The sequence below is a fragment of the Phenylobacterium sp. genome (assembly GCF_030679875.1).
Lineage (GTDB): Bacteria > Pseudomonadota > Alphaproteobacteria > Caulobacterales > Caulobacteraceae > Phenylobacterium.
In genome coordinates, this window is the sequence record NZ_JAUXSP010000015.1 from 222918 (window position 1) to 278112 (window position 55195).

A 55195-nucleotide genomic window follows, 5' to 3' on the forward strand; every position below is an offset into this window, starting at 1 on the left:
GGCTGGCGCGTTGATCGGCCATGGAATGGTTGACTGGATATGTTGTCCCGGTTCTCGGCGCGGTGCTCGCCGGCGGTCTGATCGGGCTGGAACGGGAATATCGCGGCCGGCCGGCCGGTTTCCGCACCCACATCCTGGTGGCCCTGACCTCATCCCTGCTGATGCTGGCGGCGATCCACCAGCTGGAATGGATGGGCGATGTGGAGGGCGATGTGATCCGCATCGACCCCACCCGCATGGCGCACGGCATCCTGACCGGCATCGGCTTTCTCTGCGGCGGCGTGATCTTCCGCCATGGCTTAAGCGTCCACGGCCTGACCACCGCGGCCTCCCTCTGGATCACCTCGGCCCTGGGGACTCTCTACGGCGTAGGATTTTACGGCCTGGCGATCGGCGGCACAGCCGTCACCTTGTTGGTCCTGGGCGTTCTCCGCTGGGCCGACCGGCGCATTCCCCAGCTTCGCATCCTGGACGTGAAGGTCCGCTACCGCCGGGCCGAAGCGATGACGGAAGAGGAATTCCGGACTCTGGTCGGCGAGTTCAACCTGGAGGCCGGCGCGGTCAGCGAGCGTCTGTGGTCTGGAGAAAACGAGGACCAGGCCCGGGTGGAGCATCGGGCCACCCTGCGGGGCACCGGCGCCGCCAATATGGCCCGGCTGGCCGAACATCTGCGGGAGGATCGTCGGGTCGTCGAGTACAGCCTGTCGCCCCGCAAGGACTGAGGCAGGCGACAAGGGCCGCCTCAGGGTGCTAGAGACCGCGCCCTCATGACCCTGAAAATCTGGATCGAAATCAATCATCAGGCCCCCTACCGCACCGGGGGCTGGGCCTGGCTTCGTCAGGACGGCAAGTCGATCAGCGGCGCCGCGGGCGGTGATCGGGATGTCGACGCCGAAGCCTTCTGCGTCCGCGCCCTGCTGGCGGCCCTGGCCGCCCTGCCGTCTGAGGCCGCCATCATCCTGCATCTGTCCGAGCCTCTGCTGATCGAGGGCGTCCGCACCATGTCCGCAAGGCGGGCGGCGGGCTGGCTGAATGAGAGCGGGCAGCCAGCGCCTGAGGCTGAAACCTGGGAGGCGGTCGCCAAGGCCCTGACCGGACGACCGCTCAGCCTGGTCCGCACCCAGCCCACCGACGCCCGCAGCCCGGCCGGCTTCGCTGCGGCCTGGGCGGAGCTTGGCCGGGACAAGGCCAAGACCAAGGGGACGTTCAAGAACCTGATCCCCCGCCCCAACCTGGCCAAGATCCGCGGGCTCTAAGGCTAGGCGTAAACACCCCCTTAACCCCGCCTCGGGCTATTCGGCTGGTAGGAACAATCCCCGAACACGCCTATAGAGTCGCTCATGGCCGCCGTGCGCATCCTTGGACTGGACCCCGGCCTCCGCCGCACCGGCTGGGGGGTGATCACCATTGAGGGCGCGCGCCTGACCCATGTGGCCCACGGGGTGATCGCGCCCAAGGACTCCCTGCCCTTTTCCGAACGCCTGCTGGTCCTGTTCGAGGCGATCAGCGCCATCGTCGCCGACCACGGGCCTGACGAGGCCGCGGTGGAGGAGACCTTCATGAACAACAACGCCGCCTCCGCCCTGAAGCTGGGACATGCCCGCGCCATGGCGCTCGTGGCGCCGGCCCGGGCCGGCCTGCCGGTGGCCGAATATGCCGCCACCGTGGTCAAGAAGGCCGTGGTCGGGACCGGCGGCGCCGATAAGGACCAGGTGGCCTTCATGATCGCCCGTCTGCTGCCGGCCGCTGGCGCCGTCACCGCGGACGCCGCCGACGCCCTGGCCGTGGCCATCGCCCATGCGCACGCCCGAACGGCGCGCAGCCTCTTGGCCCGCACGCCTTCGAGGAAGGTGGCGTGATGATCGGCCGGCTGCGGGGAATGGTCGCCGAGATCGGCGAGGAAGACGCCCTGATCGACGTCCTGGGGGTCGGCTATGTGGTCCGCTGCGGCGCCCGCACGCTGGCGCGCCTGCCGCCCGTGGGCGAAGAGGCCCTGCTGCACATTGAGACCCAGTGGAGCGAGCAGGCGGGCATGCGCCTCTATGGCTTTCTCACCCGGGACGAGCGGCGCACCTTCCTGATCCTCAAGGAGATCCAGGGGGTTGGGCCCAAGGCTGCGCTCTCCGTGCTGGATGTGCTGCCGCCGGCCGAACTGGCCGCCGCCGCCGGACGTCAGGACAAGGCCGCCATCGCCCGGGCGCAGGGTGTGGGACCAAAGCTCGCCCTGCGCATCGCCACTGAACTCAAGGACAAGCCGCTGACCGACCTGTCCGTCAGCGGCTTTGCGCCGGGCCCCGGCGCAGCTGAGCCAACGCCAGCCCCCTCAGCCTCGGGCGAGGCGGTCGCCGCCCTGATGGGCCTGGGCGTCGCCGAACCCCAGGCCAGACGGCTGGTGGAGGCTGCGGCCCTGCGGCTCGGTGAGGCGGCGGAGGCCGGCGCCCTGATCAAGGCCGCCTTGCAGGAGCTGGGCCGGTGACCCGGCTGGTCAGCGGCGAGGCCGCGCCGGCCGAGGGAACCGACCGGGCCTATCGGCCCCAGACGCTGGCAGAGTTCGTCGGCCAGGAGCAGTCCAAGGCCAACCTGCGCATCTTCATCCAGGCCGCCCGGGACCGGGGCGACACCCTGGACCACGTCCTGTTGTTTGGGCCGCCTGGGCTGGGCAAGACGACGCTCGCCCAGATCATCGCCCGGGAGATGGGTGTCAACTTCCGCGCCACCTCCGGTCCGGTCCTGGCCAAGGCCGGGGATCTGGCCGCCATCCTGACCAATCTCGAGGCCGGCGACGTCCTCTTTATCGACGAGATCCACCGCCTGGCGGCCAATGTGGAGGAAATCCTCTATCCCGCCATGGAGGATCACGTGCTGGATCTGATCATCGGCGAGGGGCCCTCGGCCCGGTCGATCCGCATCGATCTGGCGCCCTTCACCCTTGTGGCCGCCACCACCCGGGCGGGCCTGCTGGCGACCCCCTTGCGTGACCGGTTCGGGATTCCGGTGCGGCTGGAATTCTACACCACCGATGAGCTGATCAAGGTGCTGGCCCATGCGGCGGGCAAGATGGGCGTCAATCTGACCCGTGACGGCGCGGCCGAGATCGCCGCCCGGGCCCGAGGCACGCCCAGGGTGGCGGGGCGCCTCCTGCGCCGGGTGCGGGACTTCGCCGCCGCCGAGGGGTCAGCCGCCATCGACAAAGGCGCGGCGGGCCGGGGCCTGGCGCGGCTGGAGGTGGACGAGGTGGGCCTCGACTCCCTCGACCGGCGCTACCTGCGCGCGCTGATCGACAACTACGGCGGCGGGCCAGCCGGGGTGGAGACCATCGCCTACGCCATCGCCGAGGCTCGCGACGCCGTCGAGGACGTCATCGAGCCCTATCTGATGCAACAGGGCTTCATCCAGCGCACGCCCCGGGGCCGGGTGGCCTGCGCCAAGGCCTATGCGCATCTCGGCCTGACCCCGCCGCCTCAGCCGCCGGCCGCTGGCCAAGCGACCCTGTTTGACGAATAGCGGAGGCCGTCCATGACCCCTGCCCCTGGCGAGCCTTCCGCCGGCTGGATCGAAGGCCGCGAACACGTCCTGCCGGTCCGCATCTATTACGAGGACACCGACTTCACCGGGGTCGTCTATCACGGCAACTATCTGCGCTATTTCGAGCGCGGGCGGTCGGATTTCCTGCGGCTGGCCGGCGTCCGGCATGCCGAGCTGCTGGATCAGGAGACGCCGAGCGCCTTCACCATCGTGCGCATGGAGCTGGATTTCAAAGCCCCGGCCCGCATCGATGACGCCCTGCAGGTGCGGACCACCTATGACCGGGTCAAGGGCCCCCGGCTGTTCATCAGCCAGAGGGTTGTGCGCGGGGAGACCCTGATCGCCCAGGCCGCGGTGATGGCCGCCTGTATCGGCATGGACGGCCGCCCGCGCAGGCCACCCCCGGGCATGGCCGCAGCCCTGGCTCCCTATTTTGCGCCCGACGACGGATCCTGACTTTCGAAATCCGCCGAGCCATCGCCGGGTCTTCGATCCGCGGGCAGACTTCAGTAACCCTAATGTTGTTCCACTCCTGGGGGTACGGGCGTGTTCGTCACGACCTGGCGCCTTAAGTTCGCCACCGCAGCGTTTCACTTCAGCCTTGGGCGTCTCCGCCCGATCGACAACGGAGCCCACACCGCATGGACCCCGCCGCCTCCGCCACCCTGACGGCCGAGAGTTTCTCCATGGTCGCGCTGTTCATGCGCGCGGACTGGGTGATCAAGACTGTGATGATCGGTCTGGCCCTGGCCTCTCTGTTCTCCTGGGCGGTGATCATCGACAAGCTGCTGCGGTTCGGGGCGCTGAACCGCCACGCCGATCAGTTCGAAGACCAGGTCTCCTCTGGCCGCTCCCTGGAGGAGATCGCCAATGAGGCCGGTGACCGGCCCCGCCACGCCCTGCCGCGCATGCTGCAGGCCGCCCTTCGGGAATGGCGCGAAGCGCGCGCCAAGGGCCTGTCCAGCGACAGCCAGGCCGGGTTCCTGATTCAGCGGATCGACCGGGTGCTGGACGCCATCATCGCCCGGGAAAGCGCCCGGGTTGAAGAGGGGCTTCCTCTTCTGGCCATCGTCGCCACCGCCTCGCCCTTTGTCGGCCTGTTCGGAACGGTCTGGGGGATCATGGACGCCTTCCAGGCGATCGCCATCCAGCAGAACACCAACCTGACCGTCGTGGCGCCAGCCATCGCCGAGGCGCTGTTCGCCACCGCCATAGGTCTGGCCGCCGCCATTCCGGCCTACATCGCCTACAACAAGTTCTCGTCCGACGCCGCGCGCTATGGCGGACGGCTTGAAGGGTTCGCCGACGACCTCGCCACCGCGATCCAGCGTCGCCTAAGCGACCGGGCCTGAGCCGATGGCCCTCTCATCCCACGACGCCTATTCGGCTGGCGGCGGCGCGCGCCGACGGCGGCGCTCAAGCCGCCGGGGCGCCCTGTCGGAAATCAATGTCACGCCCCTGGTGGATGTGATGCTGGTTCTGCTGATCGTGTTCATGATCTCCGCGCCCCTGCTGACCGTCGGCGTGCCGCTGGAGCTGCCCAAGACCGAGGCCAGCGCCATTCCCGACCAGTCCGAGCCGCTCACCGTGTCGGTGCGGGCGGACGGGGCCATCTTCATCGACGAGGAGGAGACAGCCTTCTCCAGCCTTTCGCCACGGCTGATCGCCATGGCCGACGGAGCGACCGACCGCCCCATCTATGTGCGGGCCGATGGGCGGACCAACTATGCGCAGGTGGCCCAGGTCATGGCCGCCCTGGCCAGCTCAGGCTTCACCTCCATCAACCTGCTCACCGAGACCGGCGGCCCCTCTTCGGGCGCGGATCAAGCAGCGCGCTGAGGACAGCCCATGCGCGGCGAGCGGTCTGACCTGGGCACAGCCCTCATGTTCTCGGCCATCCTGCACGCCGTCGTGCTGGGCGCGGCGCTGATCCCCTGGCCATGGGCCCGTGAACTGAAGGTGGGCGCGGTCGTTCCGATCAACATTGTGAGCTCGATCCCCGCCAACCCCCGACCCGCTGTCCAGGGTCCGCAGGAACAGACCGCCCAGACCGAGGCGCCTGAGCCCGACGCGCCGCTGGAGGCCCCGGTGGCGGCCCCTGAGCCCCAACCTCAACCTCAGCCGGCGCCGCAACCGACCCCGACACCGCCGGCGCCCCAGCCTGCACCGAAGGCCCCGGCCCCGAAGCCGGCCCCGACCCCGACACCCAAACCCGCACCCACGCCGACGCCCAAACCGGCTCCGGCGCCCGCCCCGACCCCGGCCCCGGCCCCCAAGGCGCCCGCGCCAAAGCCCGCCGCGGCCGCCCCGCCGAAGAAGGCCGACAGCCTCGACCTCGACGCCCTGGCCTCGAGCCTGAAGGGCTCGCAGAGCTCGTCGGCGGCCCGCGGCGCGGCGCGGCCCGAAACCGCCAGTCAGGCGAGGCCCACCACAGGCAGCGGCCTGTCCGGCGCGGCCATGTCGGGCCTGGCTGAGGAACTCCAACGGCGCTGGAACCCCAATTGCGAGGTCGAAGCCGCCCGCAATGTCCGGGTCCGAGTCACCTTCCGGCTGGGCAGCGACGGCCGCGTGGTTGGCGATGTCCGGGCCGGCGGTCAGGAAAACTCGTCCGATCCCGTCACCCGCGCCGCCGCCGAGCGGGCCATTCGGGCGGTTTACAGCGCCGCGCCCTTCACCACACTTCCCCGGGAGTTCTACGGCGACCAGATCGCCGTCAGCTTCAACGCCGCCCAGGCGTGCGCCGATAATTGAGGAGCAACTAGCCCATGCGACTGCGGACCCTGTTCGTCGCCCTGACAGCGGCCCTGCTGTCGGCCGGCGCCCTCGCGGGCCCCGCCCGCGCCCAGATCGAGGTGGACGTCAATCGCGGCGATATCCAGCCCCTGCCGGTCGCCGTCCCGGGATTCCGCGGCGAGCGCGGCGCCGAGATCGCTCAGGTCATCACCAGCAATCTTGAGCGTTCGGGTCTGTTCCGGCCCATCGACCAGGCCGCCTTCATCGAGCGCGACCTGGATATTCGCTACCAGCCAAGGTTCGCCGACTGGAAGACGATCAACGCCCAGGGTCTGGTCAATGGCGAGGTGACCGTTGACGCCACCGGCCGGCTGACGGTCAATTTCCGCCTCTGGGATGTCTTCGCCGAGCAGCAGCTGCTGGGCATGCAGTTCACCTCCACCTCCGAGAACTGGCGCCGGGTGGCGCACAAGATCTCCGACGCGGTCTATGAGCGCCTGACGGGCGAGAAGGGCTATTTCGATACCCGCGTGGTGTTCGTGGCCGAGAGCGGCGGGCGGATCGACCGGATCAAGCGTCTGGCGATCATGGACCAGGACGGCGCCAATCCCAGCTACCTGACCGATGGCTCCTACATCGTCATGACGCCGCGCTTCTCTTCCACCAGCCAGGAGATCACCTACATGGCCCTGCGGCCGGAGGGGTCGTCGATCTATCTGTTCAATCTGGAGACGGGTCGGCGGGAGAGCCTGGGGTCGTTCAACGGCATGGTCTTCGCGCCGCGGTTCTCCCATGACGGCGGCAAGGTGGCCTTCTCCGTCGAGCGGGGCGGCAACACCGACATCCATGTGATGGACCTGCGCAGTCGCGCCTCCAGCCGGCTGACCAGCGACCCGTCCATCGACACCTCGCCATCCTTTTCGCCCGACGGGCGCCAGATCACCTTCAATTCAGACCGGGGCGGGTCCCCGCAGATCTATGTGATGAACGCGGACGGCTCGGGCGCGCGGCGGATTTCCTTTGGTTCAGGCCGCTACATGACGCCGGTCTGGAGCCCGACCGGTGAGTTCATCGCCTTCACCAAGCAGGCCGGCGGGCAGTTCCACATCGGCGTCATGCGTCCCGACGGCTCCGGGGAGCGGCTGCTGACCACCAGCTATCTCGACGAGGGGCCGACCTGGGCCCCCAATGGCAGAGTTTTGATGTTCACCCGTGAAACGCCTGGTGGCGCTGCGCGTTTGTGGACGGTTGACGTGACGGGACGCATCGTGCGGCCGGCCCCCTACCCACAGTCAGGGTCGGACCCGGCCTGGTCGCCGCTACTCAACTGATAAGTGAATGCAGGAGCAGGCGAATAGTATTGTTGGCTTAGTTCAGAGTCGTCATAAAGCCAGTGCGCAGATCCATTGTTTTCGGCGCTCGGCGCGCCGCCCGTAAGAACCGTATAACAAGGAACGACCTCGAAATGACCACACTCACCCTCACAAAGCGCGCCGCGCAGTTCGCGGTCATCGCCTTGGCGGCGGCCTCTGTCACCGCTTGCGCCTCGCGGCCCAAGCCCGACACCATGCCGCCGGGTCCGCCCGCGCCGCCGCCGGCGACCCAGCCCTCGACCCCGGCCCCGCCGGTCGGCCAGGGCGCCCTGCCCGGCACGATGCAGGACTTCGTGATCAATGTCGGCGATCGGGTCTATTTCGACTTCGACTCCTACTCGGTCCGCGGCGACGCCGCCCCGGTGCTGGAAGCCCAGGCCGCCTGGCTGAACCGCTATCCGTCGGTGATGATCCGCCTCGAAGGCAATGCCGACGAACGCGGCACCCGCGAGTACAACCTGGCGCTGGGCGCCCGCCGCGCCAACGCCGTGCGGGACTTCCTGGTCTCCCGCGGGGTGTCCTCCAGCCGGATCACCACCGTCTCCTACGGCAAGGAGCGCCCGATCGATCCAGGCACCTCGGAAGACGCCTATCAGCGTAACCGGAACGCCCACACCGCGATCACGTCCGGCGCGCGCTAAGCCCTCGGACGACGTATGAAACGGCGAGAGGGGATCCCGGTTGGGGTCCCCTCTTTGCTGAGCGCCAAGCGTCCTGACCATTGGCGCCAAGCCTGCGCCGGCCCATGGTGCGAACCGCGCCGCAATTTCGGCCCTTCGGCCCCATAGATGATCTGATCATGACCTCCAGACGCCGCATCGCCCTCCCCGCCGCCCTGGTCCTGTCCCTGAGCCTGATCGGCCCGGTGGCCGCGCCCACGGTCGTTCTGGCCCAGACCTCCATGGAGGACCCGCTGGACCTGCGCGACGCCCGCCGCGTCGAGCGGATGGAGCGGGTCGTGCGTGAGCTTCGGGCCATCGTGTTCCAGGGCCGCGACACAGGTCGCCCGGTCGTGGTCCAACCCGCCGAGACCGACTACCGGATCGAGGAGTTGAACCGCCGGCTCACCGACCTGGAAAGTGTAATCACCCGCCTGAACGGGCAGATCGAGACCACCAATTTCGAACTGCGGCAGAGCCGCGACCAGAACGCCGCCCTGGAGGCGCAGATGTCGGCCTTGAACCAGAAGGTCGCCGCCCTGGAAGTCTTTACCGGCGTTCCGCCCGCCACCACCGGCGGCTCCTCCGGATTCTCGGCCCCCGTCTCAGCGCCGAACACGGGCGGCGGGGGTTCGCCCCAGGCCGACTTCGAGCGCGCCCGTGGGCTGATGCTCAGCGGCAATTATGATGGCGCAGAAACCGCCTTTGAATCTTTCGTCGCCAGGCACGGCGCCGCCAGCCTTGCGCCTGAGGCTCACTACTGGCTCGGCAAGACCCTGGTGGTGCGCGGCGCGGACGCCGAGGCCGCCAGCGCCTTTATCGCCGCCATCCGGGGCTGGCCGACCACCCCCTGGGCCCCGGACGCCGTCCTGGAGCTGTCACGCTCCCTGATCGCCCTCGACCGGTCCAGCGAGGCCTGCCAGACCCTGGCCGAACTGTCCCGCCGCTATGCCTCGGCGGCGCCGTCCATCCAGTCCCGGGCGGCGGCGGCGCGCACTCAGGCCCGGTGCGGCTGAGCTCAGCCCCTGAGCCGTGGGGGCCTGTCCCCAACGCCCTGTTCGACGCCCATCTGAGCCCGGCCTCGGCCGCCCCCCTGGCCGTCGCCTATTCCGGGGGTGGCGACAGCCTGGCCCTGCTGTTGGCCGCCCATACCTGGAGCCGCGCACGCGGTCGCCGGCTCGTTGTCCTGCACGTGGATCACGGCCTGCAGACCGCCGCAGGCGTCTGGGCGGCGCACTGCCAGGCCACCGCTGAACGCCTTGGCCTGCCCTTCCAGAGCCTGACTTGGACGGGACCCAAGCCCGCCACTGGCCTGCCGGCCGCCGCCCGCGCGGCGCGGCACCGGCTGCTGGCGGACGCCGCCCGGGCCATAGGCGCCCCAGTCGTACTGTTGGGTCATACAGCCGACGATGTGCTGGAGACCCGCCAGATGCGGCGGGACGGCGCCACCACCCCTGACCCCAGACCGTGGGCGCCAAGCCCCGCCTGGCCGGAGGGTCGTGGGGTCTTTCTGCTGCGGCCGCTATTGGCCACACGCAGGTCCGAGCTGCGCGCCAGGCTTGAGGGGCAGCCCCTCACCTGGATCGAGGATCCAGCCAATGCCGACCTCGCCTATGCCCGGGCCCGGGCCCGGGCGCGGCTGGCCGGGGAGAGGGACGCCAGCCCCGAGGCGCCGGGCGCTGACCATGAAGTGAAAGCCCTCGCCCAGGCGGCGCGCCATGCCCCGGGCGGCGCGATCAACTGGGATCGCTCAATCCTGCGCGCCGCCCCCGGCCCCGCGCGCGCGCGACTGCTGTCCATCGCCTGTCTGTGCGCCGCCGGTGGCGCCCGGCCGCCCCGCCGCGAAGCCGTCGAACGGATCGCCGCCCAGGTGGCGGGCGCGTCAGATTCCACCGCCACCCTGGCCGGGGCCCGGATCGAGATCACAGGCGCTGAGGTCTGGGTGATGCGGGAGGCGGGCGAGGCGCGCCGGGGCGGTCTGACGGAAGTCTTGCTGGCGGCGGATCAGCCCACGGTCTGGGATGGACGATTCGAGGTCCGCGCCACGGGGCCAGGTCTGAGGGCCGGTCCGTTGGCGGGGCGGCTGTCCCAACTGGAAACCCAAGAGCGTCGGCGGCTGGCCCCCCTGCCCGCAGGGGTTCGGCGGGCCTGGCCAGCTCTGATCGATAGCCAAGACCAGGTCCGCCTGACGGTCGATGGCGTCACGGTTGAAAGCCTCGTCCAGTCCCGGTTCGACGCGGCGGCAGGTCTGGTGACGCGCGAGCCCGACCCGAACCCGGCCTGAAAGTCTCAGTCCCCGGCCTCGACCCACCCTTTGGCGACCATAAGGCTGCGCTTGGACTCCGGAATGCTGGAGACCTGCGCCATGCGGACCCGGGGAGAGACCTTGGCGGCGGCCTGCACCGGCAGGTCCTCAGCCTCGGCGAACCGGCGGCCCAGAAAGTAGAGCGGGTTGAGCGGCCGGTCATGGCGATCGCGAATTTCGAAGTGGAGATGAGGTCCGCTGGACACCCCGCTGGAGCCCACCTCGCCGAGACCATAACCCCCCTTGATGGCCTGACCCGGCTTGAGGCCGCGGGCGACAGCGCCGAGATGGGCGTAGCGGGTCACCAGCCCCTCGGCATGGGTGATCTCGACCATGCGGCCGTAGCCGGGGAAGGATCCAGCGCGGGTGACGACCCCGTCAGCAGCGGCCAGCACCGGTTCCCCGAAGGGGGCGGCGATGTCTATGCCCGCATGCAGCCGGCCGGCGTCTTCCCACGGCATCTGGCGCAGGCCGAAGGGGGAGTTGATGGCGTGACCCGGCAACGGCGAGTGGAAGGCCACGAGGACCACGGGCTCTGGCGGGGGCGGCTGGGGCGGATGGGTCTCGACCGCGGGCTCGGAGCGGGGAAGGGCCGCATGGGCCAGGGTGATGGCGCCAAGCGCCAGGACGGCGCCGAACACCGCGATCCCCAGACGATGCAGGCCGCCCTGGGGGACGGTGAGGGTTTCAGACAATGAGACGTCCCGACTCTTCTATCGGCGCAACGCGGCCTGGACGCTCAAGGTCCTGATCCGCGCCTGCCCTCATAGCCGGGGTCAGTTAATGAATATTCGAGATGCCCCCCAGACGCGCGCCAGCGACAATTGGGCGCGGCCGGCACGTTCGGACCAAGTTTACCACGACGAGACGAATGGTCGCCTTAGAGAGACTTGAGAATGCCCTCGACCATCTTCTTGGCGTCGCCGAACAGCATCATGGTGTTGTCCCGGAAGAACAGCTCGTTGTCGACGCCGGCATAGCCTGAGCTCATGCCGCGCTTCACGAACAGGACCGTGCGCGCCTTCTCCACGTCCAGGATCGGCATGCCATAGATGGCCGAGGTCGGATCGGTCTTGGCCGCAGGATTGGTCACGTCGTTGGCGCCGATGACGAAGGCCACATCGGCGGTGGAGAACTCCGAATTGATGTCCTCCAGCTCAAAGACCTCGTCATAGGAGACCTGGGCCTCGGCCAGCAGCACGTTCATGTGCCCCGGCATGCGGCCGGCCACCGGGTGGATGGCGTACTTGACCTCGACCCCTTCGGCCTTCAGCACATCGCCCATTTCGCGCAGGGCGTGCTGGGCCTGGGAAACCGCCATGCCGTAGCCCGGCACGATGATCACCTTGCTGGCGTTCTTCATGATGAAGGCGGCGTCCTCGGCCGAACCTTTCTTGACCGGACGGGTCTCCACATGCCCCCCCGCCACGGCGGCGGAATCATCGGCCCCGAAGCCCCCCAGGATCACCGAGATGAAGGACCGGTTCATGCCCTTGCACATGATGTAGGAGAGGATCGCGCCGGACGAGCCCACCAGGGCGCCGGTGATGATCAGAGTGGTGTTCTCCAGGGTGAACCCCAGAGCCGCGGCCGCCCAGCCGGAATAGGAATTCAGCATCGAGACCACGACGGGCATGTCGGCCCCGCCGATGGGGATGATCAGGGTGACGCCGATCAGCAGGGCCAGGGCGAAGATACCCCAGAAGGCCCAGACCGCGGCCCCGCCGCTGACCACCAGAACCGCGACCAGGGCGACGACGCCCACGGCGATGGCCAGGTTCAGCAGATGGCGGGCCGGCAGCAGGATGGGCGCGCCGGACATGTTGCCGTTCAGCTTGGCGAAGGCGATCACCGAGCCGGTGAAGGTCACCGCCCCGATCGCCAGACCCAGCGACAGCTCGATCAGCGAGATCAGGTGGATCTCGCCGGCCACGCCGATGCCATAGGCTTCGGGGGTGTAGATGGCCGCCACCGCCACCAGACAGGCGGCCAGGCCCACCAGGCTGTGGAAGGCCGCCACCAGTTGCGGCATGGAGGTCATCGCCACCTTGCGGGCGATCACCGCGCCGATCCCGCCGCCGATCGCCACGCCGCCGAGAATCAAAGCCAGCGTCAGGGTGTCCAGGGCGCCTTGGCCTAGCAGGGTGGCCATGGCGGTGCCGACGGCGATGGCCATGCCGATCATACCGTTGCGGTTGCCCGCCCGGCTGGTCTCGGGACTGGAGAGGCCGCGCAGGGCCAGGATGAAGAGAACCCCGGAAACGAGGTAGAGAATGGCCGCGAGATTGGCGTTCATGATCGTGCCCCCTAAGGCCGGCTCTACTTCTGCTTCTTCTTGTACATGGCGAGCATGCGCTGGGTGACCAGGAAGCCGCCGAAGATGTTCACCGCCGCCAGGGCTGCAGCCAGGGCGCCGGCGCCCTTGGAGATCATCACGCTGCCGCTCAGGGCCGCGCCTTCAGCCCCGTGGGCGGCCGCGGCCAGCAGGGCCCCGACGATGATCACCGAGGAGATCGCGTTGGTCACCGCCATCAGCGGCGTGTGCAGGGCCGGCGTCACGCTCCAGACCACGTAGTAGCCCACGAAGATGGCGAGCACGAAGATCGCCAGGCGGAACACGGTGGGATCGACAGATTCCATGGAGGGCGTCCTCTCTTGATCTCAGGTCAGCTGGCCAGGGCGGGGTGAACCACCGCCCCGCCGCGGGTCACCAGGGCGGCCTTGAGGATTTCATCCTCATAGTCAGGGGCGAAGGCGCCGTCCTTGTCCAGCAGCAGGCCGGCGAAGGCGAACAGGTTGCGGGCATAGAGGGCCGAGGCGTCAGCGGCGATTCGGCCGGGCAGATTGGCGTAGCCGACGATCTTTGCGCCGCCGGCGTCCACGACCTGACCGGAGATAGCGCCCTCGACATTGCCGCCCTGCTCGACGGCCAGGTCGACGATGACCGAGCCGGGCCGCATGGAGGCCACCTGGGCGGCGCTGACCAGCCGCGGGGCTGGCCGGCCCGGGATCAGGGCCGTGGTGATGACGATGTCCTGCTTGCGGATGTGCTCGGACACCAGGGCCGCCTGCTTGGCCTGGTACTCGGCGCTCATCTCCTTGGCGTAGCCCGCGGCGGTCTCGGCGGCCTTGAACTCCTCGTCCTCGACCGCGACGAACTTGGCGCCCAGGCTTTCGACCTGTTCCTTGGCGGCGGGACGCACATCGGTGGCGGTGACCACCGCGCCCAGGCGCCGGGCGGTGGCGATGGCCTGCAGGCCCGCGACGCCGGCGCCCATGACGAAGACCTTGGCGGCGGCCACGGTGCCCGCCGCGGTCATCATCATCGGCAGGACCTTGCCGTAGGCGTTGGCGGCTTCGAGGACCGCCCGATAGCCGGCGAGATTGGCCTGGGAGGACAGGACGTCCATCACCTGGGCCCGGGTGATCCGGGGCACAAATTCCATCGTGAAGGCGCTGACGCCCTTGGCGGCCAGGATCCGGAGGGTGGCCTTGTCCTGGTGCGGATTGAGCATGCCAATGACGATGGCCTCGGCCCTCAGGCCGGCGATCTCCGGCTCCGTCGGCGCGCGCACCTTGAGCAGGACGTCGGCCTTGGCCAGGGTGGCGGCCAGGTCGGCGAGCTCCGCGCCGGCGGCGGCATAGTCGGAGTCAGGATAGGAGGAGGCCTCGCCGGCCCCGCTCTCCACCGTCACCGCAAAGCCTGCGGCGATCAGCTTTTTTACCGTGTCCGGCGTCATGGCGACGCGGGTTTCCCCGTCGCGGCGTTCCTTGGTGACGGCGATGACGGCCATGGTCGAGGTCCCCCCGGGTCGGAAAAGCCGGCGGACCTTAGGGATGTCAGGCGCCTCTTGTCCAGAAATCGATCCGCGATTTCCGAACAGATGTTTGAGCCGGCCGTGGGGACCATCCAGACGTGCGAACGCCGCCCGCGCCAGACGACGGGGGCGGCGGTGGTCTGACCGAGACCTGAAGGGTCTTTAGTGGGCCTGCTCAGGCTTGGCGCGCAGCAGCACGAAACCGATGACGGCGGTCGCCACGGCCGAGATCAGGCCGGCCATGAAGCCGCCCGGCGTGCAGAACCAGACGATGAACAGCAGCAGCACGGCGACGATGGCCAGGGAGCCCCACTTGGTCAGGCCCATGAACAGGTCAAAGGTGGCCAGCTGCTCCTGGATTTCCATTTCGCCGCGGTGATAGTCGGAAGCCTGTTCGCCCATGGCGGCCGGGTCTCTCTCTTACGGAAGCTGATTGACAGCGGTGCTACACGAGACCGCGCGCCGGCTCAAGATGGCCAGACCTTGAGCAGCGCCCGCAGGGCGGCAACCAGGGCCAGGGGCTGATCGACCATCACATGGTGGTTGGCGTCCGGGATGGCGATCTCGATCATGTCGGCGGGCAGGGGGTTGGGGCGGCTGTCCTGACGTCTTGCGATCACCGGGGAATGCTCCCCGTGAATATGGGCGATCGGCACCTCGATCTTGGGCGGGCCATCGGTGACCAGGGCGTTCATGGCGCTGCGGTCGAGCTTGTTCCACATGGCCGGATCGAACATCCAGGTCCAGCCTTCGCCGGAGCCGTCCTCCAGCGGGGCGCGCTTCAGCGACTTCCGGGCGATGAAGTCGGCGACAAACAGGTGGCCGGCGGCCTGGGGCGGCATGAAGCGGAAACGGGCCAGGGCCTGCTCCAGGGTCGCATAGACCCGCTTGGGACGATCGGCGGTGGGGATGTTGCGCACCTGCTCCATGCGGCGCTCCATCTCCTCGCGCTCCTTGGGCGGCGGGCCGCCAAACCCGGTATCGACCAGTATGGCCGCATGCATACGCTCAGGATAACGGCTGGCGGCGTAGAAGACCTGCGAGCCGCCAAAGGAGTGGCCGATATAGACCGGCTTGCGGCCGCCCTCGTAGAGGCCAGTGGCCTTGGCCACCGCCTCGGCATCCTCGGCGAAGTCCTGGAAGGCGTAGGTTTCGCGCCAGTCCGAAGCGCCCATGCCGGCCAGGGACATCGAGGCGACCCGGTAATCCTCGGCCAGATAGGGGGCGATGAAGCTCCACCAGTCGGCATGCGCGCTGTTGCCATGGACCAGCAGCAGGCCAGGCTTGCCCACTTCGCCCCAGGTCAGCACCTCGATCTGGGTGCCAAGCGAGGTGACGAAGCTGCGCTCAGGCGCCTTGGCGATGGCCGCCTCGAACCAGGCCGGGGCCGGCGGCTTCTCGCCCTTGAACGGGGCCAGAGGCGCCTGGATTTCCGGGGGCAGTTCGCCGGGCTTGGAGGGCACCGGTCGGTCGTCGTCAAACTCGGCGGCGGCCACGGCGGGGGAGGTCTTGCTCTGGTCGGTCATGGGTCAGGCCTGCCGCGCCTGGCGATCGCCCGGCGTCCGCTTGATGTTGCGCAGGCCCTTGAAGACGCCGGCGCCGGTCATCAGCAGCCGGTCGTCGCACCAGATCTTGCCGCGCACCGTGAAGATGTCGTCCTGCTCGGAGATGATCTCGCTGCCGCCCTCGACCCAGTCGCCCATCTGGGCGCCGGAGAGGAAGTCGGTGGTCAGGCGCACCGTGACCCAGCCGATCTCCCGCTGGTTGGAGATCACCCGGCCCCAGGCCATGTCGGCGAAGCTCATCAGCATGCCGCCGTGGCAGTTGTTCATGCCGTTGGCGTGGTGCTCCTCCACGCGGAAGGCCATGATCTCGTTATTGGCCTCGTCCCGCTTGGAATAGAAGGGGCCGACCGTGCGGCCAAAGCCACGCTGCCAGAGGTTGATCACATAGCCGTCCGGGACGACGGCGGTCTGCAGGGGGGTCAGATCATCGGACATGCCCTGCTGACTAACGCCCGTTTGAAAAATGACAAGGCTTGAGGCGAGATTCGCCTCCGCCCCGTCCCCGGATCAGACCAGGGCTTCGAACTCGTCCACCAGCCGCTCAAGCTGGGTCATGCCCGCCGCCCAGAAGGCCTTTTCCCGAGGGTTGAGACCGAAGGGGGCGAGCGCCTCCACATAGGTTTTGGAGCCCCCGGCGGCGAGCAGGTCCTCGTAGAGCGGCGCAAAGGCCTGCGGGTCCTCCCGACGCTTCTCCATCAGGCCGCGCACCAGCAGGTCGCCGAAGGCGTAGGCGTAGACATAGAAGGGCGCATGGGCGAAGTGGCTGACATAGGCCCAGTAGTGCTCGTAGCCGGCGTTGAGCTTGATGGCCGGTCCCAGGCTTTCACCCATCACCTCCATCCAGATCGCCGAGATCTGATCGGTGGAGACTTCGCCCTGCTGGCGGGCGGCGTGGAAGGCGGTCTCGAACTTGTGGAAGGCGATCTGCCGGACCACGGTGTTCAGCCCGTCCTCGATCTTGCCGGCCAGCAGGCCGCGGCGCTCGGCGTCGGTAGCGCCGGCCATCAGGCGCTCGAACACCAGACCTTCGCCGAAGATCGAGGCGGTCTCAGCCAGCGTCAGCGGCGTATCGGCCAGCAGGGTGCCGAGCGGCGCGCACAGGGTCTGGTGCACGGCATGGCCAAGCTCGTGGGCGAGCGTCAGCACGTCCCGGCGTTCGCCCATATAGTTCATGAACACATAGGGGTGCCGGTCGGCGCTGACCGGGTGGGAATAGGCGCCTGACTGTTTGCCGGCCCGGGGGCGGGCGTCGATCCAGGGCTCGGTGAAAAAGGTCTGGGCCGTGTCGGCGAACCGGGGCGCCAGCGCCGAGAAGGACTCCAGCACCATCTCCTGGGCCTGGGGCCAGGTGTAGGTCCGAGGCGCCGCCGCATCGAGGGGCGCATTGCGGTCCCAGTAGTCGAGGGTCTTGCGGCCCATGACCTTGGCCTTCAGGGCGTAGTAGCGATGGCTCACGGCGGGATAGGCCTCGGTCACCGCCTCCACCAGGGCTTCGACGGCGTCGGCGTCCACCTCGTTGGCCATGTGGCGGGAGGCGGCCGGGCTGGGGTATTTCCGCCAGCGGTCGTCCACCTGCTTTTCATAGGCCAGGGTGTTGAGGCAAAGCGCCAGCGTCGAGGTGCGCGCCTCCAGCGCCTTGGCCAGGGCCTGGGCCGCCTGTTTCCGCCGCCCGCCATCGGGGTCGGACAGCCGATTGAGAGTTTCTGGCAGGGTCAGGGTCTCGGACCCCACCTTGGCGGTCAGCTTGGCCAGGGTCTCGTCAAACAGGCGCATCCAGTTGGCCACGCCCGGCCCCCGGTCGATCATCAACCGCTCAAGCTCGGCGCTCAGCTCGTGGGGCCGTGACAGGCGGACACGACGCAGCCAGGGCAGCCACCGACGGGCTGGCGCATGGGCGGCCAGGGCGGCGTCGAGCTCGGCTTCGTCCAGCTGGTTGATCTCCAGGGTGAAGAACAGGGTCTCGGCCCCGATCACCGCGGCCTTGGTGCGGAAATCCCCTTCGAACTTGGCCCAGGCGGGATTGTCCCGCGCCGTGCTCGATGACAGGGACGCATAGGCGCCGACCCCATAGAGGGCGTTGGTTCCCACCTCATAAAGGGCGATGGTCTCGTTCAGCCAACGGCCGAGGGTTTCGGGCTCTCCGCGGGCGGCCACCAGCTTGCCCTGATAGGTCAGAAGCTCGGCGGCGGCCTTGCGGGCCTTGTCCAGGTCAGCCTCGATCTGCGGATCGTCGCGACCGGCATAGAGGTCGTCGAGGCGCCATTCGGGCAGGGTGTCGGTCTTGAGCGGTGCGTTCATGGACGCGATCTAAGCACGCCAGAAGCCGGCCGCCACCTCTCCATCGCCGAAGAATTTAAAGGCGCGTGGTGGCCAGCAGGATCGAGGTCTCGGTGGCGGCGATGCCGGGGATCCGCCGGATCTCGTCAAGGGCGGCGCTGAAAGCGGCCAGGCTATCGGTGTCGAGCTCCGCCACCAGGTCCCAGCGGCCATTGGTGGTGTGGATCGCCACCACCTCGGCGAAGCCCTGCAGGGCGCGCACCACCCGAGGGCTCCCCTCGCCTTCCACCGAGAGGGTCATGATCGCCCGCACCCGCTGGGCCTCGACATCGGGGCGGGTGCGAACCGTAAAGCCCTGGATCACCCCGCGCTGGCGCATCTTGTCGATCCGGTTCTGCACCGTGCCGCGGGAGACCTTCAGGCGCTCGGCCAGGGCCGCCACCGAGGTCCGGGCGTCGGCGCGCAGCAGGGCGAGCAGCTGACGGTCGGTCTCATCCATCTCAAATCGCTATCTGCTTCTGACGAAACGTCAGAACTATCAGCATATCTTACAAGTCTTGCGCCTTTTCGCTAGCACCGCTGCGCCCGATCCTCGACGCCACCGTGACTTTCTGGGAGGCGCGCCATGGCGACCCCGCACTATCTGATGACCGATCCGGCCCATTTCGAGGTCAGCTACCAGATCAATCCGTGGATGAATCCGGCCGTCTGGCGCGCCGACGCCGGGGCCTGCGCCCGGGCCGCTGCGGCCTCGACCGAGCTCCGCCACGCCATTGAAGCGGCCGGGGGAACGGTGGAGATGATCCCCGCCGAGGCCGGCCTGCCCGATCTGGTCTTTCCGGCCAACGCCGCCACAGTGCTGGATGGCCGCGCCCTGATGGCCCGCTTCGCCCATCCCGAACGGCGCGGCGAAGAAACGCCCTTCCTGACGGCCTTCCAGGCCCTGCGCGACCGCGGCGTCCTGCGGGAGGTGGCCGACCTGCCGCCCGGCGTGGTGCACGAAGGCGCCGGCGACGCCCTGTGGGACGCCGCCCGCGGCTTGTTCTGGGGCGGCCATGGACAGCGCTCGACCCTGGCGGGCCTGGAGGCCCATGCCGATTTCTTCGGCCAGGAGGTGGTCGCCCTGGAGCTGGCGACCCCACACTTCTACCACCTGGACACCTGCATGCGCCCGCTCGATGGCGGTCACATCCTCTACTACCCGCCAGCCTTTACCGATCAGGCCCTGACAACCCTGCGCGAGCGGGTCGCGCCCGAGATGCTGATTGAGGCCGACAAGGCCGCCGCAGAGGCGCTCTGCGTCAATGCGGTGAATCTGGGCGAGACCGTCATCATGGCCAAGGCCCCTGCGAGCCTGCGCGCCGCCCTGGAGGCCCGCGGCTACCGCCTGGTCGAGGTCGATCTCTCCCCCTTCATCATGTCCGGCGGCGCGGCCTTCTGCATGAGCCTGCGGCTGGACCTGACATCCCAACCCCAAGCCGCCCTTGCGGCCGCCGAATGAGGTTTCCCATGACCGACAACATCTTTCTCGAGCGCCCCGTCCTGTCGACCCCACAGGACTATATCGCCGCCGAGGCGCGGCTGGGCGCGCGCAACTACAAGCCGCTCGACGTGGTGCTGAGCCGCGGCGAGGGGGTCTATGTCTGGGATGTCGAGGGCAAGCGCTATCTGGACGGGCTTTCGGCCTATTCAGCGGTCAACCAGGGCCATTGCCATCCGAAGATCCTGGCGGCCATGACCGAGCAGGCCGGCAAGCTGACCCTGACCAGCCGGGCCTTCCGCAACGACCAGCTGGCCCTCTTCTATGAGGAAATCTGCGCGCTGACGGGGTCTCATCGCGCCCTGCCGATGAACTCGGGCGCCGAAGCCGTCGAAAGCGCCCTGAAGGTGGCCCGCAAGTGGGGCTATGAGGTCAAGGGCGTGCCCGCCGGCCAGGCCGAGATCATCGTCTGCTCGGAGAACTTCCACGGGCGGACGCTGGCCATCGTCGGCTTCTCCACCGACGCGCAGGCCCGGGGCGGCTTTGGCCCCTTCGCGCCAGGCTTCAAGGTCGTCCCCTTCGGCGACGCTGCGGCCCTGGAAGCGGCCATCACCCCCAACACCGTCGCCTTCCTGGTCGAGCCGATCCAGGGGGAGGCGGGCGTCATCATCCCACCGGCCGGCTATCTGAAGAGCGCCCGCGAGCTCTGCACCCGCCACAACGTCGTCCTGATCCTTGATGAGATCCAGACGGGCCTTGGCCGCACCGGCAAGCTGCTGGCCGAGGAGCATGAGGGGGTCGAGGCCGACCTGACCCTGGTGGGCAAGGCGCTGTCGGGGGGCTTCTACCCCGTCTCTGCGGTGCTCTCGAACGACGCGGTCGTGGGTGTGCTGAAGCCCGGCGAACACGGCTCGACCTTTGGCGGCAACCCCCTGGCCTGCGCGGTGGCCCGGGCCGCCCTGAAGGTGCTGGTGGAAGAGGACATGATCGGCAACGCTCAGCGGGTCGGCGACCGCCTGCGGGCCTCGCTGGCCTCGATCCGCCACGAGGCGATCAAGGAGGTCCGCGGCCGGGGCCTGATGCTGGCCGTCGAACTGCACCCAGAAGCCGGCGGCGCCCGGAAGGTCTGCGAGAACCTCCAGCGCCGCGGCCTGCTGTGCAAGGAGACCCACGACCACACCATCCGTATCGCCCCGCCCCTGGTCCTGAGCTCCGATCAGGCCGACTGGATCGCCGAGCAGTTCGAAGCCGCGCTTGGGAGCTGACCTGCCTACCTGGACGCGGCCTGGATAGGCGTCGGGGTTGCGCCCTTGCGCGCCTCCGTCAGCACATAGGCGCGGATGTTCTCGGCCTCGGCGGCGGAAAGGAAGCGGGAGAAACTGGCCATGCCCCGCGGGGCCAGGGCCCCGTCGAGCACCACCGACGACCAGTTTTCCGCTGACAGCAGCATCTGGGATCGCTTCAGATCGGGCAGATACCGGCCCGAAGCGTTGGACCCGTGGCAGACCTGGCAATACTGCTGGAAGCTCTCAAAGCCCGCCTTGGCGCTCCCCCTTGAGCTGACTCCCGTCAGGTCCAGGGGCTGGATCTCCGGCAGGTCATAGGCTGGCGCGGTCGCCGCGCCCCCAAGCTTGAAGACCAGCAGCCGGCCGGGAAGACGCGAACGATCCGGCAACAGGGCGGGCGAAGATAAAGCTCCGGCGCCCCCATAGCCGACCATCAGGGCCACATACTGCTCGCCATTGATCTCATAGGTCGAGGGCGGGGCGATGACCCCGTTCACCGTCTCATAGGACCACAGCTTGGCGCCGGTGGCCGCGTCATAGGCCGAGAAGGTCCCCTCGGCGGCGCCCTGGAAGACCAGGCCCCCGGCCGTGGTCATGACGCCGGCGTTCCAGAAGAACGGATGCTCGACGGTCCAGCGGGCCTTCTGGGCCACCGGGTCCCAGGCGATCAGCTGCCCCTTCACCATCGCCTTCAATCCGGCCATCTGGGCGGCGTCATCGGGAAGGGCGTTGGCCAGGAAGTCTGTGCCGATGTTCCAGGCGCCGGGCTGGTGGCGATATTTGGGGTCATCCCCATAGGCGAAGGGCACCACCTGGGCGGGGATATAGACCAGCCCCGTCTGCGGATTGAACGCCATGGGATGCCAGTTGTGGGCCCCGAACGGCGCGGGGATCTGCAGCGTTGGCGCGTCGCGATAGCGGGCGCCCGGCGCCTCAATGGGCCGCCCAGTGGCCTTGTCGACACCGGTGGCCCAGGTGATCGGCACATAGGCCTCGGCCGAGATCAGCTCGCCGGTGGCGCGGTCCAGCACATAGAAGAAGCCGTTCTTGGGGGCCTGCATCAGGACCTGACGCGACTGGCCCTCAATGGTCAGGTCCGACAGGATGATGTGCTGCGTGGCCGTATAGTCCCAGCTCTCGCCGGGCGTGGTCTGATAGTGCCAGACGTATTGGCCGGTGTCGGGCTTGAGCGCCAGGATCGAGGAGACGAACAGGTTGTCGCCCTTTCCGTCCGAGCGCTTCTCGTGGTTCCAGGGCGTACCATTGCCGACCCCCACATAGAGCAGGTCGAGCTTGGGGTCGTAGGCCATGGCGTCCCAGACCGTGGCCCCGCCGCCGGTGGCCTTCCAGCCCTCGCCAAACCAGGTGCCGGCCGCCTTCTCCGCCAGGATGGCGTCCGAGGCCGCACCGTCCGGCTGGCCATCGGGATTGGGGGCTGTGAAAAAGCGCCAGACCAGGGCGCCGGTCTCCGCGTCGAAAGCCGACAGATAGCCGCGCACGCCATATTCAGCGCCGCCATTGCCGATCAGCACCTTGCCCTTGATGACCCGCGGGGCGCCGGTGATGGTGTAGGGCTTGGCGGTATCTGTGGTCTGCACTGACCAGGCCTCGGCGCCGGTGGCCGCGTCCAGGGCGATCAGCCGGCCATCGAGGGCGCCGACAAAGACCTTGCCGCCCCAGACCGCGACCCCGCGATTGACCACGTCGCAGCAGGCGTCGAAGGCCTTCTCTCCGGCCACCTTGGGGTCATAGGACCATTTCAGCGCGCCGGTGGCCGCATCGAAGGCATAGACCTTTGACCAGGCCGTGGTGGTGTAGAGCATCCCGTCCTTGACGATGGGCGTGGCCTCCTGACCGCGATCAGTGTCGAACTCGTAGGACCAGGCGAGTCCGAGTTCGCCCACCGACTCGGTGTTGATCTGGGTAAGCGGGCTGAACCGCTGCTCGGAATAGGACCGGCCATAGGAGAGCCACTCGGCATTGGTCTCGGCGGCCTCCAGGCGCGCCTGATCGACGTCCTTGGAGCCTGCGGCCTCCTGGCAGGCGCTGAGCAGGGTGGCGCAGGCGAGCGCGATCAGGGTGAACTTGAGTTGCATGGCGGCCCTCCCCGGCCCGGCCGCGTGCCCGGCCCTTGAGCGCCACTATGGCCACCTCTGGCCCAGAGGCAAATCCCCCGCCTCAGCCAGCCGGTGGGCGGACGGGACGGTCGGCGAAGGCCGCCATCAGGGTCACGACGAGAAAGGCGACGATCGCCGAGACGCCCATCCCCACCGGATCACCATCGGCCGGCAGCAGCATGGCGACGATCTGCAGGGCGACCAGGAAACCAATGAAGGCCGGCGCGGCGACGAGGCCGAGCCCCTGCCGGCCACGGCTCCAGGCCCAGGCGGCGCCGGCCATGGCGATCAGACCGATCTCCACCGCCTGCTCGGGCACAGGATAGTCCCACAGCCCCAGCCCAACCTTGGGTCCGCCGAACCACAGGGCGAGATCAGGCCGGTGGACCAGAAAATCCAGCAGCCAGTGGGAGAAGACCACCGCACCAACCATCATCGCAGCGGCCCAGGGCAGCCGCAGGACAAGCCTTGCAGCCAGGCCGCCCAACACGGACCAAGCCGCCGCCGCGGGCAGGGAATGGGTATAGGGCATGTGCTCGAGGACCAGGGCGCTGCCGGGCAGGTCCGGATCGACCGAGACCCGCTCGACGCCTGTGATGATCAGCGCGCCCCACGCGACATCCACCAGCTGGGCGGCGAGGACGTAGACCCATAATGGCCCGCGGGGTTCGATCGCCTTGGCGGCGATGGCGGCGGCATAGTGGCCCACGAACATGACAAGTCCCTCCCCAGGGAGGTTCATCAAGGGCCCCGACGGCGCCACGGTCAAGCCTTGGCCGTTAACCCCTGACTCAGGTCTGGGAAACCCCGCCTTTACCGGCGACCTGTATCAATCCGCGACAAGTGAGCCCCACCCGGAGAGGTGGGCGTCCGGTACAGGTGGTGTCTTCCAATGACCAAGATGGTCCTTGTCGTCGATGATGATCCAACCCAGCGCAGGCTGATCCAGGCTGTTCTGGAACGGGAGGGCTTCGCCGTCGCCCATGCCGAATCCGGCGATGCGGCGATGTCCCACCTGATGGCCGGGGCCAGGGTCGACCTGATCCTGCTGGATCTCGTCATGCCCAGGCTCTCGGGCCAGGACACCCTGAAGGAGATGCGCGCCCGCGGCTTCCATCAGCCGGTGATCGTGGTGACAGCCCAAGGCAGTATCGACACCGTCGTCCAGGCCATGCAGGCCGGGGCCTGTGACTTCTTCGTCAAGCCGGCCAGCCCGGAACGGATCATCGTCTCCATCCGCAACGCCCTCTCCATGGGCGAGCTGCGGGGCGAGGTGGACCGCCTGAAGAAGCACAAGACCGGTCGCTTCACCTTCGCAGACATGGTCGGGGCCTCTGCGCCCATGACGCTCGTCAAGCGGATGGGGGAGCGGGCGGCCAAGTCGACCATTCCCATCCTGATCACCGGCGAGAGCGGCGTCGGCAAGGAAGTCATCGCCCGGGCTCTTCACGGCTCGTCTGACCGGGCGGGCAAGCCCTTCGTGGCGGTCAACTGCGGCGCCCTGCCGGAAAATTTGGTGGAATCCATCCTGTTCGGCCACGAAAAGGGCAGCTTCACCGGGGCCACCGACAAGCATCTGGGCAAGTTCCTGGAAGCCAGCGGCGGCACCCTGTTCCTGGATGAGGTGGGCGAGCTTCCCCTGGACATCCAGGTCAAGCTGCTGCGCGCCCTGCAGGAGAGCGAAATCGATCCCGTCGGCGCCAAGCGTTCGGTGAAGGTCGATGTGCGCATCGTCTCGGCCACCAACCGCGACCTGTCCCAGGCTGTCGCCGAGGGCCGGTTCCGCGAGGACCTGTTCTACCGCCTCAACGTCTTCCCGATCGAGGCGCCTTCCCTGCGCACGCGCAAGGACGACATCCCGGCCCTGGTCGACCACTTCGTCCGCCGCTTCAATGTGGAGGAGGGAAAGAAGGTCGTCGGCTGCGCGCCCGAGACCCTGCAGCACCTGCTGGACCACGACTGGCCCGGCAATGTCCGGCAGCTGGAGAATGCGGTCTATCGGGCCATCGTCCTGTCGGACTCGCCCTATCTGCAGCCCTTCGACTTCCCGGCCATCTCCGGTGTCGTGGCCCCGCCCCCCGAAGCCGCGCCCGCCCCTGCGCCCCTGGCGACATCGGCCATTTCGCCGCAAGCCGCCCGGGAGCTGATGGCGGAACTGCCCAAGGACGCCCCGGTGCGGATCCTGGATGATCGCGGCCATCTGCGGACGCTCGAGGACATCGAGCGCGACCTGATCCAACTGGCGATCGAGATCTATGCCGGCCACATGAGCGAGGTCGCCCGGCGCCTGGGCATCGGCCGCTCCACCCTCTATCGCAAGGTCCGCGAACAGGGCCTGGACGGGGTGATCAGCGGGTCCGAGGACAGCGAGACTGAGGCGGCCTGAGGCGGGTCCAGAAATCCAGAGGCGCAAGGCCCCGGATGACGGTGTGGGGTGGCGGCCGCGCCGGCGTCTCGGGCGCCGCTATTCCTCCGCCTCGCGCGGTTTGCGGCTGAAGCCCCGGCGGGCCATCTGGGGCTTCTCACCCTTGGCCTTGGCCGAGATTTCCTTGAGCTTCCGGTGCTGCAGGGCCGACAGCGCCTGGCCCGGCGCACCCTTTTCGGGGTCGCCAAAGGCCCGGCCATAGGTGTTCACCCGATCCTCCACCGATCCCAGGAACTCGCCCTCCCATTCGGAGAGCTCAACGCCGGTTCGTGCGGCCTCACGCTGAACGCGCTTGAGCGCATTCAGCGCGGCCCGCTTGGCCTGGGCCCTCGGGTCTGGCGGTTTGCGCTTCAAATCTCTCCGAGCGCCGAGAGATAGAGGTCGAGGATCGCCTCTTCCTCCTGCCGCTTGGCGCGGTCCTGTTTGCGCAGGCGGACCACCTTGCGCAGCACCTTGACGTCGAAGCCGTTGCCCTTGGCCTCGGCGAAGACTTCCTTGATCTGCTCGGCCACCTCGGACTTTTCCAGCTCCAGGCGCTCGATGCGCTCGATGATGCTCTTCAGCTGCCCCTGGGCGGTGGTGTTGAGAATGTCGATGTGGGCGCTGTCGTCAGCCATGGGAAAAGCGTCTTCCGAGTCGAGGGTGGTTTGAAGCGGCGGACCCTACCGCGCATCGGCGACGAACGAAATCCGTCTGAGGCCTAGAGGAGCCCGTGGGCCTCCAGCGCGGGGCGCAGGGCGGCAGGGTCGGTGAAGTGATGGGTCTGCAGGCCAAAGGCCTTCGCCGCGGCGATATTGGTCGCGCTGTCGTCCACGAACAGGATGTCGCCCGGCGCATGGCCGAACCGCGCGCAGGCGATGGCGTAGATGCGCGGATCGGGCTTGATCAGCTTTTCTTCCGCCGAAACCACATAGCCTTCCAGGCGGGCGAAGGCCGGGCTCATGGCGATGACCCCGTCAAAGACCTCGTGGGACATGTTGGTCAGGCCAAACTGCGGCACGCCCCGGGCATGCAGCGCCTCAATGGCGGCCTCGGTCTCGGGGATGGTTCCGGAGAACATCTCCCACCACCGGGTCTCCCAGGCGAGGATCTCAGCCTCGTACTCAGGGAAGCGTTCAACCAGGGCCTTGCGGTTCTCCGCGAAGGTGACGCCCAGGTCGTGGTTCACATGCCAGATCATGGTGCAGACATGCGAAAGGAACCGGTCCAGATCGGCCGGCTCCTGAAAAATCTTCGCATAGAGCGTCTTCGGGTCCCAGCGGACCACGACATTGCCGATATCCCAGAGGACCGCCTGGGCCATCTCCGGGGACCGGCGCGCCTAGCCTTGCTTGGCTTTAAAGCGCGGGTCCGTCTTGTTGATGACGTAGACCACGCCCTTGCGGCGAACGAGCTTGCAGTCGCGGTGACGCGTCTTCAGCGACTTCAGCGAGCTTCTGACCTTCATGAGCTTGTCTTCGCGCGTCGCCGCGCGCCGTCTTCCAGAGGGTTACCAACAGAGCCGGCGCATATACGGGCCACGCCTGACGGAGTCAACGGGGACTGGGCCAGGAAGCTGGCCTAGTCCCGGCCGGCCCCCGGTCTGGTCCCGGTCTGGCTTGCAGCGCCGGGCCAAAGGCGCGAGGCTTCACCCATAAGAAAAAAGTCATGGGAGGATCATTCATTATGTCTGCGACCATTAATCCGAACGGAACCCTCAAGGGCAAGACCGCGCTGGTCACCGGCGCCAGCCGGGGCATTGGCGAGGCCATCGCCGCGCGTCTGGCCATGGAGGGCGCCCGGGTCGTCGTCTCGGCCCGCACAGCCCAGGAGGGTGAGAGCCGCCTGCCCGGCACGCTGGCCCACACGGTCGAGCGCTTGAAAGCGGCCGGCGCCGAGGCCGTCCTGGTCAAGGCTGACCTGGCCCAGGCGTCCGAGCGCGAGCGGCTGGTGGAGGAGGCAGAGGCCGCCTTCGGCCCCATCGACATCCTGATCAACAACGCCGCCATCACCTATTTCATGCCGGTCCAGGACTTCACCGAAAAGCGCTTCAAGCTGATGATGGAAGTGCAGGTCTATGCGCCCTTCCACCTGGCCCAGCTGGTCATGCCCGGCATGCGCCAGAAGGGCTGGGGCTCCATCGTCAACATATCCTCGCCAGCCGGCATCCATCCCAAGCAACCCTATTCCGGCGGCCGTGGCGGCACGGTCTATGGTCTGTGCAAAGCGGCTCTGGAGCGGTTCACCACCGGTCTCGCCTCGGAGGTCCAAGGGGACGGCATTGCAGTCAATGTGGTCTCGCCGGGCCTGGTGGACACCCCGGGCGTCGCCGTCCACGGCCTGATCAATGACCAGACCAGGGACCGGGTGCAGCCCATCGAGTTCATCGCCGAGGCGGTCTATCAGCTGGCCAAGGCCGATGCGAAATCCATGACCGGCCGGGTCGACTATGCCGAGCCGCTGCTCAAGGAGCTGGGGATCAAGCCGTCCGAACTGGTCTGAGCGCCCCTTAGATCCTAGTCGTCGAGAAGGGCCTGGAAAGCCGGCGAAAGCCGCTCTTCCAGGCCCTTTTTCGTATGGATGAGAAACCGCGCCGGGACCTCGTGCGCGGCGCAGAGCGCCAGGCCCTGCTCAGCCTCCAGCACCGAAAGCAGGGTGCACCAGGCGTCGGCGACCATGGCCTCGCGGTGGAGGACGCTGACGCAGGCCACGCCGCTCTCACTGGGCCGACCCGTGCGGGGGTCCAGGGTGTGGTTGAGCCTCTGGCTCTCGTGGATCATGTAGCGACGATAGTCGCCCGAGGTGGCCACCGACATGCCGCACAGGGCCAGCAGAACGGGCCCCTGCCCGTCGACCTCGCCCGGCAGTCTTTCCAGAGCGGCCCACCAGGGCTGACCGTCGGGCTTGAGGCCTTCGCCTCGCAGTTCGCCCCCCACCTCCAGCAGGAAGTGGCGCACCCCGAGGCGCAGCAGCGCCCGAGCGGCCAGGTCGACCCCAAATCCCTTGGCGATCCCCGACAGGTCCAGGGCCAGGCCCCCCGGCTGGCGTAGGCGACGTCCATCGGCGTCAAACTCCAGCCGCCGCCAGCCTGCCTGCGCCAGCGCCAGGCCGATCAGCTCCGGGGGCGGCGGGGCGACGACCGGGCCAGGCGGGCCAAACCCCCAGAGGTCCGTCAATCGCCCCAGGGTGGGGTCGAAGGCGCCCTCCCCCAGGGCTGCGACCTCCAGGGCGCAGGCCATGACGTCGGCGAAACCTTCGGGCAGGCTCACCCACGCGCCCGCCGGGGCGCGGTTGAAGGCGCTGATGTGGGACGATGGGTCCCAGGTGCTCATCTCGCCGACGACAGCGTCCAGCCTGCCCTGGACCGTGCGCGCCAGGGCTTCTGGCCCCAGCCCCGGCAGGGTGACGGCCTTCAGCGTCCAGGTCACGCCCATGGACAGGCCAGAGGCCTCGACATCGAGGCCCCCCGGCGGGGGCGAAAGGGCGTCTGGCAGGCTCAGGGGAACGGCGACCCGGGCGCCAGGGAACGGAGCTGGCAAGCGCCCTATTCCGGCAGCACTTCCAGGGTCCCCACATAGATCGCCATGCGCTCAGCGCCGGCGATCGGGCTCTTGCCGCCGCGCATCTCGGCCTCCATCCAGTACATGCCGGGCTCTGGCCAGGTAATCTCCAGCAGGCCCTCGGCATTGGTGGTCAGGTTCATCTCCGCGACGTCATTCCGATAGCGTCCGCCGCCACGGATCACGGCGACCTCGACGCCCGGGGCGGGCTCCCCATCCAGCAGCAGGCGGAACTGGGCGGTCTCCCCGGCGAACAGGTCATTGGGGTGGGTGATCGGCGCGAGCTCCAGGCCCTCGCCCGTGGGCTTGAGCGACTCGGTGGTCGGCTCGCCGGCGGTGGCGAAGGTCTCGATGCGGCGCTGCGAATGGGTGATCTTGACCTCGGTGGCGTCGGCTGGGATCGCGGCGGCCAGTTCCGCAGCCGGCCCGCGCCAACGCTTCTGTTCGCCGCCCAGCCTGTAGGACGCCATCACGCCGTCACCGACGCTGGCGATGCGGTAGGTGCCCGGCTTGGAGAGCTGGATATCGAAGGTGCTGCGGTACTTGCCGGTGGCCGCGTTCTGATGCGGCACGGCCGCGCCGTCTGGTCCGGTGATGACCAGGCCCTCCAGACGCATGGGGACATGTTCGAAGATGAACAGGTCGTTGGACACCGCGGCGTCCACGGTGATCCAGGGGTCATTGCCCGACATCACCGTCATGGAGGGCAACATCCACTGCCGGTGCGCCTGGGCCGCCATGGGGGCGGCGAGCATGGCGGTGAGCGCCGCAGCGGCGCAAAGGGGGCGAAGCAGAGTCTTCATGGCGCGTCTCTCCGGTCTCAGAAAATGGGGTCAGGGCTTCAGGGCGAGAGTCACAGCGCCAAGCTCGGACTGGCCCTTGGCCTGGCCTGTGGCGGGGGCCTTGGGAGGCCACTGGAAGGGAATGCGGACCATTTCGCGGCCGCCGACTTCGCGAGAGGCTTCAACCACGAGGTTGTACTGACCGGCGGGAAGGCTTCCGAGCGGCGCCTGGCCGCCGACGAACTTCAGCTGGCGCCGGCCCGGCGCCTTGGTGGCGCCGCTGACGCCGTCGGCGGGCAGGGTCATGGTCCGTCCGGCCCGACGCCACCACTGGCGCATGTCCTTGAGCCAGGTCTCGCCTTCGCGGTTCTTGAGCTTGATGTCGTACCAGACCGCCAGGGTCTTCACGGCGGTCTGGTCGGGCTTCTCCACCCAGATGGCCACATAGGGGTTGTGATACTCGGCCACCGAAAGGCGCGGAATCTCGATGCTGAGACTCAACTCGGCCGCGGCGGCCGGCGAAACCATCAGGCCGGTGAGAACGGCGGCGGAAGCAAGACGGCGCATAGGGTCGGGTCCGTTCAGTGAATGAAGAGCAGGGCGAGCAGCAGGGGAATGATCAGACCCGCCCCCACCAGCGGCCAGGTGGAACGGCGGGCATGGGCGTGCAGCTGCAGCAGGATCAGGCCGGTGAGGCAGAACACCACACAGCCGATGGCGAAGAGGTCGAGGAACCACATCCAGGCCACGCCGGTGTTGCGGCCCTTGTGCAGGTCGTTGAGGTAGGCGACCACGCCCCTGTCAGTGCGCTCATAGATGGCTTCGCCTGCGACGGTGTCGAGGGTCAGCCAGGCGTCGCCGCCAGGGTGCGGCAGGGCCAGGTAGAGCTCCCCAGCCGACCATTCCGGCTCGGTCGTCGCCGGCACGCGCACCTGTAGCGCCTCGCCGATCCAGGCTCGAACCGGCTGTGGCAAGGCCGCCTCTTCAGCCTCAGCCGCCTGCACCAGGGGCAGCAGTTTCGCCGGCAGCTCTGCGGTCCGCTCCGTCACCCGTGGATTGGCGGGAATGGCGCCGGCGTGATTGAGCGTAATGCCCGTAATGGCGAACAGCAGCATGCCGATCAGGCAGATGGCCGCGCTGATCCAGTGCCAGCGCATGATCTGACGCAGGAAGCCTGCCCGCCGCTGGGCCTTGCGCCTGGCGCGCGCCCGGGCTTCGGCGGCGTCATGCCCCGCCGCCGAAACACCCAGCCGTTCAGAAGTCGACATTCACCGAAACCCAGAGCCGCCGGGGCTCCTGCTGGATGGCGTACTCGCCGGCATAGGCCGTCGCCGCACCGTTGGCGTAGGGCAGGTAGTTCAGGAAATCCTGGTCGAACAGGTTGTAGATGCTGGCGTTGACCCGGACGTTTTCGACCACCTGATAGCTGCCGCCCAGGTGGAAGAGGGCGTAGCCCTTGTAGTCCCCCAGCGCGGTCTGGGCCGCGCCAGCGCCGCGATAGCGCTCGGAGCGCACCTCGGTCCGCACCCAGGCGTTCACCTTCTCGCTGGCGCGCCAGCGGAGAGCCCCGTTCAACATATGCTCAGGGGTGTTGACCAGCGGCTGACCGGCGGACGGGCCGCTCTTCTGCTCGCTGTCGGTGTAGGTATAGTTGGCCGAGACGCTCCAGGCTTCGCTCAGGGCGTAGCGTCCCGCGACTTCGACGCCCCGGGTCACGGCCTGATCGATATTGACCGTCTGGCCATAGAGGTCGACCCGCGGGAAGGCGCCATAGTCCACACAGCCAGGCCGGTTGGGACTGCCGGCGAAGGAACAGTTGGCCAGGCCCGGCCCCGAAGCGATCTTGTCCTCGAACTCGCTGTTGAAGACGGTCAGATTGGCGTTGAAGCCCGCGCGATTGTCGAAATAGACGCCGATCTCCGCCGTCGTGCTGGTCTCCGGCTTCAGGGTCGGGGTGCCGATGGTCGGTACCGTGCCCTGAGCCGTGAAGCCGGTGATGCCGGAGGCGATCTGGTCCAGACGCGGGGTCTTGAAGCCTCGGCTCACCCCGCCCTTGATCGTCCAGAGGTCGCTGGCCGTCCAGACGAGATAGGCCCGCGGGCTGGTCTGGCCGCCGAACTTGGAGTGGTCGTCATGGCGGACGCCGAGGGTGACGGCCAGATTGTCCAGCAGCCGCCACTCGTTCTCGGCGAAGACAGCCCACTGGGTATGCTCATAGGTGTCGACGGCCACGCCGTCGACCATCTCGGCCTCCCACCACTGCCCGCCCACCGTGAAGGCGTGAGCCCCCATCTCGGTGGCCAGACGCGTATTGAAGATCGTGTTGGTGGCCTCGAGCGCCCGGGGGCCACCGGCCGTCCGGCCCGGGGTGCCCGGAGGAATGGTCCGGCCGATCGTCGTGGTCATGTTGCGGACCAGGTCGGAGGTGATCAGGCCGATGGGCGAGCGCCAGTCATGGGCCAGACCATACTGTTCCCGCTCGAACCGCAGCTCTGGGCCGTAGCCCCCCTGGATGGTCCCAGTGCCCAGTTGGCTCTCGGTATTGTCATAGGATTGCTCGGCCACATCGATGTCGAGCCACAGGTCGTGGTTCGTGGCGGGCGCGAAACTCAGCCGCCCGCCCAGGGTCCAGATGTCGGCCTCGACGGGGCTCGGCCCGCGCTTGGAAATGTTCACCGGCTGGCCGTTGGCGTCCACATAGGAGAGGTCTGAGGCCTCGCGCCTGAAGACGCCGCCCCGCAGGGCCAAGCCCAGAACGTCAGCCACCAGCGGCCCGTCCACATAAGCCTCTGCGCCATAGCTGGCCCCGAACTGGTCGTCGCTCTGCAGCGTACCCTGCACGGTCCCTGCCGCCCGCCAGCGCTCCCCGATGCGCCGGGTGATGATGTTGACCACCCCGCCCATGGCGTCTGACCCGTAGAGCGTCGACATCGGCCCACGCACCACCTCGATCCGCTCGATGGCCGAGGTGGGGGGCATGAAGCTGGTGGAGGTCTCGCCAAAGCCGTTGGGGGTCACATTGCCCGCCGCGTTCTGGCGGCGCCCATCGACCAGCACCAGCGTGTAGTCGCTGGGCATGCCGCGGATCGAGATGTTCAGCCCGCCGGTCTTGCCGACGCCATCGCCAACATCGACGCCTTCCACATCAGCCAGGGCCTCAGCCAGGCTCGAAAACCGCTTGGTCTGCAGAGCCTCGCGGGTGATCACACTCACAGACGCCGGGGCGTCGACAATCTTTCGCTCAAAGGCTGAGGCCGTGACCACGAGCTGATCCACCTCAACCACATCAGCGCCCTGGTCAGTGGCGCTGGGAGCCTGGGCGCTCGCAGCGCCGGCGCAAAGGCTGAGGCCGAAGGCCGTGGCGAAAAGGCTGCGGCGAAGCGCGCCGCCCTGGAAACCGGACATAGAGACGTAACCCCCAACTTGCGAATGTCTCGCACTAGCAAGCGGCGGGCCGGGCCGCAACATATTTGCGACTAATTCTTATTCGAAGATTCTTGTTCTTTTTAGTGAAGAGGAACTCAATGGCCGAAGACGCATTTCTCCTTCAGCCAGATGGGTCGTGATCCCCCGTCGGCGCCAAAGCCCCGGGCCTTCAGAGGTCCGGGGCTTTTCATTGCCGCAAGGCCGCATGGCGATTGAGGCGGCAAGCCAGGAGCCCTATGGTTCGATGATGGATCGACGCTCCTTCCTTGTACTTCTTGTGGCCGGCTGCGCCGACCCGGCGACAGGCTTGACGCCCCAGCTGGCCCTCGGCCCTGCGGCGCCGACGCCGCACAATCCGGAACCCGTGATCAACCTGGCCACCTCCGGGAGCCCGACCTTCGACGCCTGGCTACGAAGCTTCTACATCAAGGCGGTTCGCGCGGGCCTGCCTTCAGATCTGCTCGACCGGGAGTTGGCAGGTCTCACCCCCAACGACCGTATTTCGGCCCTGGACTCACGCCAGCCGGAGTTCTCCCGGCCGGTCAGCGACTATATCCGCGGCGTGGTGAGCGATGACCGCATCGCCATCGGCCGCCGCCGTCGCGACGCCCTGCCAGCCCTGAGCCGGATTGAGTCCCAGTATGGAGTCCCCCGGGATGTCCTGGTCGCCATCTGGGGCCTGGAGTCGGGCTTTGGCGCCATCCTCGGGGATTTTGACGTCATCCGCGCCATGGCGACCCTGGCCGCCGATGGCCGGCGGCGAGAATTCGCCGAAGAGCAGCTCATGGCGGCGCTCAAGATTATCGGCTCCGGAGAGTTCCCACGCTCCCGCCTCGTGGGCTCCTGGGCCGGCGCCATGGGCCAGACCCAGTTCATCCCCACCACCTTTCTGGCCACCGCCATTGACGGGGATGGGGATGGACGACGGGACCTTTGGGGCTCGTCAGCCGACGCCCTGGCCTCGGCCGCCAACCTGCTGGCCAAGGCGGGCTGGCGTCGAGGCGAGAGCTGGCATCGTGAAGTCACTGCGCCACCCGGTTTCGACTACGCCCTGACTGAAGGCCCGCGGGAGATACCTAGCTGGTGGGCGGAACGAGGGGTTCGCGCCGCAGATGGCCGCCCCTTCTCGATGGCCGACCAGCAGGCGCCGGCCGAGTTGATTGCGCCCTCCGGCGCCGGGGGCCCGTTGTTCCTGGCCTTCCCCAACCACTTCATGATCCGTCGCTACAACAACTCGACCGCCTATGCTCTGGGCGTCGGCCTGCTGGCGCAGCGCCTGGGCGGCGAGGGCCAGCTGGTCCGCGACTGGCCCCAGGAAACCCCCCTCGCCCTCACCGATCGCAGCGACGCCCAGCGAGCCCTGGCCCGCCTTGGTTTTGACCCCGGCGCGCCGGACGGCATTGTTGGAATCAACACGCGCAAGGCGCTGAGAGAATATCAGGCAAGCCGTGGCCTGGTCGCCGACGGCTATCTGTCGCTGGAGATGGTCCGGCGTCTGCGGGCCGACAGCATCGGTCAGCCCTAGATTTCCAGAAGCCGCAGGCCGGCGACGGCGACAGCGCCCTACTGGCCGGACTCGTCCCGGCGATCCAAGGTGGCCATCGCAGCGTCGGCCCGGGTCGCAGGCTTGGGATCTGCGTTGCGCAGCTGGGGGCTGCGGAAGGCGTAGTAGAACAAGCCGGCCATGATCGCGGCGTTCAGGGCGAACGGCGCCCAGGGGATCAGCTGGTAGAGCAGGACGAAGAACGGCGCCAAGACCACATTGACCCCGTTGACCGCGGCGATGGCGCCGGCCACCCGGGCCTGTTCGCCCATGTTCACCGCCAGGGATGAGCCCGCCGTGAAGCCTGGACGGGCGAAGCCGAAGCCCAGGCTTGAGATGGCGTAGCCCGCCACCACCGACCAGTAGTCAGGCGAAAAGGCGACGATCACATTGCCCAGGGCCGCGACCGCCACCCCCCAGCGCAGAAGCTGCCGCGGGGTCATCTCGAACATGCGGATGATGCCCCATTGGGCGAGCAGGCCGGCCATGGCGCCGAACATCATGGCGATGGCGATGAAGCCCTGGGCCGCGGCCGGCGACAGGGCCAGCTTGTCGATGATCAGGAACCCCAGAGTCTGACCCTGGGCTGTCTGGCAGGCGGCGACCAGGAAGCCATAGATCAGAAAGGGCGTGATCCGCGGGTCTCGCCACATGGGGGTTTCCTTGACCCCTGGATTGGCCTTGCGGGTCTCGGCTTCCGCGACGGTGCGCGCCCTGGTCTCCCCGGCGAATGGGCTTTCCGGCAGATAGCGATAGACCACGAACAGCATCGCCGCCGCGATCAGGGCGAAGCCGAACAGCGGGCCCGACAACCCCAGGAAGGGCAGGATCAGAAGCGGAGCCAGGAAGGGACCGATAACCGTGCCGAGGCCAAAGGCGCCGGCCAGACTGGACATGGCCTGGGTGCGCTTCTCCGGTGCGGTATGCTCGGCCACATAGGCCTGGGTCGCCGGGTTCGACGCGGCGCCAAACAGGCCAAACAGCGCGCGGGCGAACAGGAAGAAGACAAAGATCACCATCGGTGTGGCCCAATGGCGAAGGCCTGCGTTCACCACCAGCCCGCAGCAGACCATGGAGACCATGAAGCCGGTCAGGCCGACCAGCATCAGGGGCTTGCGCCCATAGCGGTCAGAGGCCCGCGCCCAGAAGGGCGAGGAAAAGGCCCAGAGCAGGGCTGAGAGAGAGAAGACAGCCGCCACCAGCGGGTCGGGAATACCGATTGAGCGACCAATGGCCGGCAGAACCGAGATCAGTCCCGTATTGCCCATGGCCGTAGCCAGGGAGACCCCGAAGATGATCGCGAACGATCGCTTGGGCAGCACCACAGGCAGGGGGGAGGACACCGTCATCTGACCGCTGTTAATGCGGCGGGCTCACCCAGGCAATTGCGATCGCCGCTCACCGGGCATTAAGCATTAACCCCGATGCTCCCGCAGGATTAGTCGGGGACCCTTCGTCGTCATGTTTCAGATCATCGGCATCGTTCTGCTGTTCGCCATGGTGTTCGGCAGCTACATCCTCGCCGGCGGGAAGATGGGCATCATCCTGTACTCCCTACCCTATGAACTGATGGCGATCCTCGGCGCCGCAGTGGCCGCCTTCCTGATCGCCAACTCCATGGGGGTCATCAAGGCGGTGATGGGGGGCTTCGCCAAGGCCTTCGCCGGACCGAAATGGAAGGCGTCTGACTATCGCGACCTGCTGTCGCTGCTCTTTCTGCTCACCAAGACGATGAAATCCAAGGGTGTCATCGCCCTGGAAAGCCACATTGAGAACCCCGGCGAGAGCACGATCTTCTCGCGCTATCCGAGGATTACCAAGGACCACTTCGCCGTCGACTTCATCTGCGACACCCTGCGGATGATGACCATGAACCTGGAAGACCCCCACCAGGTCGAGGATGCGATGGAGAAGCAGCTCGAAAAGCACCACCATGAAGCGCTGGCGCCAGCGCACGCCCTGCAGACCATGGCCGACGGCCTGCCCGCCCTGGGCATTGTCGCCGCCGTGCTGGGGGTCATCAAGACCATGGGTTCGATCACGGAGCCGCCGGAAGTCCTGGGCGGCATGATCGGCGGCGCTCTTGTGGGCACCTTCCTGGGGGTGTTCCTGGCCTATGGACTGGTGGGGCCGATTTCCTCACGCCTGACCGCGGTCGTTGAGGAGGAGTCATCCTTCTACAAGATCATCCAGTCGGTCCTCGTCGCCCATCTGCACGGTAACGCCGCCCAGATTTCGGTGGAGATCGGCCGCGGCAATGTCCCGTCCGCTGCACAGCCGAGCTTCCTTGAGCTGGAAGAAGCCCTGTCAGCCATCCCGGCAGAATCCTGATTTCCGGGGCGACGCCCTTGAAAACATTGGCTCGGTGGGGCGCGGGGAAAAAAGTGATCACGGCGGCGTGATTTGGCGCTTGCTCCGAAGGCGAACACCGGCATATTCCTGCACTGCGCAGCGATGCTGAAGCTTTTGGCCTCCGGGCCCGTAGCGGCAGCCGCGCCAGGCGCAATCAACCTCCATTCCAGGGGACCAGGGACATGACCTCCGAAATTCTTCGCAAGCTGCTCGTGGCCGGCGCCGCCGTCGCCGCCCTCTCCGTCGCCGCCTGCGGCCAGCCCGCCGAAACCGCCGACGAAGCCGCCGCTGAAGCCACCACTGAAGCCGCGACCGCCGAAGCCGCCGCCGACACGGCCGTTGACGCCGCCGCGACCGCCGACGCCGCTGCTGACGCCGCTGGTGAAGCCGCTGCCGACGCCGCCATGGCGCCTGCCGCTGACGCCACGGTCGCAGCCCCGGCTGAAGCCCCGGCTCAATAAGCCATTCGCGAACGCCTCGGCGTTTTCGATGAAGGGCCGTCCTCCGGGGCGGCCCTTTTGCTTTGCGCGCTGTTGCCAGCCGCACCCGCGCGGCGCCATTGGTCCTGATGACCGCGCCGTCCCCTGACAAGCCCCACGCCGGATCCCCGCTCATCCTGGACGCCCAGGGCCAGCCGCGCTCGCGGCTCTACGGCGATGTCTACTTTTCTGTCGAAGATGGACTGGCCGAAGCCCGGACTGTCTTTCTCCAGGGTTGCGGCTTGCCCGACCGATGGGCCGGGCGGCGCGCCTTCACGGTCGGCGAACTCGGCTTTGGTTCGGGACTCAATGTTCTGGCCCTGCTGGACCTCTGGCGGCGGACTGGCCCCCCAGCGGGGCGTCTGCAGATATTCACCGTTGAGGCCCACCCGATTGAGGCCGTCGAGGCCGCTGAGATCCTGGCGGCATGGCCGGAACTCGCCGATCTGACCGCCCTGCTGACGGCTCGGTGGCCCGGTCGCCGCCGCGGCTTTCATCGGGTCGATCTGCCGGAGCTGAAAGCGACATTGGACGTAGCGGTGATGCCCGCCGATGTGGCCTTGAGCGCCTGGACCGGCCAGGCCGACGCCTGGTTCCTGGATGGCTTCTCGCCCGCTCTGAACCCCGACATGTGGCGCGATGACATTCTGGCGCAGGTGGCGGCGAGGACCGCACCAGGGGGGCGGCTGGCCACCTTCACCGTGGCGGGGGGCGTACGGCGGGGTCTCCAGGCGGCTGGGCTAGAGGTCGCAAAACGGCCCGGGCACGGACGCAAGCGCGAACGACTGGAAGCCTGGCGACCGGACGTCGTGGTCACGGAGCCCCCCGCGCCCCGGGTGGCGATCATCGGCGCAGGGGTCGCTGGAGCCGCCATGTCGCGGGCCCTGCGGCGCCTGGGGGCCGAGGTCGAGGTCCTCGATGCGCAGGGCCCTGGCGCCGGGGCCTCCGGCAATCCGGCGGCTCTGGTGACGCCCCGCCTGGATGGCGCCCTTGGTCCCCTGGCTGGACTGTTCGCCCAGGCGCTGGATCGGGCAGGCCAGCTCTACGCCCAGATCCCTGGCGCCGTTCTAGACGAGGGCGTTCTCCAGCTCGCCCATCAGCCCCGGGACCCCGCAAGGTTCGAGAAGATTGCCGGGTCCGACCTCTTTGAGCGAGACGACCTGCATCTGGCTGAACCCCGTGAGGCTTCAGACTGGGCCGGCGAACCCGTGGGCGAGGGATTAAAGCAGATGCGCGCCCAGGTGGTTCGGCCGGCCGCGATCCTGGAGGCTTGGCTTGGCCCGGTTCGCAGAGTGACGTGCGCCAGCCTTCAACCGATCGACGGCGGCTGGAGGGTCATGGGCCCTGAGGGCGACACCCTCTGGACCGGGGATGCGGTGGTGGTTTGCGCAGGCCAGGGCGCCGCGCGCCTGACGCCCGACCTTCCTCTGGCGCCCGTTCGCGGGCAGATTTCAGTGGTCGGGGGCCTCAGCGCCCGCGCGATGGCCTGGGGCGGCTATGTAGCGACCGCGCCGGAGGGCCTGGTGTTTGGCGCCACCCATGACCGGGACGAGATCCTCGATGACGTCCGGTCGGCCGACCACCAGCGCAATCTTCAGGTCCTGGCGCAGACCCTCCCGTCTCTGGCCGCCGCGGCCCAGGCGCAGCCGGTGTCAGGGCGCGCCTCTGTGCGGGCGGTGACCCCTGACCGGCTACCCGTGGCCGGGCCCGTCGGACCGGCAGGGCTGTACGTTCTATCGGGGCTCGGGTCCCGTGGCTTTTGCCTGGCGCCCTTGCTGGCCGAGCACGTCGCCGCTGAAATGACCCGATCAGCCTCGCCTCTGCCTGCCGAGATGGCGGGTCTGGTTGATCCCGACCGCTTTCGGCGCCGCGCTCTGCGGCGGGGTGCGGGCCGGCCTGATTGAGGCCATGATCTCCGCTCAATCTTGATGCGATCTGGGAAGATGGAGCTGTCCATGCGCGCGCTGATCTTGGTCCTGACCCTGGGCGCGACCGCCCTGGCGGCCTGCGCCCCAAATCCAGGCGGCAGCAACCCTGTGCAGGCAGCCACATCTGCCCGGGAGTGCTTCTTTACCCGTAGCGTCAATGGCTTCAGCGCCCCAGACAATGAGACCCTCTATCTCCGAGTGGGGGTGCGCGATGTTTACGAGATGCGGATGTTCTCCCCCTGCCCGGACATGGACTGGGCCCAGCAACTGGCCGTGGTCTCGCGATCGGGCTCCAGCGTCTGCCGAGGGGCCGATGCGACAATCATCTCACCTGGCCCCCTGGGGGAGCAGCGGTGCCTGGTGCGCGCCGTGCGCAGGCTGACGCCGGCAGAGGCCGAGGCCCTGCCCCGCGGCAGCCGGCCCTGAGAGCCCTTGGCTTTGAGCCTTCGGCTGCACTGACCCGCAAAGAAAATCGGCGCCGCCCAGGGCGACGCCGATGAAGGTCACGAACCCGGCGGCGAGCCGCCGGGCCGTAGTACAGCGCCCTAGAAGCGCTGCTTGACGCCGATCTTGAAGGTCCGGCCGAGCGGATTGCCGTTCGTGTAGTCGTAGTTGTACATCGACTGAACGAAGGGCGGATCGGTATCCAGGAGGTTCTGGATGCCTGCGTTGACCGTAGTGTTCCAAGGCAGTTCAATCTGAGCGTTCAGATCATGCTGCCAGAAGTCATCGCTCTTGCCGACATTGATGAAGGTCGCCGAGGCGCGATCATAACGGCAGGCGGCGCTGGCGCCGCTGGCCGGGCAAGGCAGACCAATCTGCTCGGTGCCTTCCCGATACTGGAGCGAGTAGCGGAGATTCCAGTTGCCGCCATTGACGTTGACGAAGCCGGTCGCCCGAAGACGGGGGTATTAATAGAACTCCCCAGTCAGTTCGTGACGGCCGACACGGTCCTGAGCCCGCTGGATGACCACATTGTCCGCCCCAAACAGGGTGAAGTCACTGCGGTCGTAGGTCAGCAGGTAGGTGCCGTCCAAGCCCATCGAGACCCGGGCGTCGACCATGTCGGTGCCGAAGAAGTCGTCGAAGTCATACTGGGCCTTGAAGTCGAGCCCCGATGTCTTGGTCGCCGGACCGTTGACGACGAAGCGGCTCACATTGATCACGTTCGCCGGCGCGCAGGCGCCGTCGAAGATGAAGCGAGCCACGATCGCCGCATTGGAGCAGTTCAGCGAGTCATAGATGGCCTGGGTCGGCTCGAGAACAAGTTCGTCCTCGAAATCGAACTTGAAGTAATCCAGCGAAGCCTTGAAGGCGCCCGTATTGAGCATGACGCCGACGTTGTAGGTTTTGGCGGTTTCCGGTTGCAGGCCCGGATTGTTGTTGGTCACGACCGCGCGATAGCTGCCACCGATGTTTGACACACCCTTGCTGCTACCGGGCGAGACCGCAGCCTGGCCTGGAGCCCGGAAGGTGGTGCCCGCCGAAGCGCGGAAGGCCAGCCAGTCCATGGCCTGCCAGCGTGCGGAGATCTTCGGGTTGGTGGTGGAACCCACTTGACCGCCGAACACTTCGTGACGGATGGCGCCGCTGACTTCGAAGTCATCGGTGAAGGGCAGGCGGACTTCGGCGAAGATGGCCTCGACGTCGCGATCAACGTCCAGGTCTTCCTGGGCGCCGAAGAAGACGAACGGACCGACCGGATCGGAGCAAATCGGCAGGCCGTCATCAATGGAGTCGACGCATGGGGTCGCCCGGACGTCGCCGAGGTTCTCCCAATCTTCCCTTGAGCGGCTGTAGCGGAACTGACCGCCGGCCGCCCAGGCGACTGCGCCCCCACCGAGTTCAATCCCGGTTTGACCGTTGAACACCAGGTCAGCAACCAGCAGATTGTTGGTGTTGACGTTGGTGTAGGTGCCGTAGAGCCACTCCACCAGGGCCGGGTTGTTCAGAACAGCCGGGTTGGCGCCGCCGCGGTAGTAGGGGTTGGCGGCGTCGTTCACCGCGCTGACCGCGATGCTGTTGGTGAAGGGGTTGAAGTACTGGCAGGCGCCGACTCCGGGCGTGCCGGTAGCCGGATTACAGCCAGGGCCGCCAAGACCATTGAGGGCGTGCTGGATACGGTTCACCAGCAGGTCGTTGGTCACGACCGTGGACTCGACCTCCATATAGGTCAGGGCCGCGTCCCAGCCGATGCCGTTGTCAAACTGACCCTTGAAGCCGCCGGAGATCCGGAACGAGTTGTTCTGGATGTCCTGGTAGTCGGCGCCGTCCGGATTGGTCGGATGGCCGGCGTGGGCGATGGCGCGCCAGAAGGCCTTCGCCATGGTCACACCGCCGCCCATGGCGGCGCACTGAGCCGCCGAGAGCGGAGCCGCGCATTGGGTGCGAAGGTCGATCAGGCCCGGATGGGTCGCGGGCACGAAGTACGGCACCTGACCGTTGAAGCCAGGAACCGCCGTCGAACCGGAGGTGCCCCCCGCCGTGCGCGGCGTCGGGAACTGGGTCGTCAGGTTGGCCGGCGACAGGCGCTGGTTCGGCACATCACTGCGCTTCCAGGCCACTTCACCATGGAAGGTGATGTCGTCGGTGACGTCGAAGTTCAGCTCGCTGTAGAGCTGGTAGTGGTCTTCCTCGTTCACCAGATCGTTGAAGGCCGAGAACTGGAAGCGACAGACGCTGCCGGTGGCGGTGTTGCTTGTGGGCACCACGCCGGCGGTCAGCTGGCCGCCCAACTCGTTACAACCGTTGTCCCGGAAGAAGGTCGTGCCGCCGGGCGTGCCGTAGTAGCCCGGGTTCGAGGAGCCGGACCAGCCACCGTAGTAGACGGCGTCCATGGGCGTGCGGGCCCAGTCGCGCTCATTGATGTCCAGGCGCGAGCGGTGGCGGTAGCCGGCGGTGACCAGGACGTTGCCCCGGTCGAAGATCGAACCCCAGGCGAGGTCGAGGGTGTAGTCCCCATCCGACCCGTCGATGAACATGTAGTCGCCGCTGACCTCGAAACCGTCCAGGTCTTTGCGGGTGATGAAGTTGACCACGCCGCCGACCGCGTCGGAGCCGTAGGTCGCCGCCGCGCCGTCCTTCAGGATTTCGACCCGACCGATGGCGGCCGTGGGCACGAAGCCCAGATCCTGACCACCGCCCTGGAAGGCGGCTTGGGTCGAGTCAGCCAGACGCCGGCCGTTCATCAGCACCAGGGTGCGCGACGAACCAAGCCCGCGAAGATTGATGGTCGCCGTGCCAGCGCCGCCGTTATAGCGGTTGCTTTCGCCAAGGGCCGACTGTGAGGCGCTGATCGTCTTGACCAGCTGAACGATGCTGGGCGAGCCCTGCCGTTCCAGCTCAGCCGCGCCAAGGACGTCCACGGGCAAGGCCGCATCTTCCGGCGTTCCGGCGATGAACGAGCCGGTGACGACGACTTCCTCGACCACTGTGGCCTGGGCCTGGGCTGCGGCCGAACCGGCGGCTCCCATGGCCAGTGCGACGGCCATGACCGAGCCGCCGCAGAAATAGGTACGTTTCAACATTGGTTTCCTTCCCCCTCTTGGCGCCGATCCCCTTATGGAATGGGGATTTTGACCCGTGAGCAAAAATGATCATCCGGCGCCTTTCGCAAAAGCGCCAGAATTTTTTCAACGCAGAGACATATCCAGACTATTTGACCGGTATGCAAGTTTTTGCCGTCAAACCCTTATGGCTTAAGGGGGCGCGAGCATACCTCGCCTTCGAGAGTCGGGGAGAAGGCCTGGTTTCAGGTTACATTTGGCCGCAAAAATGCCGCCAACCTTCCCCAAGGGCAGCCCGCTCCCGCGGTGTAACGCTGACCACCCCGCACCCTTTTTGACAATACCGCAGTTTCTATAAAGGAGGCCCGGGGCGGCGCGTCAGCCCCCACGACGGCTTCCGTAGGGCGCGCGGAATCATTCCGCCGAATCACGCTCAGGGGGCTGGATGATCGGCCCGGCGCCCCACTCCTCGGCCAGGAGTCCGTAGATGAGGGTGTCGCGCCACTCGCCTCTCAGTTGACGATCCTGCCGCAACAGACCCTCCCGTCGCATGCCAAGCTTCTCCATCACTCGATAGGATCCGACGTTGCGAACGTCGCAGGCCGCGGTGATGCGATGCAGGCCGAGTTGTTCGAAGCCCATGGCCATCAGGGCCCTGGCCGCCTCACTGACCAGGCCCTTGCCCCAGAGGTCGCGACGCAGCACATAGCCGATCTCCATCGTGGAATGGCGCAGGTCACGCAGATGCAGGGCGATGGCGCCCACCACCTGGGCCTCGCTCTTGAGCTCCAGAGCCAGCCCCAATTCGAGCCGGGGCCAGGTCGTTTTCTGTTCCAAAGCGCGGGCTATGAAGGCGGCCGTGTCCTCGGGACGGTTGGGCCCCCAGGGCATGTACTGCGTGACTTCGGGGTCGGACCCATAGGCATGCACCGCCTCAGTGTCCTCCAGCCGGAAATCCCGCAGGATCAGGCGCTCGGTCTCCAGGCGCTCCGGGCGTTGCGTCGGCGGCATAGGGTCAGGGGGAATCACGTCTCATCTCCAGGGTCAAAGGCCGCAGGATCCGAGGACAGTCGACCCCGGCCTTGCGGCGGGGGTCGGGAAAGATCGAGCGCTAAGCGCGCAGGCGAACGTCCTTGCGACCCCGGAAGGGACGATAGGAGCAATTGGCGCTGTGCGAAGCGAGGATCATAGCCAGAAGCTAGCAGCCCGCCTGTCAAGAGGCCAGCCTCGCGGCGGGCGCCTGCGCAGTCTCTGGGACGGGCAATCTTTGGGAAGGAATGGTGGACGCGACAGGGATTGAACCTGTGACCCCCTCGATGTCAACGAGGTGCTCTCCCGCTGAGCTACGCGTCCAGACCGGACCCCGTCAGGGGCGGGAAGGGCGGCGGTATAGCGGCGGGACGGGCCCGGCGCAAGCGCCCAGGCCTCCGCCGGCCGCCGGTTTTTCAGGCGGCCATCATCCGTTCAACCTCGGCGACGATCTCGCGCAGGTGGATCGGCTTGGACAGCACCTTGGCGCCAGCCGGCGCGGAGTCGCCCGCCGCCAGAGCCACGGCGGCGAAGCCGGTGATGAACATGATCCGCAGGGACGGATTGCGGGCGGCCGCCAGGCGGGCCACCTCGATCCCGTCCATGCCGGGCATGACGATGTCGGTGAGCAGCAGGTCCCAATCCTGGTCCAGGACCGAGGCCGCCTCCTCTCCGTCGGCGCAGGCGCGCACTTCGAAGCCGGCGCGCTCCAGGGCGCGGGCCAGGAAGCCGCGCAGGGAGTCGTCGTCCTCGGCGAGAAGGATACGGGGCATGGGCGCTTCCAGGGCGTCGTCTTTCATAGACGCGACCATAGGGGCTGCTTTGTAAATCCCCGATGAACCGCACGGTCCGTTTGACCAAGGGTCCGTTTGACCCCGGGTCCGGCGCATCGTCATATGCGCGCCATGTCCGCGGTCGAGCCCCTTGACGTCGCCGAGCCTGCCACCCTTGCGCCGGCTGGGTTCCTGGTGCGCCGGGCCGCGAGCCTGGGCGCGCCGCCGCCGACCCCGGTGATCTTCGCCTCGCCCCACTCCGGCCGGCTCTATCCGGACGACATGATGTCGGCGACCACCCTGGACGCCCAGGCGATCCGCCGTTCGGAGGACGCCTTTGTCGATCAGCTGGTCGAGGATGCGCCTCAGGCCGGGGCGGCCCTGATCATCGCCAACTATGCGCGCGCCTATATAGATGTGAACCGGGACGCCTTTGAGCTCGACCCGGGGATGTTCGTCGATGAGTTGCCGGACTTCGCCCGCAGCCGCACCGCCCGGGTGGCGGCGGGCCTGGGGGCCATCGCCAAGGTGGTCTCCGAGGGCCAGGAGATCTACGCCCGCAAGCTGACCTTCGCCGAAGCCCAGGGCCGGATCGACGGGGCGCACCGGCCCTATCACGCCGCCTTGTCCCAGCTGATCGCCGAGGCCCAGGCCGCTCACGGGATCGCCATCCTTGTGGACTGGCACTCCATGCCCTCCGCCGCCGCCAGGGCGGCCGGGGCCGGCGGTTGCGACATGGTGCTGGGGGACCGGTTCGGCGCAGCCTGCGCCAACAGCCTGACGCGGCTGGCCGAGGTGGAGCTGGAGGCCCGCGGATACCGGGTGGTGCGAAACACCCCCTATGCCGGCGGCTACACCACCGAACACTACGGCCGTCCCGCCCGCCGGGTCCACGCCCTGCAGATCGAGCTGAACCGGGCGCTCTATCTCGACGAGGAGACCCTGTCGCCGACAGCCGACTTCGCCCGACTGAAGGCCGACATCGCCACCCTGACCGCAGCCCTGACCGCGCAGGACTGGTCTAGGCGGCTCTGAACAGGCCCCTCCTGTGGCCAAAAAAAAGGCCGCGCTCGAAAGCGCGGCCAGTTCATTAGGGAGGAAACGCCCAGGAAGGGCAGAGACGTCCGGAGACGCCTCACGGTCAAAATCTACGGTGCGGCGCACAAAAGAACAAGGGATAAAATGTCGCAAGTGCGAACGGATGGTCTGGAAGGCGGCTTTCTATAGGCTTTACAACGCGATGATGCCCCGCGATCACGCAAGATTTCGTGCTGCAGCGCACAAGTCGCCTACCCCTTCATGGGGGACTGTCACCAGTTCGCGCTAGCCGTGGGGCGTCTTGTCCCCTAAAAGCCGCCGCTTCCGGAAAAGGTTTCCCATGTCGCTGCGCAACATCGCCATCATCGCCCACGTTGACCACGGTAAGACGACCCTCGTCGACCAGCTTCTCGCCCAGTCGGGCGTGTTCCGAGCCAATGAGGCGACCGTCGAGCGCGCCATGGACTCCAATGACCAGGAGCGCGAGCGCGGGATCACCATCCTGGCCAAGTGCACCAGCGTGCTTTGGAACGGCAAGGCCGGCGAGACCCGGATCAACATCATCGATACCCCTGGCCACGCCGACTTCGGCGGCGAGGTCGAACGGATCCTGGGCATGGTGGACGGTTGCGTCCTGCTGGTGGACGCCGAAGAGGGCGTCATGCCCCAGACCAAGTTCGTCCTCGGCAAGGCCCTGAAGATGGGCCTGAAGCCGATCCTCTGCCTGAACAAGGTCGACCGGCCCCACGCCGATCCCGACCGCATTCTGAATGACGCTTTCGATCTCTTCGCGGCTATTGGCGCCAGCGATGAGCAGCTCGACTTCCCGCACATCTACGCCTCGGGCAAGAACGGCTGGGCGACGCTCGACATGTCCCAGCCCAATGACAACCTTGGGCCGCTGTTCGACCTGATCGTCGAGCACGTACCCGAGCCCAAGGCCGTGGCCCGGGCCGACGAGCCCTTCCAGATTCTCTCGGTGCTGATCGAAAGCGACCCCTTCCTCGGCCGCCTGCTGACCGGCCGCATCGAGTCGGGCAAGGCCGTGCCGGGTCTGGCCATCAAGGCCCTGTCGCGGGACGGCAAGGAGATCGAGCGCGGCCGCATCACCAAGGTTCTCGCCTTCCGCGGCCTGAAGCGCCAGCCCATCGATGACGCCGAAGCCGGCGATATCGTCGCCATTGCAGGCCTTTCCAAGGCTACCGTGGCTGACACCCTCTGCGCGCTGGACGTGACTGAGGCCCTGCCGGCCCAGCCCATTGATCCGCCGACCATCTCCATGACCGTCTCAGTGAATGACAGCCCCCTGGCCGGCCGCGAGGGCGACAAGGTGCAAAGCCGCGTCATCGCCGCGCGCCTGCTGAAGGAGGCGGAGTCCAACGTCGCCATCCGCGTCACCGAAACGGCCGAGAAGGACGCCTACGAGGTCGCCGGCCGTGGCGAACTGCAACTGGGCGTGCTGATCGAAGGCATGCGCCGGGAGGGCTTCGAGGTGTCCATCAGTCGCCCCCGGGTGGTCTTCCAGACCGACCCGGAGACTGGTGAGCGTCTGGAGCCCATCGAAGAGGTGATGATCGACGTGGATGACGAGTTCTCCGGGATCGTCATCGAGAAGCTGTCGGCCCGCAAGGCTGAGCTGAAAGACATGGGCCCGTCCGGCGCCGGCAAGACGCGGATCAGCCTGATGGCCCCGTCCCGCTCGCTGATCGGCTATCAGGGCGAGTTCCTCACCGACACCCGCGGCTCGGGCGTGCTGAACCGCGTGTTCAGCCACTATGAGCCCTACAAGGGCGCCATCGACGCCGGTCGAAAGGGCGTGCTGGTGGCCAATTCCGACGGCGAGACCGCCGCTTTCGCCCTGTGGAACCTGGAAGACCGCGGCACGATGTTCGTCGGCGCCGGCGAGAAGACCTATCAGGGCATGATCATCGGTGAGAACGCCCGGGCCGACGACCTGGACGTCAACCCGATGAAGGCCAAGCAGCTCACCAACGTCCGGGCCTCGGGCAAGGATGAGAGCATCCGCCTGACCCCGCCGCGCCGGCTGACTCTCGAACAGGCCATCGCCTATATCGAGGAAGACGAACTGGTCGAGGTGACGCCCAAGAACATCCGCCTGCGCAAGAAGGTCCTGAACCCGAGCTTCCGCAAGAAGCGCGTCAAGGAAACCTAAGGCCAGACCGGGTCCAGACAGGGCAGGAAGAGGCGGCTAGGATCGTCCCATGCCCGACGCCACCTTCGCCGCCCTGCCGACCACCATCTTCGAGGAGATGAGCGGATTGGCGCGGGCGCATGGGGCGATAAATCTCGGCCAGGGCTTTCCGGACAACCCAGGGCCTGAGGCCCTGCGCCGCAAGGCCGCCGAGGCGGTGATGGACGGCTACAACCAGTATCCGCCCATGGCCGGCCTTCCCGAGCTACGGGCCGCCGTCGCCGCCCATTACCACCGCACCCAGGGGCTGGACTTCGACCCCGCCGCCGAGGTGGTGATCACGTCCGGCGCCACCGAGGCCCTGGCGGCCGCCTTCCTGGCCCTGATCGAGCCTGGTGACGAGGTGATCGTCTTCCAGCCCTTCTATGACGCCTATCTGCCGCTGATCCGCCGCGCTGGCGGCGCGCCCAGGCTGGTCTCGCTTTCCCCGCCCGACTGGCGGTTCACGAAGTCCATGCTGGAAGCGGCGATCACGCCCAGGACCCGCTTTGTGGTGCTGAACAATCCGGTCAATCCCACCGGCGTCGTGGTCCCGGACGCCGACCTCGCCCTGCTGGCCGAGATCTGCGTGGCCCACGACCTGATCGCCATCTGCGACGAGGTTTGGGAACAGGTCGTGTTCAGCCCCGCCGTCCACCGCCCCCTGATGGGCTTCCCGGGCATGGCTGAGCGCTGCGTGAAGATCGGCTCGGCCGGCAAGATGTTCGGCCTCACCGGCTGGAAGGTGGGCTTTGCCTGCGCCGCAGCGCCCCTGGCCCGGCACCTGGCCAAGGCCCACCAGTTCCTGACCTTCACGACGCCCCCCAACCTGCAGGTCGCCGTCGCCTTTGGCCTGGAGTCGATGGACGATTGGTGGAAGCAGATGCCAGCCCGCCTCGCCGCCAGCCAGCAGCGCCTGGCCAGCGCCCTGACCCGGGAGGGATTTGCGGTCCTGCCCTCCCAGGGGACCTACTTCCTCAATGTTGATCTGGCCGCCTCGGGCGTCGAAATGGGCGATCGCGACTTCGCCCGCCTGGCGGTGACCCAGGCCGGTGTCGCCACCATCCCGGTGTCGGCCCTCTACGAGGCTGATCCGGTGACCACCATCCTGCGCCTGTGCTTCGCCAAGGCCGACGCCACCCTGGAAGAGGGCGCGCTCAGCCTGGCCAGAGCCCGGGATCTTTCGGCTCAGGATCTGGCAGGCCGCGCCATATAGACGTCGAGATCGTCGTGACCGGTGACCACGAAGCCCCGCCGGTCGTAAAGGCGCTGGGCGTCGCTCTGGCGCAGCACCGTCAGGATCACCCGCGCGCCAGCAGCGTCCGCCTCGGCCAGAAGACTGTCCAGGATGGCCGTGCCCAGGCCCCGGCCCTGCCAGCGGGGGGCGAGGTAGAAGTGCTCCAGTTTCAGGACGCCGGCCTCGACCTCATGGAAGGCGACGCAGCCGGCCATCTCCCCGCCCACATGGAGCAGCCGGGTGGTTTCGGGGCGGTAGGTGTCGGCGAACCAGGCCCGCGCCCGCTCGGGATTGAAGCGGCCGATGCGGTTGAAGCTCTCGGCCATCACAGCCAGACGCAGCTCGGTCAGGGCCGGAAGGTCCTCGGCCTTCGCTGGCGAAAATGCGAAGGCCGGAACGCTCATGCTCAGCAGGTGGCGCCGCCGTCGACCACGATGGCCTGGCCGGTCATCCAGCCGCCGGCCTTGGAGGCCAGGAAGACCGCCGCGCCGGCGATGTCGTCGGGCTCGCCGAGGCGACGCAGGGGATTGTTGGCGCTGGAGCGCTTCTCGGCTTCGGGGGTGTCCCAGAGGGCCTTGGCGAAGTCGGTCTTGACCAGGCCCGGCGCGATGCAGTTGACGCGGATATTGTCCGGGCCGAACTCGACGGCCAGGTTGCGGGCCAGCTGGAAGTCAGCGGCCTTGGAGATGTTGTAGGCGCCGATGCCGGTGGAGCCGCGCAGGCCGCCGATGGACGAGATGATGATCACCGCCCCGTCGCGGCGCTCGCGCATCTGCGGCGCGGCCATCTGGATCAGCCAGTTGTTGGCGATGATGTTGTTGTCGAGGATCTTGCGGAAGGCGTCGTCCCCAATCCCGGCCATCGGACCAAAATAGGGGTTTGTGGCGGCGTTGCAGACGACGATGTCGATCTTGCCGAAGGCCTTGTTGGTCTCATCCACCAGCCGCTGAAGATCTTCCTTCGAGGAGATCGAAGCCGGCACGGCGATGGCGGCGCCCGGGTGCTTTTCGTTGATGGCCGCAGCCACCTCGTCACAGGGTCCGGCCTTGCGCGAGGAGATCACCACCTTGGCGCCATGATCGGCCATGCGCTCGGCGATGGCCTTGCCGATGCCCCGCGACGATCCGGTGATCACCGCCACCTTGCCGGTGAGATCGAACAGTTCCATGGCGCGTCTTCCCCAAATGAAATGCTTGTTTGAATGGCCGCCATTTGCGGCGCCCCCCGACGCTGGGTCAAGCCGGCTGCGGCGGCTTCAGGCGCAGAGCGGGCGTCCGCCCATGTCCAGGTGGAAGTGGTCCAGGTGGGCGTCGTTATAGTCCGGCGAGAGGGTGGTCAGGAACACCTTGCAGGCCCCGTCCCGGACCTGTCGCAGGAAGACGCCCTTGGGGCCGGGGTCATCCCAATGGTCCTTGAGCCGCACCACCTGGCCATCCGCCAGCCGGAAGCCGGAAACGTCCAGGGCGTTGGCGCTGGCGTGCTCGCTGGGCGGCCCCGCCTGCTGTCCATAGATCCGCCGGCAGGAGAAGGAGCCGAAGTGCTCTACCGCCACCACAGCCTGGCCGAGGGTCTCGAAGGCGGCGGTCTGCACCACCTGACGCTCCCAGATCGCCACGGCCAGGGCCTGCTTGCAGGTCATCACCGCATCGGCCGGCACAAGGGGCGCCATGCCGCCGGTGAACTGGATGGCGTCCTTCACCGAACAGAAGCCGTCCTCGGTCTCAGGCGCGATCTGATAGGTCAGTCCGCCCTTGGCCAGGACCGCCCGGCAGGCCGCGGCGTCCTGGCCGGTGCGGGCGGCCTTGGCCTTGGTGGCGGCCCCCACCGGATCAATGACGCTGAGCGGCTTCCAGGGCAGATGCTCGTCTGGGATGGCGCGCTCGGCCACAAGGACCAGAATCGCCACCAGCACCCACAGGATCGACAGGCCCACCAGCCGGGCCACCAGGGTCTGGCGTCGCGCATGGTGTTCGACCTGTGGATGACGGGGTGCGCGATAGCCGGCCATGAACCTTTGGGAGGACGCCCTGAACTGGAGGCGACCTTAGCCGCCGCGCCAGGCTGAGGCCACACATGGCGAGGGCCGCCTCAAGGCTTGGCTATCGACAGATGCCGAAACGCCCATAGTCCAGATGCAGATGATCGGCGTGGGCGGCATTGTAGTCTGGGCTGAGGACCGAGCGGAAATAGTCGCAGGCGCCGGTGCGGATGGCCCGCATCAGGGTTCCACCGTCATCGGCGTCATTGAAGTCGCCCAGTACGGAGAGCCGTCGCCCGTCCTCCAGCACGATGGCGGCCACGTCCAGGGCGTTGGCGCTGGCATGCTCGCTGACCCGGCCCTCGCTGCGGCCATAGACATTACGGCAGGCGAAGACCCCGTAGTGCTCCACCCGGGCGACGTCGGTCTCCATCACGGCCTGTGTCGCCGGCCCCAGGACGTGGCGGTCCCAGAAGGCGTAGGAAAGGGCGAGCGGACAGGTCATGACCGGCGCGGCCGGCGCCAGGGGCGTCACCCCATCGCGGAGGCGCACCGTATTGGTCAGCGGACAGGTTCCGGCGACCCGGTCCGGCTCCTCGGTGAACGCGATCCCGCCGGCGGCCAGGACCTCACGACAAAGCGCCGGGTCAGAGGCCGCGCGCTGGAACTTCACCACCGTCGCAAGGCCAGGAGGGTCGCTCAGGGCCAGCGGCTTCCAGGGCAGGTCCTGCGGCGGGGCAAAGGCGTCGATGGCCCAGACGAGCCCAATGGCCAGAAGGCTCATGTCGAGCAGAAAGGCCCAGAGGCCGCCAAAGGCCAGGGCCTCGGCCGAGGCCGGCTTGAGCGGAGGGAGCCAGGGAGGACGCGTCACGGTCTGACCAACGGCCGGGAATGGCGCAGGTTCACCAGGGCGGCGGGAAAACGGCTCCCAATTCGCCCGTGGCCCACTATGGTCGCGCTATCTTGAGGGGGACGGCCATGGGAATCCTGAGCAAGGCGGCGATGGGCGTGGGGGTGGCCGCAGTGGCGCTCGTGGCGGTCGTGGGGGTGCGCACCGCCCTCTACGAGCCCCCGGCCCTTGTCGCCGCCACTGATCTGGAACTGGCCCCGGCGGCGGTTTTTGACCTGCAAGCTGCAGCCGGACGACTGTCCCAGGCGATCACCTTCCAGACGGTCAGCCACCAGGACGCCGCCGACAATGAGCTGGCCGAGTGGGACCGCCTGCATGCCTGGCTGCTGGCCACCTATCCCCGCGCCCACGCCGTCATGTCCCGCGATGTGATCGCCGGTCACACCTTGGTCTACACCTGGACCGGCGCCGACCCGGCCCTGGACCCCATCGTGCTCATGGCCCACCAGGATGTAGTCCCGGCCGAGGCCGCAGACGGCTGGACCCATCCACCTTTTGCCGGCGTCATCGCCGACGGGGCGGTCTGGGGTCGCGGGGCCATCGACGACAAGGGCTCCCTGATCGGGCTGTTTGAAGCGGTGGAGACCCTGGCGGCGGCGGGCTTCCAGCCCCGACGCACAGTGATTCTGGTCAGTGGCCACAACGAAGAGGTCGGCGGCGACGGAGCGCCGGCCGCCAACGCCCTGCTGAAGTCCCGCGGCGTGTCGGCTCAGTTCGTGCTCGACGAGGGCCTGCTGGTGGTCGCCGATAATCCCCTGACCGGCGGACCCGCAGCCCTGATCGGGGTGGCGGAGAAGGGCTACGCCACCCTGGTGGTGACCGCGCCGTCTGAAGGCGGCCACTCCTCAGCCCCGCCCCCACAGACTGGGGTCTCAACCCTCGCGCGGGCGGTGACCGAGATCACCGACAGCCCCTTCCCCATGCGCCTCCAGGGGCCGGGCGCCGACATGCTGCATGTGCTGGGCGCAGGGGCAGGCCTGCCCATGCGTGCGGCGCTCGCCAACACCTGGGCCACCGAGCCTTTGATTGTCCGACAGATGGCCGCCACGCCGGCCGGCGCGGCCCTCCTGCACACCACCATCGCTCCGACCATGCTGCAGGGCAGTCCGAAGGAGAATGTCCTGCCCCGGGACGCCAGGGCCTGGATCAACTACCGCATCGCGCCTGGCGACACCTCCGAAGATGTCCTGGAACGGGCCAGGGCCGCCGTAGGCGACCTCCCCGTGGAGTTCGCCTGGGCCCGGCCGCCGCAGGAGCCTTCGGCGGTGTCTTCCACCGATTCAGAGGGCTGGAAGGTGATCGCCGCCCTGGCCGCCGAGGTCACCGGCGCCCCCGTGGCGCCTGGCCTGGTGACCGCCGGCACCGACAGCCGCTTCCTCGCCGAGGTGGCCCAGGACACCTATCGCTTCCAGCCGATCACGCTGAGCATGGCCGAGACCGCCATGATCCACGGCGTGGATGAGCGGATGACCCTGCCCAATCTGGAACGAATGGTGCAGTTCTATGCGCGGCTGATCGCGACAGCGGCGCGCTGACCCCTTGCGGCGAGGCGCTGCAAGTCGCACGTTCCGCCCCACTGATGAATCTAGGAGAGCGTAATGGGTTTCCGTCTCGAAGATGAAGACGACGACGAAAAGGGCCGCCTTCCCGACATGCCGATGAGCGCCGGGCCGGTGCAGAACGCCCTGTTCAAGTCGCGTACGGTCCTCATCTTCGGCGAGATCGACATGCGGCTGGCCGAGCGCGTCTCGGCCCAGCTTCTGGCCCTGGCCTCGGACGGCAAGGGCGACATCAAGGTCTTCGTCAATTCCCCCGGCGGCCACGTCGAAAGCGGCGACACCGTCCACGACATGATCCGCTACTGCGGTCCGCAGGTGAAGGTCATCGGCACCGGCTGGGTGGCCAGCGCCGGCGCGCACATCTTCCTGGGCGCCACCAAGGAAAACCGCTTCTGCCTGCCCAACACCCGGTTCCTGCTGCATCAGCCCATGGGCGGCGTGCGGGGCCAGGCTTCGGATATTCAGATCGAAGCCCAGGAGATCGTGAAGATGCGCGAGCGGGTCAACCGCATCATCGCCCGCGAAACCGGCCAGCCCTATGAAAAGGTGGTCACCGACACCGAGCGTAACTTCTGGATGAACGCCGAGAAGGCCGTCGAGTACGGGCTGGTCTCGAAGGTCATCGAGAACGCGACGGCGGTCTGACATGGCGCCCTGGTGGAAGGGGGCGGTGGTCTACCACATCTACGTCCGCAGCTTTTTCGACAGCGACGGCGACGGCCACGGCGACCTTGCGGGCGTCATGGCCAAGCTGGACTATCTGAAGAGCCTCGGGGTCGATGCGATCTGGCTCTCCCCCATCCACCCTTCGCCCAATCGCGACTGGGGCTATGACGTCGCCGACTATGACGACGTCCACCCCGACTACGGCTCGGTCGCCGACTTCCAGGCTCTGACCAAGGCCGCCCACGCCCTGGGCATGAAGGTGCTGCTGGACGAGGTGCTGTCGCACACCTCCGATGAGCACCCCTGGTTCGCCGCCAGCCGCGACGAGGGGGCCGACGGCGACAAGGCCGACTGGTATGTCTGGGCCGATCCCGCCGATGATGGGACCGCGCCCAACAACTGGCTCAGCGTCTTCGGCGGCCCGGCCTGGGCCTATCAGCCGGCGCGCCGCCAGCACTATCACCACAAGTTTCTGCGCCAGCAGCCCAAGTTGAACTGGCGCCAGCCAGGCGCCAAGGAAGCCGCCCTGAAGGTCCTGGACACCTGGCTCGCCCGGGGCGCGGACGGCTTCCGTCTGGATGTGGCCAACGCCTTTCTCCACGACGCAGCCTTGACCGACAATCCGCCCATTCCACCGGGGGAGCGAACCCGGTCCGACTGGGGCCATGCCAGTGACATGCAGCGACACCTGTTCGA

At 67.7% G+C, this 55195-nt stretch carries 56 protein-coding genes and 1 tRNA gene (1 of these 57 running past the window's edge); 28 read left to right on the forward strand and 29 right to left on the reverse strand.

Features of this window, described 5'->3' with window-relative positions:
- The first annotated feature begins 20 nt into the window (after positions 1 to 20).
- The 13 genes from Q8K84_RS09135 (at position 21) to tilS (ending at position 10574) form a co-directional block, all read left to right on the forward strand.
- Positions 21 to 722: an MgtC/SapB family protein gene (locus Q8K84_RS09135; RefSeq protein WP_305282330.1), complete on the forward strand. Its 702-nt coding sequence runs from the start codon at positions 21 to 23 to the stop codon at positions 720 to 722.
- A 45-nt stretch (positions 723 to 767) separates the two neighbouring features.
- The gene (locus Q8K84_RS09140; protein WP_305282332.1) at positions 768 to 1256 is read left to right on the forward strand and encodes a hypothetical protein; all 489 of its coding nucleotides are present in this window, start codon (positions 768 to 770) and stop codon (positions 1254 to 1256) included.
- Between the two features lie 84 nt (positions 1257 to 1340).
- Positions 1341 to 1859, forward strand: coding sequence for a crossover junction endodeoxyribonuclease RuvC (ruvC, locus tag Q8K84_RS09145; RefSeq protein WP_305282334.1), 519 nt, complete (start codon positions 1341 to 1343; stop codon positions 1857 to 1859).
- A complete protein-coding gene (gene ruvA / locus Q8K84_RS09150) occupies positions 1859 to 2476 on the forward strand; it encodes a Holliday junction branch migration protein RuvA (protein ID WP_305282335.1) in 618 nt (205 codons plus the stop codon). The genes ruvC and ruvA overlap by 1 nt, the downstream gene beginning before the upstream one ends.
- A complete protein-coding gene (ruvB, locus tag Q8K84_RS09155) occupies positions 2473 to 3504 on the forward strand; it encodes a Holliday junction branch migration DNA helicase RuvB (RefSeq protein WP_305282336.1) in 1032 nt (343 codons plus the stop codon). Before ruvA ends, ruvB begins: the two co-directional genes overlap by 4 nt.
- 12 nt (positions 3505 to 3516) lie before the next feature.
- Entirely contained in the window at positions 3517 to 3981 is a 465-nt protein-coding gene (gene ybgC, locus Q8K84_RS09160; RefSeq protein ID WP_305282337.1) for a tol-pal system-associated acyl-CoA thioesterase, read from the forward strand.
- Between the two features lie 185 nt (positions 3982 to 4166).
- Positions 4167 to 4877, forward strand: coding sequence for a protein TolQ (tolQ, locus tag Q8K84_RS09165; protein WP_305282338.1), 711 nt, complete (start codon positions 4167 to 4169; stop codon positions 4875 to 4877).
- Positions 4878 to 4881: 4 nt separating this feature from the next.
- Positions 4882 to 5364, forward strand: a complete 483-nt coding sequence (locus Q8K84_RS09170) for an ExbD/TolR family protein (protein WP_305282340.1) — start codon at positions 4882 to 4884, stop codon at positions 5362 to 5364.
- Between the two features lie 9 nt (positions 5365 to 5373).
- The gene (locus tag Q8K84_RS09175) at positions 5374 to 6276 is read left to right on the forward strand and encodes an energy transducer TonB (RefSeq protein ID WP_305282341.1); all 903 of its coding nucleotides are present in this window, start codon (positions 5374 to 5376) and stop codon (positions 6274 to 6276) included.
- 14 nt (positions 6277 to 6290) lie between these two features.
- The gene (tolB, locus tag Q8K84_RS09180; protein WP_305282342.1) at positions 6291 to 7589 is read left to right on the forward strand and encodes a Tol-Pal system beta propeller repeat protein TolB; all 1299 of its coding nucleotides are present in this window, start codon (positions 6291 to 6293) and stop codon (positions 7587 to 7589) included.
- Positions 7590 to 7723: 134 nt separating this feature from the next.
- On the forward strand, positions 7724 to 8272 hold the full coding sequence (pal, locus tag Q8K84_RS09185; protein ID WP_305282343.1) for a peptidoglycan-associated lipoprotein Pal: 549 nt from the start codon (positions 7724 to 7726) through the stop codon (positions 8270 to 8272).
- A 158-nt stretch (positions 8273 to 8430) separates the two neighbouring features.
- Complete coding sequence (gene ybgF / locus Q8K84_RS09190; RefSeq protein ID WP_305282344.1) at positions 8431 to 9306, forward strand: tol-pal system protein YbgF; 876 nt, start codon at positions 8431 to 8433, stop codon at positions 9304 to 9306.
- The gene (gene tilS, locus Q8K84_RS09195; RefSeq protein ID WP_305282345.1) at positions 9297 to 10574 is read left to right on the forward strand and encodes a tRNA lysidine(34) synthetase TilS; all 1278 of its coding nucleotides are present in this window, start codon (positions 9297 to 9299) and stop codon (positions 10572 to 10574) included. Before ybgF ends, tilS begins: the two co-directional genes overlap by 10 nt.
- A gap of 5 nt (positions 10575 to 10579) precedes the next feature.
- Here the strand turns inward: tilS and Q8K84_RS09200 are convergent, their stop codons facing one another.
- The 9 genes from Q8K84_RS09200 to Q8K84_RS09240 form a co-directional block, all read right to left on the reverse strand.
- Positions 10580 to 11290 (reverse strand): M23 family metallopeptidase, encoded by a 711-nt coding sequence (locus tag Q8K84_RS09200; RefSeq protein ID WP_305282346.1) that lies wholly within the window; start codon positions 11288 to 11290, stop codon positions 10580 to 10582.
- Positions 11291 to 11475: 185 nt separating this feature from the next.
- Complete coding sequence (locus tag Q8K84_RS09205) at positions 11476 to 12891, reverse strand: NAD(P)(+) transhydrogenase (Re/Si-specific) subunit beta (RefSeq protein ID WP_305282347.1); 1416 nt, start codon at positions 12889 to 12891, stop codon at positions 11476 to 11478.
- 23 nt (positions 12892 to 12914) lie between these two features.
- The gene (locus Q8K84_RS09210) at positions 12915 to 13235 is read right to left on the reverse strand and encodes a proton-translocating transhydrogenase family protein (RefSeq protein WP_305282348.1); all 321 of its coding nucleotides are present in this window, start codon (positions 13233 to 13235) and stop codon (positions 12915 to 12917) included.
- A gap of 26 nt (positions 13236 to 13261) precedes the next feature.
- Positions 13262 to 14389 (reverse strand): Re/Si-specific NAD(P)(+) transhydrogenase subunit alpha, encoded by a 1128-nt coding sequence (locus Q8K84_RS09215; RefSeq protein ID WP_305282349.1) that lies wholly within the window; start codon positions 14387 to 14389, stop codon positions 13262 to 13264.
- A 186-nt stretch (positions 14390 to 14575) separates the two neighbouring features.
- Positions 14576 to 14815, reverse strand: a complete 240-nt coding sequence (locus Q8K84_RS09220) for an aa3-type cytochrome c oxidase subunit IV (RefSeq protein WP_305282350.1) — start codon at positions 14813 to 14815, stop codon at positions 14576 to 14578.
- Between the two features lie 65 nt (positions 14816 to 14880).
- Entirely contained in the window at positions 14881 to 15939 is a 1059-nt protein-coding gene (locus Q8K84_RS09225; protein ID WP_305282351.1) for an alpha/beta fold hydrolase, read from the reverse strand.
- 3 nt (positions 15940 to 15942) lie between these two features.
- Positions 15943 to 16413: a PaaI family thioesterase gene (locus Q8K84_RS09230; protein ID WP_305282352.1), complete on the reverse strand. Its 471-nt coding sequence runs from the start codon at positions 16411 to 16413 to the stop codon at positions 15943 to 15945.
- 72 nt (positions 16414 to 16485) lie between these two features.
- Positions 16486 to 18276 (reverse strand): M3 family oligoendopeptidase, encoded by a 1791-nt coding sequence (locus Q8K84_RS09235; protein WP_305282353.1) that lies wholly within the window; start codon positions 18274 to 18276, stop codon positions 16486 to 16488.
- Positions 18277 to 18331: 55 nt separating this feature from the next.
- Positions 18332 to 18754, reverse strand: coding sequence for an Lrp/AsnC family transcriptional regulator (locus Q8K84_RS09240; protein ID WP_305282354.1), 423 nt, complete (start codon positions 18752 to 18754; stop codon positions 18332 to 18334).
- A gap of 126 nt (positions 18755 to 18880) precedes the next feature.
- Here Q8K84_RS09240 and Q8K84_RS09245 point away from each other — a divergent pair, with 126 nt between their 5' ends.
- Both Q8K84_RS09245 and rocD read left to right on the forward strand, forming a co-directional pair.
- A complete protein-coding gene (locus Q8K84_RS09245; protein ID WP_305282355.1) occupies positions 18881 to 19756 on the forward strand; it encodes a dimethylarginine dimethylaminohydrolase family protein in 876 nt (291 codons plus the stop codon).
- Positions 19757 to 19764: 8 nt separating this feature from the next.
- Positions 19765 to 21000 carry an ornithine--oxo-acid transaminase gene (rocD, locus tag Q8K84_RS09250; RefSeq protein ID WP_305282356.1) on the forward strand — a complete coding sequence of 412 codons (1236 nt, stop codon included), beginning with the start codon at positions 19765 to 19767 and terminating at the stop codon, positions 20998 to 21000.
- A 5-nt stretch (positions 21001 to 21005) separates the two neighbouring features.
- Here the strand turns inward: rocD and Q8K84_RS09255 are convergent, their stop codons facing one another.
- Both Q8K84_RS09255 and Q8K84_RS09260 read right to left on the reverse strand, forming a co-directional pair.
- Positions 21006 to 23117: a PQQ-dependent dehydrogenase, methanol/ethanol family gene (locus Q8K84_RS09255; RefSeq protein WP_305282357.1), complete on the reverse strand. Its 2112-nt coding sequence runs from the start codon at positions 23115 to 23117 to the stop codon at positions 21006 to 21008.
- 82 nt (positions 23118 to 23199) lie between these two features.
- The gene (locus tag Q8K84_RS09260; RefSeq protein ID WP_305282358.1) at positions 23200 to 23853 is read right to left on the reverse strand and encodes a hypothetical protein; all 654 of its coding nucleotides are present in this window, start codon (positions 23851 to 23853) and stop codon (positions 23200 to 23202) included.
- A gap of 177 nt (positions 23854 to 24030) precedes the next feature.
- On the opposite strand from Q8K84_RS09260, the gene Q8K84_RS09265 reads away from it, so the two are divergent.
- Positions 24031 to 25524: a sigma-54 dependent transcriptional regulator gene (locus tag Q8K84_RS09265; protein WP_305282359.1), complete on the forward strand. Its 1494-nt coding sequence runs from the start codon at positions 24031 to 24033 to the stop codon at positions 25522 to 25524.
- Between the two features lie 78 nt (positions 25525 to 25602).
- Here Q8K84_RS09265 and Q8K84_RS09270 read toward each other — a convergent pair whose 3' ends face one another.
- The 4 genes from Q8K84_RS09270 to ykgO form a co-directional block, all read right to left on the reverse strand.
- Positions 25603 to 25917: a hypothetical protein gene (locus tag Q8K84_RS09270; protein ID WP_305282360.1), complete on the reverse strand. Its 315-nt coding sequence runs from the start codon at positions 25915 to 25917 to the stop codon at positions 25603 to 25605.
- A complete protein-coding gene (locus tag Q8K84_RS09275) occupies positions 25914 to 26180 on the reverse strand; it encodes a DUF2312 domain-containing protein (protein WP_300572905.1) in 267 nt (88 codons plus the stop codon). The genes Q8K84_RS09270 and Q8K84_RS09275 overlap by 4 nt, the downstream gene beginning before the upstream one ends.
- Before the next feature lie 83 nt (positions 26181 to 26263).
- A complete protein-coding gene (locus Q8K84_RS09280; protein ID WP_305282361.1) occupies positions 26264 to 26866 on the reverse strand; it encodes an HAD family phosphatase in 603 nt (200 codons plus the stop codon).
- An 18-nt stretch (positions 26867 to 26884) separates the two neighbouring features.
- Positions 26885 to 27010 carry a type B 50S ribosomal protein L36 gene (gene ykgO, locus Q8K84_RS09285; RefSeq protein WP_056023006.1) on the reverse strand — a complete coding sequence of 42 codons (126 nt, stop codon included), beginning with the start codon at positions 27008 to 27010 and terminating at the stop codon, positions 26885 to 26887.
- Positions 27011 to 27228: 218 nt separating this feature from the next.
- Here ykgO and Q8K84_RS09290 point away from each other — a divergent pair, with 218 nt between their 5' ends.
- Positions 27229 to 28044 (forward strand): SDR family NAD(P)-dependent oxidoreductase, encoded by an 816-nt coding sequence (locus Q8K84_RS09290; RefSeq protein WP_305282362.1) that lies wholly within the window; start codon positions 27229 to 27231, stop codon positions 28042 to 28044.
- 14 nt (positions 28045 to 28058) lie between these two features.
- Here the strand turns inward: Q8K84_RS09290 and Q8K84_RS09295 are convergent, their stop codons facing one another.
- From Q8K84_RS09295 to Q8K84_RS09315, 5 genes are read right to left on the reverse strand one after another with little or no spacing between them, the layout of a single operon-like run.
- Positions 28059 to 29081: an FAD:protein FMN transferase gene (locus Q8K84_RS09295; RefSeq protein ID WP_305282363.1), complete on the reverse strand. Its 1023-nt coding sequence runs from the start codon at positions 29079 to 29081 to the stop codon at positions 28059 to 28061.
- Positions 29082 to 29086: 5 nt separating this feature from the next.
- Positions 29087 to 29905, reverse strand: coding sequence for a DUF4198 domain-containing protein (locus Q8K84_RS09300; RefSeq protein ID WP_305282364.1), 819 nt, complete (start codon positions 29903 to 29905; stop codon positions 29087 to 29089).
- A 30-nt stretch (positions 29906 to 29935) separates the two neighbouring features.
- The gene (locus Q8K84_RS09305) at positions 29936 to 30451 is read right to left on the reverse strand and encodes a DUF2271 domain-containing protein (protein ID WP_305282365.1); all 516 of its coding nucleotides are present in this window, start codon (positions 30449 to 30451) and stop codon (positions 29936 to 29938) included.
- 14 nt (positions 30452 to 30465) lie between these two features.
- Positions 30466 to 31152: a PepSY-associated TM helix domain-containing protein gene (locus tag Q8K84_RS09310; RefSeq protein ID WP_305282366.1), complete on the reverse strand. Its 687-nt coding sequence runs from the start codon at positions 31150 to 31152 to the stop codon at positions 30466 to 30468.
- Positions 31139 to 33289 carry a TonB-dependent receptor domain-containing protein gene (locus Q8K84_RS09315; protein WP_305282367.1) on the reverse strand — a complete coding sequence of 717 codons (2151 nt, stop codon included), beginning with the start codon at positions 33287 to 33289 and terminating at the stop codon, positions 31139 to 31141. The genes Q8K84_RS09310 and Q8K84_RS09315 overlap by 14 nt, the downstream gene beginning before the upstream one ends.
- Positions 33290 to 33557: 268 nt before the next feature.
- Here Q8K84_RS09315 and Q8K84_RS09320 point away from each other — a divergent pair, with 268 nt between their 5' ends.
- Positions 33558 to 34835 (forward strand): lytic murein transglycosylase, encoded by a 1278-nt coding sequence (locus tag Q8K84_RS09320; protein ID WP_305282368.1) that lies wholly within the window; start codon positions 33558 to 33560, stop codon positions 34833 to 34835.
- Positions 34836 to 34873: 38 nt separating this feature from the next.
- Here Q8K84_RS09320 and Q8K84_RS09325 read toward each other — a convergent pair whose 3' ends face one another.
- Entirely contained in the window at positions 34874 to 36202 is a 1329-nt protein-coding gene (locus tag Q8K84_RS09325; RefSeq protein WP_305282369.1) for an MFS transporter, read from the reverse strand.
- Positions 36203 to 36314: 112 nt separating this feature from the next.
- Between Q8K84_RS09325 and motA the strand changes: the two genes are divergently transcribed.
- From motA to Q8K84_RS09345, 4 genes are all read left to right on the forward strand, one after another.
- Positions 36315 to 37184: a flagellar motor stator protein MotA gene (motA, locus tag Q8K84_RS09330; RefSeq protein WP_305282370.1), complete on the forward strand. Its 870-nt coding sequence runs from the start codon at positions 36315 to 36317 to the stop codon at positions 37182 to 37184.
- Positions 37185 to 37387: 203 nt separating this feature from the next.
- Positions 37388 to 37666, forward strand: a complete 279-nt coding sequence (locus Q8K84_RS09335) for a hypothetical protein (protein WP_305282371.1) — start codon at positions 37388 to 37390, stop codon at positions 37664 to 37666.
- Between the two features lie 107 nt (positions 37667 to 37773).
- Positions 37774 to 39588: a tRNA (5-methylaminomethyl-2-thiouridine)(34)-methyltransferase MnmD gene (gene mnmD, locus Q8K84_RS09340; RefSeq protein ID WP_305282372.1), complete on the forward strand. Its 1815-nt coding sequence runs from the start codon at positions 37774 to 37776 to the stop codon at positions 39586 to 39588.
- Between the two features lie 51 nt (positions 39589 to 39639).
- Positions 39640 to 40038 carry a DUF6491 family protein gene (locus Q8K84_RS09345; protein WP_305282373.1) on the forward strand — a complete coding sequence of 133 codons (399 nt, stop codon included), beginning with the start codon at positions 39640 to 39642 and terminating at the stop codon, positions 40036 to 40038.
- 485 nt (positions 40039 to 40523) lie between these two features.
- Here the strand turns inward: Q8K84_RS09345 and Q8K84_RS09350 are convergent, their stop codons facing one another.
- The 4 genes from Q8K84_RS09350 to Q8K84_RS09365 form a co-directional block, all read right to left on the reverse strand.
- A complete protein-coding gene (locus Q8K84_RS09350) occupies positions 40524 to 43136 on the reverse strand; it encodes a TonB-dependent receptor plug domain-containing protein (protein WP_370867857.1) in 2613 nt (870 codons plus the stop codon).
- 396 nt (positions 43137 to 43532) lie between these two features.
- Positions 43533 to 44147 (reverse strand): GNAT family N-acetyltransferase, encoded by a 615-nt coding sequence (locus Q8K84_RS09355; protein WP_305282374.1) that lies wholly within the window; start codon positions 44145 to 44147, stop codon positions 43533 to 43535.
- A 249-nt stretch (positions 44148 to 44396) separates the two neighbouring features.
- Positions 44397 to 44471, reverse strand: a tRNA-Val gene (locus Q8K84_RS09360).
- 92 nt (positions 44472 to 44563) lie between these two features.
- Positions 44564 to 44920, reverse strand: coding sequence for a response regulator (locus Q8K84_RS09365; protein ID WP_305282375.1), 357 nt, complete (start codon positions 44918 to 44920; stop codon positions 44564 to 44566).
- Between the two features lie 132 nt (positions 44921 to 45052).
- Here Q8K84_RS09365 and Q8K84_RS09370 point away from each other — a divergent pair, with 132 nt between their 5' ends.
- From Q8K84_RS09370 to Q8K84_RS09380, 3 genes are all read left to right on the forward strand, one after another.
- Positions 45053 to 45955: an N-formylglutamate amidohydrolase gene (locus tag Q8K84_RS09370; RefSeq protein ID WP_305282475.1), complete on the forward strand. Its 903-nt coding sequence runs from the start codon at positions 45053 to 45055 to the stop codon at positions 45953 to 45955.
- A 343-nt stretch (positions 45956 to 46298) separates the two neighbouring features.
- Entirely contained in the window at positions 46299 to 48131 is a 1833-nt protein-coding gene (typA, locus tag Q8K84_RS09375; RefSeq protein ID WP_305282376.1) for a translational GTPase TypA, read from the forward strand.
- Positions 48132 to 48180: 49 nt separating this feature from the next.
- Positions 48181 to 49365 carry an aminotransferase gene (locus Q8K84_RS09380; protein WP_305282377.1) on the forward strand — a complete coding sequence of 395 codons (1185 nt, stop codon included), beginning with the start codon at positions 48181 to 48183 and terminating at the stop codon, positions 49363 to 49365.
- Here the strand turns inward: Q8K84_RS09380 and Q8K84_RS09385 are convergent.
- The 4 genes from Q8K84_RS09385 to Q8K84_RS09400 form a co-directional block, all read right to left on the reverse strand.
- Positions 49338 to 49790 (reverse strand): GNAT family N-acetyltransferase, encoded by a 453-nt coding sequence (locus Q8K84_RS09385; RefSeq protein WP_305282378.1) that lies wholly within the window; start codon positions 49788 to 49790, stop codon positions 49338 to 49340. The two genes, Q8K84_RS09380 and Q8K84_RS09385, sit on opposite strands and share 28 nt — an antisense overlap.
- Before the next feature lie 2 nt (positions 49791 to 49792).
- The gene (locus Q8K84_RS09390; protein WP_305282379.1) at positions 49793 to 50554 is read right to left on the reverse strand and encodes an SDR family oxidoreductase; all 762 of its coding nucleotides are present in this window, start codon (positions 50552 to 50554) and stop codon (positions 49793 to 49795) included.
- An 87-nt stretch (positions 50555 to 50641) separates the two neighbouring features.
- Complete coding sequence (locus Q8K84_RS09395; RefSeq protein ID WP_305282380.1) at positions 50642 to 51394, reverse strand: extensin family protein; 753 nt, start codon at positions 51392 to 51394, stop codon at positions 50642 to 50644.
- A gap of 91 nt (positions 51395 to 51485) precedes the next feature.
- Positions 51486 to 52235, reverse strand: a complete 750-nt coding sequence (locus Q8K84_RS09400) for an extensin family protein (RefSeq protein ID WP_305282381.1) — start codon at positions 52233 to 52235, stop codon at positions 51486 to 51488.
- 107 nt (positions 52236 to 52342) lie between these two features.
- Here Q8K84_RS09400 and Q8K84_RS09405 point away from each other — a divergent pair, with 107 nt between their 5' ends.
- From Q8K84_RS09405 to Q8K84_RS09415, 3 genes are all read left to right on the forward strand, one after another.
- Positions 52343 to 53809 carry a M20 family peptidase gene (locus tag Q8K84_RS09405; protein WP_305282382.1) on the forward strand — a complete coding sequence of 489 codons (1467 nt, stop codon included), beginning with the start codon at positions 52343 to 52345 and terminating at the stop codon, positions 53807 to 53809.
- Positions 53810 to 53872: 63 nt separating this feature from the next.
- On the forward strand, positions 53873 to 54478 hold the full coding sequence (locus Q8K84_RS09410) for an ATP-dependent Clp protease proteolytic subunit (RefSeq protein ID WP_305282383.1): 606 nt from the start codon (positions 53873 to 53875) through the stop codon (positions 54476 to 54478).
- A 1-nt stretch (position 54479) separates the two neighbouring features.
- Positions 54480 to 55195, forward strand: partial view of an alpha-amylase family glycosyl hydrolase gene (locus Q8K84_RS09415; RefSeq protein WP_305282384.1) — the beginning only. 895 nt of this gene lie beyond the right edge of the window; the window shows 716 of its 1611 coding nt (coding positions 1–716); the start codon lies at positions 54480 to 54482; the stop codon falls past the right edge of the window.

Coding starts and splice junctions, on each gene's coding strand:
- Q8K84_RS09135 (WP_305282330.1), top strand. CDS start 21: ATGGAATGGTTGACTGGATATGTTGTCCCGGTTCTCGGCGCGGTGCTC.
- Q8K84_RS09140 (WP_305282332.1), top strand. CDS start 768: ATGACCCTGAAAATCTGGATCGAAATCAATCATCAGGCCCCCTACCGC.
- ruvC (WP_305282334.1), top strand. CDS start 1,341: ATGGCCGCCGTGCGCATCCTTGGACTGGACCCCGGCCTCCGCCGCACC.
- ruvA (WP_305282335.1), top strand. CDS start 1,859: ATGATCGGCCGGCTGCGGGGAATGGTCGCCGAGATCGGCGAGGAAGAC.
- ybgC (WP_305282337.1), top strand. CDS start 3,517: ATGACCCCTGCCCCTGGCGAGCCTTCCGCCGGCTGGATCGAAGGCCGC.
- tolQ (WP_305282338.1), top strand. CDS start 4,167: ATGGACCCCGCCGCCTCCGCCACCCTGACGGCCGAGAGTTTCTCCATG.
- Q8K84_RS09170 (WP_305282340.1), top strand. CDS start 4,882: ATGGCCCTCTCATCCCACGACGCCTATTCGGCTGGCGGCGGCGCGCGC.
- Q8K84_RS09175 (WP_305282341.1), top strand. CDS start 5,374: ATGCGCGGCGAGCGGTCTGACCTGGGCACAGCCCTCATGTTCTCGGCC.
- tolB (WP_305282342.1), top strand. CDS start 6,291: ATGCGACTGCGGACCCTGTTCGTCGCCCTGACAGCGGCCCTGCTGTCG.
- pal (WP_305282343.1), top strand. CDS start 7,724: ATGACCACACTCACCCTCACAAAGCGCGCCGCGCAGTTCGCGGTCATC.
- ybgF (WP_305282344.1), top strand. CDS start 8,431: ATGACCTCCAGACGCCGCATCGCCCTCCCCGCCGCCCTGGTCCTGTCC.
- Q8K84_RS09205 (WP_305282347.1), bottom strand. CDS start 12,891: ATGAACGCCAATCTCGCGGCCATTCTCTACCTCGTTTCCGGGGTTCTC.
- Q8K84_RS09210 (WP_305282348.1), bottom strand. CDS start 13,235: ATGGAATCTGTCGATCCCACCGTGTTCCGCCTGGCGATCTTCGTGCTC.
- Q8K84_RS09215 (WP_305282349.1), bottom strand. CDS start 14,389: ATGGCCGTCATCGCCGTCACCAAGGAACGCCGCGACGGGGAAACCCGC.
- Q8K84_RS09220 (WP_305282350.1), bottom strand. CDS start 14,815: ATGGGCGAACAGGCTTCCGACTATCACCGCGGCGAAATGGAAATCCAG.
- Q8K84_RS09225 (WP_305282351.1), bottom strand. CDS start 15,939: ATGACCGACCAGAGCAAGACCTCCCCCGCCGTGGCCGCCGCCGAGTTT.
- Q8K84_RS09230 (WP_305282352.1), bottom strand. CDS start 16,413: ATGTCCGATGATCTGACCCCCCTGCAGACCGCCGTCGTCCCGGACGGC.
- Q8K84_RS09235 (WP_305282353.1), bottom strand. CDS start 18,276: ATGAACGCACCGCTCAAGACCGACACCCTGCCCGAATGGCGCCTCGAC.
- Q8K84_RS09240 (WP_305282354.1), bottom strand. CDS start 18,754: ATGGATGAGACCGACCGTCAGCTGCTCGCCCTGCTGCGCGCCGACGCC.
- Q8K84_RS09245 (WP_305282355.1), top strand. CDS start 18,881: ATGGCGACCCCGCACTATCTGATGACCGATCCGGCCCATTTCGAGGTC.
- rocD (WP_305282356.1), top strand. CDS start 19,765: ATGACCGACAACATCTTTCTCGAGCGCCCCGTCCTGTCGACCCCACAG.
- Q8K84_RS09255 (WP_305282357.1), bottom strand. CDS start 23,117: ATGCAACTCAAGTTCACCCTGATCGCGCTCGCCTGCGCCACCCTGCTC.
- Q8K84_RS09260 (WP_305282358.1), bottom strand. CDS start 23,853: ATGTTCGTGGGCCACTATGCCGCCGCCATCGCCGCCAAGGCGATCGAA.
- Q8K84_RS09265 (WP_305282359.1), top strand. CDS start 24,031: ATGACCAAGATGGTCCTTGTCGTCGATGATGATCCAACCCAGCGCAGG.
- Q8K84_RS09275 (WP_300572905.1), bottom strand. CDS start 26,180: ATGGCTGACGACAGCGCCCACATCGACATTCTCAACACCACCGCCCAG.
- Q8K84_RS09280 (WP_305282361.1), bottom strand. CDS start 26,866: ATGGCCCAGGCGGTCCTCTGGGATATCGGCAATGTCGTGGTCCGCTGG.
- ykgO (WP_056023006.1), bottom strand. CDS start 27,010: ATGAAGGTCAGAAGCTCGCTGAAGTCGCTGAAGACGCGTCACCGCGAC.
- Q8K84_RS09290 (WP_305282362.1), top strand. CDS start 27,229: ATGTCTGCGACCATTAATCCGAACGGAACCCTCAAGGGCAAGACCGCG.
- Q8K84_RS09300 (WP_305282364.1), bottom strand. CDS start 29,905: ATGAAGACTCTGCTTCGCCCCCTTTGCGCCGCTGCGGCGCTCACCGCC.
- Q8K84_RS09305 (WP_305282365.1), bottom strand. CDS start 30,451: ATGCGCCGTCTTGCTTCCGCCGCCGTTCTCACCGGCCTGATGGTTTCG.
- Q8K84_RS09310 (WP_305282366.1), bottom strand. CDS start 31,152: ATGTCGACTTCTGAACGGCTGGGTGTTTCGGCGGCGGGGCATGACGCC.
- Q8K84_RS09315 (WP_305282367.1), bottom strand. CDS start 33,289: ATGTCCGGTTTCCAGGGCGGCGCGCTTCGCCGCAGCCTTTTCGCCACG.
- Q8K84_RS09320 (WP_305282368.1), top strand. CDS start 33,558: ATGGATCGACGCTCCTTCCTTGTACTTCTTGTGGCCGGCTGCGCCGAC.
- Q8K84_RS09325 (WP_305282369.1), bottom strand. CDS start 36,202: ATGACGGTGTCCTCCCCCCTGCCTGTGGTGCTGCCCAAGCGATCGTTC.
- motA (WP_305282370.1), top strand. CDS start 36,315: ATGTTTCAGATCATCGGCATCGTTCTGCTGTTCGCCATGGTGTTCGGC.
- Q8K84_RS09335 (WP_305282371.1), top strand. CDS start 37,388: ATGACCTCCGAAATTCTTCGCAAGCTGCTCGTGGCCGGCGCCGCCGTC.
- mnmD (WP_305282372.1), top strand. CDS start 37,774: ATGACCGCGCCGTCCCCTGACAAGCCCCACGCCGGATCCCCGCTCATC.
- Q8K84_RS09345 (WP_305282373.1), top strand. CDS start 39,640: ATGCGCGCGCTGATCTTGGTCCTGACCCTGGGCGCGACCGCCCTGGCG.
- Q8K84_RS09365 (WP_305282375.1), bottom strand. CDS start 44,920: ATGCCCCGTATCCTTCTCGCCGAGGACGACGACTCCCTGCGCGGCTTC.
- Q8K84_RS09370 (WP_305282475.1), top strand. CDS start 45,053: ATGTCCGCGGTCGAGCCCCTTGACGTCGCCGAGCCTGCCACCCTTGCG.
- typA (WP_305282376.1), top strand. CDS start 46,299: ATGTCGCTGCGCAACATCGCCATCATCGCCCACGTTGACCACGGTAAG.
- Q8K84_RS09380 (WP_305282377.1), top strand. CDS start 48,181: ATGCCCGACGCCACCTTCGCCGCCCTGCCGACCACCATCTTCGAGGAG.
- Q8K84_RS09385 (WP_305282378.1), bottom strand. CDS start 49,790: ATGAGCGTTCCGGCCTTCGCATTTTCGCCAGCGAAGGCCGAGGACCTT.
- Q8K84_RS09390 (WP_305282379.1), bottom strand. CDS start 50,554: ATGGAACTGTTCGATCTCACCGGCAAGGTGGCGGTGATCACCGGATCG.
- Q8K84_RS09395 (WP_305282380.1), bottom strand. CDS start 51,394: ATGGCCGGCTATCGCGCACCCCGTCATCCACAGGTCGAACACCATGCG.
- Q8K84_RS09405 (WP_305282382.1), top strand. CDS start 52,343: ATGGGAATCCTGAGCAAGGCGGCGATGGGCGTGGGGGTGGCCGCAGTG.
- Q8K84_RS09410 (WP_305282383.1), top strand. CDS start 53,873: ATGGGTTTCCGTCTCGAAGATGAAGACGACGACGAAAAGGGCCGCCTT.